The organism is Streptomyces sp. NPDC058620 (genome assembly GCF_042717135.1).
Taxonomy (GTDB): Bacteria; Actinomycetota; Actinomycetes; order Streptomycetales; family Streptomycetaceae; genus Streptomyces.
Genome location: NZ_JBHXQO010000038.1, coordinates 1 through 57,671 on the forward strand (window position 1 = coordinate 1; position 57,671 = coordinate 57,671).

General features: G+C 70.8%; 46 protein-coding genes and 1 pseudogene (1 of these 47 running past the window's edge). 33 read left to right on the forward strand and 14 right to left on the reverse strand.

Translation table 11 applies throughout. The features are described 5' to 3' along the window. Window positions 1-42: 42 nt before the first annotated feature. Complete coding sequence (locus ACFWSK_RS27400; RefSeq protein WP_383791470.1) at window positions 43-816, reverse strand: chaplin; 774 nt, start codon at window positions 814-816, stop codon at window positions 43-45. Window positions 817-1,309: 493 nt separating this feature from the next. Here ACFWSK_RS27400 and ACFWSK_RS27405 point away from each other — a divergent pair, with 493 nt between their 5' ends. The 6 genes from ACFWSK_RS27405 to ACFWSK_RS27430 all read left to right on the forward strand — a co-directional run bounded on the left by ACFWSK_RS27405 (window position 1,310) and on the right by ACFWSK_RS27430 (window position 4,278). Then, on the forward strand, window positions 1,310-1,711 hold the full coding sequence (locus ACFWSK_RS27405) for a rodlin (RefSeq protein WP_383791473.1): 402 nt from the start codon (window positions 1,310-1,312) through the stop codon (window positions 1,709-1,711). 227 nt (window positions 1,712-1,938) lie between these two features. Then, window positions 1,939-2,172 (forward strand): chaplin, encoded by a 234-nt coding sequence (locus ACFWSK_RS27410; RefSeq protein ID WP_383791476.1) that lies wholly within the window; start codon window positions 1,939-1,941, stop codon window positions 2,170-2,172. 269 nt (window positions 2,173-2,441) lie between these two features. Next, on the forward strand, window positions 2,442-2,732 hold the full coding sequence (locus ACFWSK_RS27415; RefSeq protein WP_383791479.1) for a hypothetical protein: 291 nt from the start codon (window positions 2,442-2,444) through the stop codon (window positions 2,730-2,732). A gap of 185 nt (window positions 2,733-2,917) precedes the next feature. Beyond that, the gene (locus ACFWSK_RS27420; RefSeq protein ID WP_383791482.1) at window positions 2,918-3,328 is read left to right on the forward strand and encodes a rodlin; all 411 of its coding nucleotides are present in this window, start codon (window positions 2,918-2,920) and stop codon (window positions 3,326-3,328) included. 219 nt (window positions 3,329-3,547) lie between these two features. Further along, entirely contained in the window at window positions 3,548-3,748 is a 201-nt protein-coding gene (locus tag ACFWSK_RS27425) for a hypothetical protein (RefSeq protein ID WP_383791485.1), read from the forward strand. Between the two features lie 119 nt (window positions 3,749-3,867). Beyond that, window positions 3,868-4,278 (forward strand): rodlin, encoded by a 411-nt coding sequence (locus ACFWSK_RS27430; protein WP_383791488.1) that lies wholly within the window; start codon window positions 3,868-3,870, stop codon window positions 4,276-4,278. A gap of 140 nt (window positions 4,279-4,418) precedes the next feature. On the opposite strand, the gene ACFWSK_RS27435 is transcribed toward ACFWSK_RS27430, so the two are convergent. After that, window positions 4,419-4,919 carry a DUF5949 family protein gene (locus tag ACFWSK_RS27435; protein WP_383791491.1) on the reverse strand — a complete coding sequence of 167 codons (501 nt, stop codon included), beginning with the start codon at window positions 4,917-4,919 and terminating at the stop codon, window positions 4,419-4,421. A gap of 357 nt (window positions 4,920-5,276) precedes the next feature. Here ACFWSK_RS27435 and rsgA point away from each other — a divergent pair, with 357 nt between their 5' ends. Both rsgA and ACFWSK_RS27445 read left to right on the forward strand, forming a co-directional pair. Beyond that, window positions 5,277-6,431: a ribosome small subunit-dependent GTPase A gene (gene rsgA / locus ACFWSK_RS27440; RefSeq protein WP_383791494.1), complete on the forward strand. Its 1,155-nt coding sequence runs from the start codon at window positions 5,277-5,279 to the stop codon at window positions 6,429-6,431. 75 nt (window positions 6,432-6,506) lie between these two features. Continuing rightward, the gene (locus tag ACFWSK_RS27445; protein WP_383791599.1) at window positions 6,507-7,877 is read left to right on the forward strand and encodes a DNA-3-methyladenine glycosylase 2 family protein; all 1,371 of its coding nucleotides are present in this window, start codon (window positions 6,507-6,509) and stop codon (window positions 7,875-7,877) included. Between the two features lie 63 nt (window positions 7,878-7,940). Here the strand turns inward: ACFWSK_RS27445 and ACFWSK_RS27450 are convergent, their stop codons facing one another. Beyond that, window positions 7,941-8,423, reverse strand: coding sequence for a DUF456 domain-containing protein (locus ACFWSK_RS27450; protein WP_383791497.1), 483 nt, complete (start codon window positions 8,421-8,423; stop codon window positions 7,941-7,943). Window positions 8,424-8,514: 91 nt separating this feature from the next. Continuing rightward, window positions 8,515-9,504 (reverse strand): helix-turn-helix domain-containing protein, encoded by a 990-nt coding sequence (locus ACFWSK_RS27455; protein ID WP_383791501.1) that lies wholly within the window; start codon window positions 9,502-9,504, stop codon window positions 8,515-8,517. A 204-nt stretch (window positions 9,505-9,708) separates the two neighbouring features. Here ACFWSK_RS27455 and ACFWSK_RS27460 point away from each other — a divergent pair, with 204 nt between their 5' ends. The 10 genes from ACFWSK_RS27460 to ACFWSK_RS27505 all read left to right on the forward strand — a co-directional run bounded on the left by ACFWSK_RS27460 (window position 9,709) and on the right by ACFWSK_RS27505 (window position 26,399). After that, entirely contained in the window at window positions 9,709-13,476 is a 3,768-nt protein-coding gene (locus ACFWSK_RS27460) for a S8 family serine peptidase (RefSeq protein ID WP_383791504.1), read from the forward strand. A 113-nt stretch (window positions 13,477-13,589) separates the two neighbouring features. Continuing rightward, entirely contained in the window at window positions 13,590-15,134 is a 1,545-nt protein-coding gene (locus ACFWSK_RS27465; RefSeq protein ID WP_383791507.1) for a protein phosphatase 2C domain-containing protein, read from the forward strand. A 65-nt stretch (window positions 15,135-15,199) separates the two neighbouring features. Beyond that, window positions 15,200-16,942 (forward strand): pyruvate dehydrogenase, encoded by a 1,743-nt coding sequence (locus ACFWSK_RS27470; RefSeq protein ID WP_383791510.1) that lies wholly within the window; start codon window positions 15,200-15,202, stop codon window positions 16,940-16,942. A gap of 173 nt (window positions 16,943-17,115) precedes the next feature. Beyond that, window positions 17,116-18,282, forward strand: coding sequence for an NAD(P)/FAD-dependent oxidoreductase (locus ACFWSK_RS27475; RefSeq protein ID WP_383791512.1), 1,167 nt, complete (start codon window positions 17,116-17,118; stop codon window positions 18,280-18,282). Window positions 18,283-18,375: 93 nt separating this feature from the next. Continuing rightward, window positions 18,376-18,705, forward strand: coding sequence for a (2Fe-2S)-binding protein (locus ACFWSK_RS27480; protein WP_383791602.1), 330 nt, complete (start codon window positions 18,376-18,378; stop codon window positions 18,703-18,705). Between the two features lie 91 nt (window positions 18,706-18,796). Then, window positions 18,797-20,209 (forward strand): FAD-dependent oxidoreductase, encoded by a 1,413-nt coding sequence (locus ACFWSK_RS27485; protein ID WP_383791605.1) that lies wholly within the window; start codon window positions 18,797-18,799, stop codon window positions 20,207-20,209. A gap of 69 nt (window positions 20,210-20,278) precedes the next feature. Next, window positions 20,279-21,193 (forward strand): dihydrodipicolinate synthase family protein, encoded by a 915-nt coding sequence (locus ACFWSK_RS27490; RefSeq protein ID WP_383791515.1) that lies wholly within the window; start codon window positions 20,279-20,281, stop codon window positions 21,191-21,193. Window positions 21,194-21,257: 64 nt separating this feature from the next. Next, the gene (locus tag ACFWSK_RS27495) at window positions 21,258-22,259 is read left to right on the forward strand and encodes a proline racemase family protein (RefSeq protein WP_383791517.1); all 1,002 of its coding nucleotides are present in this window, start codon (window positions 21,258-21,260) and stop codon (window positions 22,257-22,259) included. A 282-nt stretch (window positions 22,260-22,541) separates the two neighbouring features. Continuing rightward, window positions 22,542-23,264, forward strand: coding sequence for a GntR family transcriptional regulator (locus ACFWSK_RS27500; protein ID WP_383791519.1), 723 nt, complete (start codon window positions 22,542-22,544; stop codon window positions 23,262-23,264). Window positions 23,265-24,029: 765 nt separating this feature from the next. Next, window positions 24,030-26,399 (forward strand): M9 family metallopeptidase, encoded by a 2,370-nt coding sequence (locus ACFWSK_RS27505; protein ID WP_383791522.1) that lies wholly within the window; start codon window positions 24,030-24,032, stop codon window positions 26,397-26,399. 70 nt (window positions 26,400-26,469) lie between these two features. Here the strand turns inward: ACFWSK_RS27505 and ACFWSK_RS27510 are convergent. After that, window positions 26,470-26,858: pseudogene (locus ACFWSK_RS27510) on the reverse strand (barstar family protein). 112 nt (window positions 26,859-26,970) lie between these two features. Continuing rightward, a complete protein-coding gene (locus tag ACFWSK_RS27515; protein ID WP_383791524.1) occupies window positions 26,971-27,276 on the reverse strand; it encodes a ribonuclease domain-containing protein in 306 nt (101 codons plus the stop codon). Between the two features lie 219 nt (window positions 27,277-27,495). Between ACFWSK_RS27515 and ACFWSK_RS27520 the strand changes: the two genes are divergently transcribed. Further along, on the forward strand, window positions 27,496-27,906 hold the full coding sequence (locus ACFWSK_RS27520) for an ATP-binding protein (RefSeq protein WP_383791527.1): 411 nt from the start codon (window positions 27,496-27,498) through the stop codon (window positions 27,904-27,906). Window positions 27,907-28,045: 139 nt separating this feature from the next. Here ACFWSK_RS27520 and ACFWSK_RS27525 read toward each other — a convergent pair whose 3' ends face one another. Both ACFWSK_RS27525 and ACFWSK_RS27530 read right to left on the reverse strand, forming a co-directional pair. Further along, window positions 28,046-29,152, reverse strand: a complete 1,107-nt coding sequence (locus ACFWSK_RS27525; RefSeq protein WP_383791530.1) for a DUF2637 domain-containing protein — start codon at window positions 29,150-29,152, stop codon at window positions 28,046-28,048. 192 nt (window positions 29,153-29,344) lie between these two features. Then, the gene (locus tag ACFWSK_RS27530; protein WP_383791533.1) at window positions 29,345-30,193 is read right to left on the reverse strand and encodes a (2Fe-2S)-binding protein; all 849 of its coding nucleotides are present in this window, start codon (window positions 30,191-30,193) and stop codon (window positions 29,345-29,347) included. 145 nt (window positions 30,194-30,338) lie between these two features. Here ACFWSK_RS27530 and ACFWSK_RS27535 point away from each other — a divergent pair, with 145 nt between their 5' ends. Then, window positions 30,339-31,097: a GntR family transcriptional regulator gene (locus ACFWSK_RS27535; RefSeq protein ID WP_383791536.1), complete on the forward strand. Its 759-nt coding sequence runs from the start codon at window positions 30,339-30,341 to the stop codon at window positions 31,095-31,097. 9 nt (window positions 31,098-31,106) lie between these two features. Here the strand turns inward: ACFWSK_RS27535 and ACFWSK_RS27540 are convergent, their stop codons facing one another. Together ACFWSK_RS27540 and ACFWSK_RS27545 are read right to left on the reverse strand one after the other, a co-directional pair. Beyond that, window positions 31,107-31,919: a hypothetical protein gene (locus tag ACFWSK_RS27540; RefSeq protein WP_383791539.1), complete on the reverse strand. Its 813-nt coding sequence runs from the start codon at window positions 31,917-31,919 to the stop codon at window positions 31,107-31,109. A 163-nt stretch (window positions 31,920-32,082) separates the two neighbouring features. Further along, the gene (locus ACFWSK_RS27545; protein ID WP_383791542.1) at window positions 32,083-33,843 is read right to left on the reverse strand and encodes a PucR family transcriptional regulator; all 1,761 of its coding nucleotides are present in this window, start codon (window positions 33,841-33,843) and stop codon (window positions 32,083-32,085) included. A 255-nt stretch (window positions 33,844-34,098) separates the two neighbouring features. Between ACFWSK_RS27545 and ACFWSK_RS27550 the strand changes: the two genes are divergently transcribed. From ACFWSK_RS27550 to ACFWSK_RS27580, 7 genes are all read left to right on the forward strand, one after another. Next, window positions 34,099-34,989 carry an FAD binding domain-containing protein gene (locus tag ACFWSK_RS27550; RefSeq protein ID WP_383791544.1) on the forward strand — a complete coding sequence of 297 codons (891 nt, stop codon included), beginning with the start codon at window positions 34,099-34,101 and terminating at the stop codon, window positions 34,987-34,989. 2 nt (window positions 34,990-34,991) lie between these two features. Further along, window positions 34,992-35,585, forward strand: coding sequence for a (2Fe-2S)-binding protein (locus tag ACFWSK_RS27555; protein ID WP_383791547.1), 594 nt, complete (start codon window positions 34,992-34,994; stop codon window positions 35,583-35,585). A 5-nt stretch (window positions 35,586-35,590) separates the two neighbouring features. Further along, window positions 35,591-38,008, forward strand: a complete 2,418-nt coding sequence (locus ACFWSK_RS27560; protein ID WP_383791549.1) for a xanthine dehydrogenase family protein molybdopterin-binding subunit — start codon at window positions 35,591-35,593, stop codon at window positions 38,006-38,008. 244 nt (window positions 38,009-38,252) lie between these two features. After that, window positions 38,253-39,710 (forward strand): NCS2 family permease, encoded by a 1,458-nt coding sequence (locus ACFWSK_RS27565; RefSeq protein ID WP_383791552.1) that lies wholly within the window; start codon window positions 38,253-38,255, stop codon window positions 39,708-39,710. Window positions 39,711-39,748: 38 nt separating this feature from the next. Beyond that, window positions 39,749-40,888 (forward strand): XdhC family protein, encoded by a 1,140-nt coding sequence (locus tag ACFWSK_RS27570; protein WP_383791554.1) that lies wholly within the window; start codon window positions 39,749-39,751, stop codon window positions 40,886-40,888. A 104-nt stretch (window positions 40,889-40,992) separates the two neighbouring features. Next, complete coding sequence (locus tag ACFWSK_RS27575) at window positions 40,993-44,748, forward strand: S8 family serine peptidase (protein ID WP_383791556.1); 3,756 nt, start codon at window positions 40,993-40,995, stop codon at window positions 44,746-44,748. Window positions 44,749-44,959: 211 nt separating this feature from the next. Further along, window positions 44,960-45,637 carry a hypothetical protein gene (locus tag ACFWSK_RS27580; RefSeq protein WP_383791559.1) on the forward strand — a complete coding sequence of 226 codons (678 nt, stop codon included), beginning with the start codon at window positions 44,960-44,962 and terminating at the stop codon, window positions 45,635-45,637. Window positions 45,638-45,689: 52 nt separating this feature from the next. Here ACFWSK_RS27580 and ACFWSK_RS27585 read toward each other — a convergent pair whose 3' ends face one another. The 3 genes from ACFWSK_RS27585 to ACFWSK_RS27595 form a co-directional block, all read right to left on the reverse strand. Then, complete coding sequence (locus ACFWSK_RS27585) at window positions 45,690-47,240, reverse strand: peptidoglycan-binding protein (protein ID WP_383791562.1); 1,551 nt, start codon at window positions 47,238-47,240, stop codon at window positions 45,690-45,692. A gap of 214 nt (window positions 47,241-47,454) precedes the next feature. Next, window positions 47,455-48,186 (reverse strand): nitroreductase family protein, encoded by a 732-nt coding sequence (locus ACFWSK_RS27590; protein WP_383791564.1) that lies wholly within the window; start codon window positions 48,184-48,186, stop codon window positions 47,455-47,457. Between the two features lie 47 nt (window positions 48,187-48,233). Beyond that, window positions 48,234-48,680, reverse strand: a complete 447-nt coding sequence (locus tag ACFWSK_RS27595; RefSeq protein ID WP_383791608.1) for a nitroreductase family deazaflavin-dependent oxidoreductase — start codon at window positions 48,678-48,680, stop codon at window positions 48,234-48,236. Between the two features lie 231 nt (window positions 48,681-48,911). Between ACFWSK_RS27595 and ACFWSK_RS27600 the strand changes: the two genes are divergently transcribed. Genes ACFWSK_RS27600 through ACFWSK_RS27610 form a run of 3 tightly spaced genes read left to right on the forward strand, consistent with a single transcriptional unit; the run spans window position 48,912 to window position 51,348 of the window. Continuing rightward, a complete protein-coding gene (locus ACFWSK_RS27600) occupies window positions 48,912-49,145 on the forward strand; it encodes an acyl carrier protein (protein ID WP_383791567.1) in 234 nt (77 codons plus the stop codon). Further along, a complete protein-coding gene (locus ACFWSK_RS27605) occupies window positions 49,142-50,410 on the forward strand; it encodes a beta-ketoacyl-[acyl-carrier-protein] synthase family protein (RefSeq protein ID WP_383791570.1) in 1,269 nt (422 codons plus the stop codon). The genes ACFWSK_RS27600 and ACFWSK_RS27605 overlap by 4 nt, the downstream gene beginning before the upstream one ends. A gap of 17 nt (window positions 50,411-50,427) precedes the next feature. Further along, window positions 50,428-51,348, forward strand: a complete 921-nt coding sequence (locus ACFWSK_RS27610) for an alpha/beta fold hydrolase (RefSeq protein WP_383791572.1) — start codon at window positions 50,428-50,430, stop codon at window positions 51,346-51,348. Window positions 51,349-51,363: 15 nt separating this feature from the next. Here the strand turns inward: ACFWSK_RS27610 and ACFWSK_RS27615 are convergent, their stop codons facing one another. Continuing rightward, entirely contained in the window at window positions 51,364-53,763 is a 2,400-nt protein-coding gene (locus tag ACFWSK_RS27615; RefSeq protein ID WP_383791575.1) for an endonuclease/exonuclease/phosphatase family protein, read from the reverse strand. Between the two features lie 169 nt (window positions 53,764-53,932). Between ACFWSK_RS27615 and ACFWSK_RS27620 the strand changes: the two genes are divergently transcribed. The 3 genes from ACFWSK_RS27620 to ACFWSK_RS27630 all read left to right on the forward strand — a co-directional run. Beyond that, on the forward strand, window positions 53,933-55,441 hold the full coding sequence (locus ACFWSK_RS27620) for an MFS transporter (protein ID WP_383791578.1): 1,509 nt from the start codon (window positions 53,933-53,935) through the stop codon (window positions 55,439-55,441). Beyond that, window positions 55,438-56,481, forward strand: a complete 1,044-nt coding sequence (locus tag ACFWSK_RS27625) for a glutathione S-transferase family protein (RefSeq protein WP_383791580.1) — start codon at window positions 55,438-55,440, stop codon at window positions 56,479-56,481. Before ACFWSK_RS27620 ends, ACFWSK_RS27625 begins: the two co-directional genes overlap by 4 nt. Before the next feature lie 78 nt (window positions 56,482-56,559). Continuing rightward, window positions 56,560-57,671: the 5' portion of a winged helix DNA-binding domain-containing protein gene (locus tag ACFWSK_RS27630; protein ID WP_383791582.1), read on the forward strand. It continues 10 nt past the right edge of the window; 1,112 of the gene's 1,122 nt are visible here — the first part of the coding sequence; the start codon lies at window positions 56,560-56,562; its stop codon lies beyond the right edge, outside the window.

Consider the following 57,671-nt stretch of genomic DNA (forward strand, 5'->3'; position numbering starts at 1 on the left):
ACGCTGTCCGGACGGCCCCTGCCGCCGCTGCGGTGACTGGGCTCAGTTCTGCGAGCCGCGGGTGCGGCGCAGCAGCACCGCGCCGCCGAGCATCAGCACTGCACTGGCACCGGCAGCCAGACCGAGATCGGCCGAGCCGGTCTCGGCGAGCTGCGGGCCGTGGTCGGCGGGGGGCTGCGCGGCCGGCGGGCCGGCGGGGGGCTCGTTGGCCGGCGGCTCCACGGGCGGCGGCTGGTGGGCCGGGGGCTCCTCCACCGGCGGCTTGCCGGTGGGCGGCTCCTCGGTCGGCGGCTCCTCGGTCGGCGGCTCCGTCGGGGGCTGGTGGTCCGGACCGCTGACATTGGCGCAGTTGTTGCCGGCCGCGGGGTTCAGCGCGCCGACGACATCGATGGTGTTGCCGCAGGCGTTGACCGGGACGTGTACGGGGGCCTGGACCAGGTTGCCCGACAGGACACCGGGGGAGTTGGTGGCCGCCCCGTCGGCGGAAGCACCGCCCTGCGAAGCACCGCCGCCGTTCCCGTAGTCGCCGCCGCCGTTGTCCCCGTAGTCGCCGCCGTAGTCGCCGCCGTGGTCGCCGCCGTGGTCGCCCTTGCCCGAGTCGACGTTCGCGCACGTGTTGCCGAACGCGGGGTTCAGCAGGGCGATCACGTTGACCGTGTTGCCACAGAGGTTGACGGGGACGTGCACCGGTACCTGCACGGCGTTGCCCGAACCGACGCCCGGCGAACCGACAGCGGCGCCATCGGCCGAGGCGTCGGCATGTGCATAACCGCCGGCCGCGGACAGAATGCCCGAAGCCGCCGCCATGACGATCATGCTTTTATTCAAAACCTGCCGCATTACTTGTCCTTTCCTAGGACATTCCACAGGACATTCCGTGTGGGCGATCCAACTGCACGCTGGACGAAACCCATAACGAACGGGGGATGCGCGGGAAACTCGAAGATGCGTGGAAATTATGTAACCACCCCGACGGATGACGTACGCGCGTTCGGTCCAGGCGGGTGATTCGTGGGGTGCGGGAGGGGACGTGCCCCTGAACACGGGAAATTATGCGGACTGAACACCGGCCCCGGGCCGGTGAGCGCGCGGATGTACCGCCCCGCGTTCGGCCGCGGCCGTTCCGGTGTCCTGGTCGCGATTTCTTCACGAACAGTAGGCGTACGAACGCACGGCTGAAGAAACGATGGGCACCCGGGCCGGTGCGACGGAGCCTGCGGCATTCGGGTGAACGCGCGGAACCAAACGTGCCGCCGTGAGTTGGGCAGGGCGCTCCGGCACGGGGCAATCGGTACGAGAAGGGTTAATCGTGATCAAGAAGGTTCTGGCTACGGGTGCCGTCGCCGCCTCCGTCCTCGGTCTCTCGGCTACGCAGGCCATGGCGATCGGCGACGACGGAGGAACGACCTCGGTCAACGGCAACGGCGCCTCGCAGGCGTTCGGCAATGCCGAGACGCACGGTGACTGGAGCCCCCAGTTCGGTCTGGTCCAGGGCTCGCTCAACAAGCCGTGTGTCGGTCTGCCGCTGAAGGGCAACGTCGGCTCGCTCATCGGGCTTGTGCCGATCTCGGTCCAGGACATCAACGTCCTGTCCTCGCCGCAGAACCAGCAGTGCACCGAGAACTCCACCCAGGCCAAGGGTGACGAGCCGCTGTCGCACATCCTGGACAACATTCCGGTCCTGTCCGGGAACGGCGCCCACAACAGCTGACCCGGCCGCACCGCAGGCCCGGACCGCCGGCATTCCTCCTCCGAGCGGCCCGGGCCTGCTGCTGTGCCAATCGAGGGATTTTCCGAGAATCTGCTCAGAAGTGAGTTTCGATCTCGGCCGCAGGTCGTTACGGATTACAGCTTCGGAGTTACGGGCGATCAGGACAGCGCTCGTGCGGCACGAAAGACGTGACCGCTCCGGACTCCGCTGCAAGAAAGGGACGAAAAGTGAAGTACACCAAGGTTGCCGCCGTTGCCGCCGGAACTCTCATGGCGATGGGCGCCGCCGCGCCGGCCATGGCCGACTCCGGCGCCGAGGCCGTCGCCGCACACTCCCCGGGCGTTCTGTCCGGCAATGTCGTGCAGGTTCCGATCCACATTCCGATCAACGTCTGCGGCAACACCGTGAACGTCATCGGTCTGCTGAACCCGGCCTTCGGCAACACCTGCATCAACCACTGAACGGTGGCGGGTTGAGCTGATCGCTCGCCATCGGTGGGCCCTGGATCGCACACGCGATCCGGGGCCCGCTCCGTTTTACCTGATTCCGCCAGGAAAACCTGATTCCGCCAGGAAAACCGGAACAGGCCGAGAAAACCGACAGAATGCAGTTTCCGGTTCGCTGCTTGATCGTTACTCCTTTTGAAAGCGGCAGAAGTCACAGCTAAAGAAGGCTCGTGCGGCGCGGGAACGCGACCGAAACAGATGCCGCTGCAGAAGGGAACCTGAAAGTGAAGTACGCGAAGACCGCTGCGTTCATTGCCGGTTCCGTGGTTGCTCTCGGAACGGCTGCTCCCGCCTTCGCCGTCACTGAAGCCACGGCCCCCAACTTCAGCCTCGACAGCGGCCTGAACCAGGTCACGGCCGCCGCCCCGCAGGCCGTCGACCCGCTGGTCGACACGGTCGGCGGTGCCGCCGATTCGGTGCAGGAGGACGGCGCCGTCGGCAAGCTGGCGGGCGAGGCCACCGGTGCGGCCCAGGGTGCCGCCCCGCTGCTCGGCGGCGTGCCCCTCGGCGGCTGATCCGTCGGCGCGACGGCAATTCCTTTACAGATCTGCATTCCTCCGGTGCGCGGGTACGCCGACTCCGGTGGCAGCCCGGACGAACAAGCACCGTTCGAGTGAATGAGCATAACTAAACCCGCCTGAACGAGTTGATCAGGACGCTCCGGACAGGCGGGCAAGAGAATACCTCGGAAGGGTTATTAATGATCAAGAAGATTCTGGCTTCGGCAGCTGTCGCTGCTTCGGTCGTCGGTGTCTCCGCCGCGGCGGCCCCCTCCGCCATGGCCATCGGCAACGACGGCGGCACCACGTCGATCAACGGCAACGGCGCCTCGCAGGCGTTCGGCAACTCCGCCACGCACGGCGACTGGAGCCCGCAGTTCGCGCTCATCCAGGGTTCGCTGAACAAGCCCTGCATCGGCCTGCCGGCCAAGGCCAACGTCGGTTCGCTCATCGGCGCCGTGCCGATCGCGGTCCAGGACATCAACGTCCTCTCCTCGCCGCAGAACCAGCAGTGCACCGAGAACTCCACCCAGGCCAAGGGTGACGAGGCTCTGTCGCACATCCTGGACGACATCCCGGTGCTGTCCGGCAACGGTGTCGGCAACAACTGAAGTCGCGTAGCTCCGGGCTCCCGCCGCTGACCCTCGAGCTCATCGGGGCCGGCCCGGAATGTGTCTGTCCGAAGTGCGTTACACGTGGGGCCAGTTCATCCGTACGGCTGCCGATCTCGGCGGCCGGGGTGGACTGGCCCCACGTCGTGCGTCCGGGGGTTGGGCCGGATGGCCCAGGGGCAGGCTGCCCCGATTCGCCGGACGGGGTAAAGGCCCTTCATGGATCAGTACGACAGTCAACGCCCGCCGGGCGGCCAGAGGCCCGCGGAGGACAGCACACCGATCTACGACCGCCTGTTCGCCGAATGGTGCGCGGCCGGTCGCAGCATCGCCCCGGGCGCCCCGCCCCACCCCGTGCCGCGCCCCATGGGCGGCTTCGTCCCGGCCGCCCGCAGTTCCGGAGAAGCCGGCCGTGAGTGAACACGAAGCGTCCACCTTGCGCCGGAACAAATCCATTTGAGTGGTCCTGCGGAACTGAAACCTCCGAATGGGGTTGATCAGTACGTTCCACAACGGGACGCTCCGAAAGGTGAAGCTTGATGAAGAAGATGATGGCCGGCGCGGCAGTGGCCGTGTCCCTGGTCGGTCTGTCCGCCGCTGCGGCCCCCTCGGCCATGGCGATCGGCAACGACGGGGGCACCACGTCGGTCAACGGCAACGGCGCCTCGCAGGCGTTCGGCAACGCCGTGACCAAGGGTGACTGGAGCCCGAACACCCAGCTGGTGCAGGGCACGCTGAACAAGGCGTGCATCGCTCTGCCGGCCAAGGCCAACGTCGGTTCGCTCGTCGGCCTGCTCGTGCCGGTCGCGGTCCAGGACATCAACGTCCTGTCCTCGCCGCAGAACCAGCAGTGCACCGAGAACTCCACCCAGGCCAAGGGTGACGAGGCTCTGTCGCACATCCTGGACGACATCCCGGTGCTCTCGGGCAACGGCGCCGGCAACAACTGACGCTCCCCGTCGCGCGGGCGGCCGGGACACGTTCCGGGCCGCCCGCGCTTCCTTGTGCGCCACCGCGTACGACGATGCCCACCACTCCACGGGGGGTGGTGGGCATCGTCGTACGCGTACGGGAACGGGAAAGGGGCCGGTCAGCCCAGGCTGCTCACCGGCAGGAGGCACAGCGCGGACGTCCTGACGACCTCCTCGTCCGCCGCGAACGAACGCAGCATCTCCTCGCTCACCGGCTGTCCCGGAACGGCCTCCGGCCACGGGCGGGTGGCGAACATCCCGTAGACCTCGCCCTGGGCGTCCGCGGCTGCCAGCCACTCCGGGGGCACCTGGTACTGCGCCTTGAAGTGCGGCATTGTCAGGACGGCCTGGCCGGCCTGGACGAGGAGCTTCACCGGGAGGCCGGGCGTCTCGGACGCCCTGGTGAGACCGCCGCCGACGGTGAGGCCGCTGCGCTCCAGCGCGGTGCGCATGGCCGCCTCTCCGGCCTCCGGGCCGTCCTGCCCGTCGCCGAGCGAGTAGGTGAGCAGGAAGGCGACGTCATGGTCGCCCTCGGGGTGCCGGCCGCTCCAGCCGATCAGGATCTGGGTGCCCAACTGGGCTTGTGTGAACGTGCCGGTGGCGGTCTGGGGTGTGGTCATGCTCGGCACCATAACGGCCTGAGACCGGTCGTTGTGCACCCGTATCACCCGATCGGGGAAGCCTTCGGGATAACTCCGACGGAACGTCTCCGATCGGTCCTGCGGAGAATTCCGTTGACGCCGGCCAGTGGCTCCGGGCTATGGTTGGACACGTCCGCACAGAGGGCCGGGAACGCTCGGCCATGTGCGTCAGCCGTGAAGAACCAGGAGGTGAGGACATTGATGACTGTCGTCGCGATGGGCGCTGCCCACAGCCAGAAGTGCATCGTTCTCACCCCCGTGGCCACCGGCTGACCTTCTTTCACCTTCTTCCGCGTCGTGTACGCGGTGCCGGGGCCGCCCTTCGAAGGGTTTCCCTTGTCTTTCTCCTCTCTTCCGGTTCCGACCTCGTCGCACGTGCTGTCCCCGTACGGCTGGGACGAGGACTGGGCCGCCGCATTCGCCCCGTACGCCGAGCAGGGTCTGCTTCCCGGCCGTGTGGTGCGGGTGGACCGCGGTCAGTGCGACCTCGTCACCCCGAACGGCCCGATGCGGGCGGACACCGCTTTCGTGGTGCCGCGTGACCCGATGCGGGTCATCTGCACGGGCGACTGGGTGGCCGTCGACCCCGACGGTGACCCGCAGTTCGTGCGGACGCTGCTGCCGCGGCGTACGGCCTTCGTGCGCTCGACATCGACGCAGCGTTCCGAAGGGCAGGTGCTCGCCACCAACATCGACCACATCGTCATCTGCGTCTCGCTCGCGGTCGAACTCGACCTGGGACGCCTGGAGCGGTTCCTCGCGCTCGCCATGTCCAGCTCCAGCGGTGACGCGCTCCTCGGCGACAGCGGCGCGACCGGTGCGGCCGACCCCCAGCCGGTCGTGCTGCTGACCAAGGCCGACCTGGTGCCGGACGTCGCCACGCTCTCCCATCTCGTCCAGGACATCGAGGGGATCGCGCCCGGCGTGCAGGTGCTGCCCGTCAGCTCGGCTACCGGTGAGGGCATCGACGTGTTCCGTGCCGTCGTCTCCGGAGGTACGAGCGTGCTGCTCGGGATCTCCGGCGCGGGCAAGTCGACCCTCGCCAACACCCTGCTCGGCGAGGACGTGATGGACGTCAAGGCCGCCCGTGACGTCGACGGCAAGGGCCGGCACACCACCACGACCCGTAACCTCCTCGTCCTGCCGGAAGGTGGCGTGCTCATCGACACCCCCGGTCTGCGCGGGGTCGGGCTCTGGGACGCGGAGGCCGGTGTCGGCCAGGTCTTCTCCGAGATCGAGGACCTGGCGCAGCAGTGCCGCTTCCACGACTGCGCCCACGAGGCCGAACCGGGCTGTGCGGTCCTCGCCGCGATCGGGGACGGGACGCTGTCCGAGCGGCGCCTCGACAGCTACCGCAAGCTCCTCCGGGAGAACCACCGGATCGCGGCCAAGACCGACGCCCGGCTCCGCTCGGAAACCATGCGCGAATGGAAGCGCAGGGGTGCCGAGGGGCGGGCCGCCATGGACTTCAAGCGGGGGCGGATCCGGTAGCGGGTGGCCGTACCGGATTCGACGTCCGAATACCGCGAGTGCGGCACCGGCAGGTGCCGCACACTGGACGGTGTGATGGACGAACAGACCAGGTACGAGGCGGTGAGCAGCCGCGACGCCAGGTTCGACGGACAGTTCTTCTTCGCCGTCGCGACCACCGGCATCTACTGCCGGCCGAGCTGCCCCGCCGTCACTCCCAAACGTAAGAACGTGCGGTTCTACCCGACCGCCGCCGCGGCGCAGGGCAACGGGTTCCGGGCCTGCAGACGCTGCCGGCCCGACGCCGTGCCCGGCTCCGCGGAGTGGAACGTGCGCGCCGACGTCGTCGGCCGTGCCATGCGCATGATCGGCGACGGTGTGGTGGACCGGGAAGGCGTCCCCGGTCTCGCCGGCCGGCTCGGCTACAGCCCCAGGCAGGTACAGCGCCAGCTCAACGCCGAGCTGGGAGCCGGTCCCGTCGCACTCGCCAGGGCCCAGCGCGCCCACACCGCGCGCGTCCTCCTCCAGACCACGGATCTGCCGGTCACCGACATCGCCTTCGCTTCCGGCTTCGCCAGCGTGCGCCAGTTCAACGACACGATCCGGCAGATCTACGCCCGTACCCCCAGCGCCCTGCGCGCCGAGTCGGGGACGGGTCTGGGCGGCGGCGTCCGGGACGGGAGCCGGGCCGGGGTTCCGCTCCGGCTCGCCCACCGGGGACCGTACGCGGCCCGCGAGGTCTTCGACCTGCTCGCCGCCGACACGGTCGCGCGGATCGAGGAGATCAGCGGCGTGCCGGGGCACCGCACGTACCGGCGCACCCTGACGCTGCCCTACGGGGCCGGCATCGTCGCCGTCGACGAGGAGTCCGCCGGGCCGTGGCTGGAGGCCCGCATCCACCTCACCGATCTCCGCGACCTCACGACCGCCGTACAGCGGCTGCGCAGGCTGCTCGACCTGGACGCCGACCCCTGCGCCGTCGCGGAGACACTCGGCGCCGATCCACAGCTCGCGCCGCTGGTCGCCGCCCGCCCCGGGCTGCGCTCGCCCGGCGCCGCCGACCCGGACGAGTTCGCCGTACGGACGCTGGTGGGCCGTGCGGAGGCCGAAGAACTGGTCGAGCGGTACGGAAAGGTCCTCGACGTGCCCTGCGGCGGCCTCACCCATCTCTTTCCGGAGCCCGGCGCGCTGGCCGGCAGCGCGGGGGGCCCGGCACTGCGCGGCCTGGCCACCGCACTGGCGGACGGCGAGGTGCGGCTCGACGCCGGCACGGACCGGGACGCTGCCGAAGAGGCGCTGCTACGACTCCCCGGAATCGGCCGCAGGGCGGCGGCCCTGATCAGGATGCGGGCGCTGGGCGATCCCGATGTGGACCCGGACGGGACACCGGGAAACGCGGCGTGGCGGCCCTGGCGCTCGTACGCCGTACGCCATCGGGAACTCGCCGGTCAGGCCCTGCCCGCCTGACGCAGGGCGGGTAAACCCCACCGGGGTGCGGCGGCTGCCGGGACAGGGTGGGGGCGACCGGGGTCAGCCCCAGATGACGGCGACCAGCCACGCGCCCGCCACCAGCAGGCAGGCGAACAGCTCCACCAGTACCGAGTAGCCGGTCGCACGCATGACGGAGCGCACCGACGCCCAGCCCGCGCCCCGGCTGCCCAGCCTGAGCCGCTCCGCACCGTAGATCGCTCCGACGTACCCCACGACCGCACCCACCACCGGCACGACGAAGAACCCGGCGATGGCCGCGACGCCGCCGAGCGTCAGGGTCTTGCGCGGCGCCCCCGACGCGGCAGGCCGGCGCGGTGGCAGCAGCGGTTTGAGTGCCTGGTTCAACAGGAGCAGGGCCGTTGCTCCGATCAGTACGACCCAGGCGTCCTGGCTCACGTCCGTCAGGGCCCACCACAGCACGGCGGCCCAGACCATCGCCGGCCCCGGCACGCCAGGCACGAGCACGCCGACCAGCCCGAGCAGCATGACCACGCCGACGGCGACGAGCTGCCACACACCCATCCCTCCAGCCTGCCGGAACCCGCCGCGTCCCGCCTGTCAGCGCAGGTCCGAGGGGGTCCCGGCAGGTCCTGGGGGGTGCGCGGCCGTGCGGTCAGGCCCGTGGCGTACGGGCCACCCAGCCCCGTTCGTACGCGTGCCAGCCCAGCTGCAGCCGCGTCGACACCCCGGTCAGTTCCATCAGGCCCTTGACCCGCCGCTGGACGGTCCGCAGCCCCAGATCAAGCTGCTTCGCCACGCTCGCGTCCGTCAGCCCGGCCAGCAGCAGCGACAGGATCTCCAGATCGGTCGGATCGGGCCCGGTCGTCTCCTCCTGCACCCAGCCGCTCTCACCGAGCCGCAGCGGCATCGCGTCCCGCCACACCGCCTCGAACAGACCCATGAGCGATTCCAGCAGCCCGCTGGCGTGGACGACCAGCGCGGCCGGCTCCGCCCCGCGTCCCGTCAGCGGCACCATGGCGAGACTGCCGTCGGCCACGACCAGCTTCGTCGGCACCCGGTCGACCACCCGGCACTGCTCGTTGCGGCTCAGGGCGGCCGAAAGCTCCAGGATTCCCGACGGCAGCGCCAGCACTTCGCGCTCGACCACGACGCGGTAGGACACCCCACGGTTCGCCGCCCGTTCCTCGGACTCGTTCTCCATGCCGCTCACCGCGATCGGCTTCCCGGTGACCAGGGCGCAGACCTCCGACACCGCGCCGAGCTGCAGCTGATGAAAACGATGGGTCACCGCGCTCGCGCCGGTCACCACCTCCACCAGATCGTGCACGGCGGGCTCGCTCGCCTCCGCCCGGTACTCCTCGGCGAGCAGGGCGGCCGCCAGCTCCGCCTGCTCCAGTTCGTGCCGCTGCTGGATGAGCAGGGCGCCCAGAGCCACCCCGGGCGGGGCGGCGACCCAGCGCCCCGGCCGTGCCGACGACTGGGCCGCGAGGCCCTGGTGCTCCAGCCGGCGCAGCGCCCGTTCGGTATCCGTCTGCGGGAGCGCCAGTCGGTGCGCGAGGTCGGAGACCTCCGCCGCCCCCGCGGCGACAAGCGCGCGGTACGTCGCTTCCTGTCTCTCGTCGAGACCTATCGCAGACAGCATCCTCGACCCTCCCCGGGCGTTGTGGTCGCACAACGTGCGTTCCTGACGGCCTGCGTGGCGGAAAAAGGCCACGGCGTAAACCCGCCGCAGACATCATCCCCCGTACCGGTGGCCACTCTGTCAATGTGGCGCCACCGCAGCACCAAACACCTCTGGGACGTGGCGCCTTGTGCTGCTTCGATCCGGAATGACCTGGGGAGAGCGATGCGCCCGATATCGCGTACGGCGCTGGGAGTGGCCACCGCCGCCGTCCTGGCCGTCACCGCGACCGCACCGTCCGTGGCGTCGCCACAGGACGATGCGGCTACCAACAGACCCCTGACCGGCAGCGCGGCCGCGGTCACCGAGGACGCCAAGCCGGTCACCGTCACGCTCGTCACGGGCGACCAGGTCCTGGTGAGCACCGACCGCGAGGGAACCGCGTCCGCCACGGCCCTGCCCCGTGAGGACGGCACCCTCCCCCTCGTCCAGACCCGCCGGTCGGGCACGGATCTGTACGTCTACCCGGAGTCCGCCGTCGGAGCCCTCGCCGCCGGAACGGTCGACGAGGAACTCTTCAACGTCACCGGTCTCGTCCGCCAGGGCTACGACGACGCCCACTCCCCGACGGTCCCGCTGATCGCCACGTACACCGGGCAGGCCGCGCGCAGCACTCCGGTCACCCCGCGCGGCGCCAAGCGCGGAGTGGATCTCGCGGCCATCGACGGCGTCGCGCTCAAGGCCGACAAGAAGCAGACCGCCGCCTTCTGGGCCGATGTCACCGGCACGCGCTCGCGCTCGGCCGCCGGACTCAAGAAGCTCTGGCTCGACCGGCAGGTCGAGGCCAGCCTCGACAGGTCGACGAAGCAGGTCGGCGCCGACCTCGCCCGGGCCGCCGGCTACGACGGCAAGGGCACCAAGGTCGCCGTCCTGGACACCGGCGCGGACGCCGAGCACCCCGACCTCAAGGGCCGGATCGCCGGTTCCGAGAACTTCACGGACTCCGACACCACGGACGACCGCCAGGGCCACGGCACCCACACCGCCTCCACCGTCGGCGGCAGCGGCGCGGCGAGCGACGGCAAGAACAAGGGCGTCGCCCCCGGGGCGGACCTCCTCGTCGGCAAGGTCCTCAACGACTACGGGTCCGGCGCCGAGTCCTGGATCATCGCAGGCATGCAGTGGGCCGTGGACAACAAGGCCGATGTCGTCTCGATGAGCCTCGGCAGCCCCACACCCACCGACTGCACCGACCCGATGAGCCTCGCCGCCGAAGAACTCGCCCAGAGCAAGGACACCCTGTTCGTGGTCGCGGCCGGCAACGCCGGCCCCGCACTGAACACCGTCTCCTCGCCGGGCTGCGCCCCCGGCGTGCTGACCGTCGGCGCCGTCGACCGCGACGACTCCACCGCGCAGTTCTCCAGCCGCGGCCCCGCGATCGTCTCGCACACCCTCAAGCCCGAGATCGCCGCTCCCGGCGTCGCCATCTCGGCCGCCGCGGCAGGCGGCCGCGGCCCGTACGCCTACCAGTCCATGTCCGGAACGTCGATGGCCACCCCGCACGTCGCGGGCGCCGCGGCCATCGTGAAGCAGCGTCACCCCGACTGGACCGCGCAGCAGGTCAAGGCAGCACTCGTCTCTTCGGCCAAGAGCGACATCTCCGGCGACGTACGCGAGACCGGCGCCGGCCGGCTCGACGTCAAGGCCGCCATCGACACCCGCGTCACGGGCGCCCCCGCCGTCCAGGGCGGCACCTTCAACTGGCCGCAGGACGCGAGCCACCGCACCACCGTCGACGTCCCGTACACCAACGAAGGCACCACGCCGGTGAAGCTCTCCCTGAGCGTCGCGGGCGTCACCGGCAACGACGGCACCGCCGTCCGCTCGGCCGTCGCCCGGCTCGGCCAACGCACCGTCACCGTCCCGGCCGGCGCCACCGTCACGGTCCCCCTGACGGTCGACCCGACCGCGCACCTCGCCCGCAGCCAGTACGGCGACGTCACCGGACGCGTCCTGGCCACGGCCTCGGGTGGCGTCAAGGTCTCCACCCCGTTCTCGCTGTACGTCGGCGCCGAGACCGTCACGCTGCGCGTGAAGCTCGTCGACCGCACCGGCGAGCCCGCGGCCGGCTCCTCCTCGCTCGACGTCATCGGGACCGACACCGCCACCGGTGAGCGCCGCTTCAACGACGGCGCCGCCGACCAGGTGTACCAACTGCGCCCCGGCGCGTACTTCGTCTCCGGCTTCGTCACCTCGCCCGACCCCAAGGACGCCACCGGCAGGATGGTCGAGTCCGTCGGCTACCTCGCCAGGCCGCAGCTGAACCTCACCAAGGACACCACCCTGGTGCTGGACGCCCGCAAGGCCCACCGGGTCCAGGTGCGGACGGAGGGGCGCGAGTCCGAGAACCGCTCCACGACGCTCACCTTCGGCCGCAGCTGGGACGACGTCTGGCTGCACTCGGGATCCATCAGCGGCAGCCGCGCCATCAAGAACTACGTGGTCGACATTCAGGGCAGGGCGAGCGACGGCGACTTCGAGTTCGCCAGTTACTGGCGTGCGTACGCTCCGCTGATCGAGAAGCTCTCGGTCGTCGGCGGCGCCGAACTGCATCCGCGGGTGGCGAGCACCGGCTCCGTCAACCTCGACGGTGCGGGAGAGGCCGAGCTCGTCGACGCGGGAACCGGCACCCCCGCCGAGCTGACGGCCGCCGATGTCACGGGCAAGATCGCCCTGGTGAAGGTCGCCGACGACGGGTACATGAGCGTCCAGGCGCGGAACGCCAAGGCCGCCGGCGCGAAGGCGATCATTGTGCACCGCCCGTCCGCCGGCCCCTGGCTGCCGTCCGTCGGCTTCGGCCAGGCGCCACTGCCCTCCCTCGGAGTCGAGGCGGACGAGGCCGCCGGCCTGACCGCCGCCCTCGCCGACGGCCCCGTGACGCTGCGCTGGAAGGGCACTGCCGTCAGCCCGTTCGTCTACAACCTGGGCTTCCCCGAGACCGGCCCGGTCACCTCGGACCGTACGTACGCCGTCCGTGACAGCAAGCTCGGCAAGTCCACCGCCACGTACGAGGCGATGGGCGTTGCTGCCGACTACGTCGACTCGATGGTCGTGGGCCGGCCGTACGGCGCACGCTTCTCCATCGGGATGTTCGACACCGTCGCTGCCCCCGGCAAGCGCACCGAGTACTACTCGGCGGGCGACACCGGCTGGGAGCGGTACCTCTCCTCCAGCTTCCCCTGGGGCGAGACCATGTTCGACCGTCCCCGTACGTACAAGGCCGGCCAGCAGCGCGGCGAGAACTGGTACCGGGGCATCCTCGGCCCGTCGACTCCGCTCAGCACACAGGGCGATCAGCAGCTCGCCGCCGAGCGTCAGGACAACCTGATCGGAGTCGCCCCCGGTTTCTGGGCGGACAGCGAACACGGCGGTATGCAGGGTTCCTTCGGAGACCTGGGCAGCATGACGCTCACCAGCGGTGGTGAGGTGCTCGGCCAGTCCGGCTGGCCTTCCGGGGTGTTCACGGTCCCGGCCGGGGACGCGGCGTACGAGCTCACCATGATGACGTTCAAGACCGGTCAGCCGGCCGCTGTCTGGAAGCGTTCGACCCGTACCGAGACCACGTGGAAGTTCCGTTCGGCGCGGGACGAGAACGTGTACTCGCAGGGCATTCCGCTGCTCTTCCCACACTACGACCTGGAGACGGACGGGCTGAAGACCCTGGCGGCACAGGATGGTCAGAAGATCGGCCTGAGCGTCACCGGCCACGCGGGCTACACCCCCGGCGAGCTGACGGCGGCCAAGGTCTCCTACTCGTACGACGAAGGTACGACGTGGTCGGAGGCCACCACCGCCCGCAAGGACGGCCGGTGGAGCGCGAGCGTCGACCACACGGGCGCCACGGGTGAGAACGTCACTCTCAAGACTGAACTGACGGACGCCAAGGGCAACTCCGTCATTCAGACCGTGGTCGCCGCGTACGCCGTGCGCTGACCACGTCCGACCGGTACGCCGGGCGTCCCTCCCGTGGGGGGTGGGGCCGCCCGGTGGACCTCTTTTTGCGGATGACCCGTTTTCGTGCGCCTCTCGCGGTGGACAATAAGGGCATGAGTCAGCAGGGGGATCGGCCCGCCGCCCATGAGGACGACTGGTGGCGCAGGCTGTACGACGAGACCGCGCCGGACACCGGTCCGAGCAGCGCGGCCGACAGTCTCGACGACCGCTTCGACTCCGCGTCGGATGCGGTGGGTCCAGCGGTGGACCGCAGGGACTCCGACCTGGAGCCGGTGCCGGTGCCGGTGCCGGAGTTGCGGCCCGAGCCGGAGCTGGAGTCCGAGCTGAAACGGGAGCCCGAGCTGAAACGGGAGCCCGAGCCGGAATCGGACCCCGAGCCGGAGCGGCCCGCCAAGGCGCCGCCCGTCATGGCGGTCCGGGCTCCCTGGGAGCCGCCGTCCGGATTCCCGCCGCCGCGCAGCTTCGCGGCACCTCCGCCCGTGCCGTCCCCTCCGCCTCCTCCGCCTCCGGCGCCTCCGGCGCCTCCGGCGGTCGCCGTGAGCACCGACGCGGCCGACCGGGAACCCGCCGCCCATACCGCCACCGCCACTGCCACCGCCACCGACACCGTGCCCGATCCCGTCGCGGTCCCCGCGTCCCGCCCTCCGCTCGAATACCTAGGTGACCGGCCGCCCACCTACGACGCCGAGCCCACCGCCCTGCCCGCCTCCGGCTCCCTGGATCTGCACGGGCTCGTCCCCGACACCGTGCTCGACGGCGCGCGGTACGGGACGTACACGCTGCGTGCCGCCTCCGTACGGGGCGACTCCGCCCGCTTCCGGGGCGAACCACGCCGCGACGCCCTGCTCACCGCCCGCTTCGGCACCGCGGAGAGCGCCCTCGTCCTCGTCGCGATCGCCGGCGGCGCGCGGGCCGCCGAAGGAGCGCACCTCGCGGCCGCCGACGCCGTCCAGTGGATCGGCGGCGCCGTCGGCCGCAGCCAGGCCCGGCTCTCCGACGACATAAGGGCGGGCCGGCGCGGCGACCTCAAATCCGGGCTGCACCGCCTCACCGACCGCACCTACGGCAAGCTGCGCGCCCGCGCGGCCGAGCGCGGCCTCGAACCGGAGGCATACACCGTGGGCCTGCGCTGCCTCCTCCTGTCGGCCGATCCGCAGTGCAGGACCCGGGTCTTCTTCGGCGTCGGCTCCGGTGGGCTCTTCCGGCTCCGCGACGGTGTGTGGCAGGACCTCGAACCCCGTGTTCCGGACGCCGGGGCCCTCACCGGCGAGGCCGTCGTCGGCTTCGGTTCCGCTCCGCCCGGCGGAGCGGCGAGCGAGGAGGGGCCCGAGGGGGACCGGCTGACCATGGACCTCCAGATCACCACGCCCCCGTCCCCGTACATCGAGGCCCCCGTCCCGCCGCCGTCGGAACCCTTCCGCTTCCGTGCCTCGGTCGCCCGCCCGGGTGACACGCTGTTGTTGTGCGGCAACGGCCTCGCCGACCCGATGCGCGGCGAACCCGCCCTCGCCGAGGAGCTCGCCGAGCGTTGGTCATCCGCCGGTCCGCCGGGACTGGCGGGCTACCTCGCGGACACGCAGCTCCGCATCAAGGGGTACGCCGACGACCGTACGAGCGCAGCCGTCTGGGAGGCGTAATCGCACGGGCCATGGGTTGATGGACTCCGGAAGAGCACGGAGCACAGCGGAGAGGGTGCGCACCCATGGCCAAGCAGAACGTGTCGGAGCAGTTCGTCGACATCCTCGTGCGGGCGGGAGTGAAGCGGCTGTACGGCGTCGTCGGCGACAGCCTCAACCCCGTCGTCGACGCCATCCGGCGTAATGCGGCCATCGACTGGGTCCAGGTCAGGCACGAGGAGAGCGCCGCGTTCGCCGCTGGTGCGGAAGCCCAGATCACCGGCAGTCTGGCGGCCTGCGCCGGCTCGTGCGGGCCCGGGAATCTCCACCTCATCAACGGCCTCTACGACGCACACCGCTCCATGGCCCCGGTGCTCGCTCTCGCCTCACACATCCCGTCCAGCGAGATCGGGCTCGGCTACTTCCAGGAGACGCATCCGGAACTGCTCTTCCAGGAGTGCAGCCACTACAACGAGATGATCTCCAACCCGCAGCAGATGCCCAGGCTGCTCCAGACGGCCATCCAGCACGCGATCGGCCGGGGCGGCGTCAGCGTCGTGTCGATGCCGGGCGACGTCGCCTCCCGGCCGGCCCCGGAGAAGTCGATCGAACACGCGCTCGTCACCTCCCGGCCTACGGTCAGGCCGGGGGACGGGGAGATCGAGAAGCTCTGCCGAATGGTCGACGAGGCGAAACGGGTGACCCTGTTCTGCGGAAGCGGGACCGCGGGCGCGCACGCCGAGGTCATGGAGTTCGCGGAGCGGGTGAAGTCCCCGGTCGGGCACGCGCTGCGGGGCAAGGAATGGATCCAGTACGACAACCCGTACGACGTCGGTATGAGCGGGCTGCTCGGATACGGGGCCGCGTACGAGGCGACCAACGAATGCGATCTCCTCATCCTGCTCGGCACCGACTTCCCGTACAACGCGTTCCTCCCGGACGATGTGAAGATCGTCCAGGTCGATGTGCGTCCCGAGCGCCTTGGCCGGCGTTCCAAGCTCGATCTGGCGGTCTGGGGCGATGTCCGCGAGACCCTCCGCTGTCTGACTCCGCGGGTGAAGGCCAAGACCGACCGCAAGTTCCTTGACCGGATGCTGAAGAAGCACGCCGACGCGCTGGAGGGTGTCGTCAAGGCGTACACCCGCAAGGTCGAGAAGCACGTTCCGATCCACCCCGAGTACGTCGCCTCGGTGCTCGACGAACTCGCCGACGACGATGCCGTGTTCACCGTCGACACCGGGATGTGCAACGTGTGGGCCGCGCGCTATCTGACGCCGAACGGCAAGCGCAGGGTGATCGGTTCGTTCAGCCACGGCTCGATGGCCAACGCGCTGCCGCAGGCGATCGGCGCGCAGTTCGTGGACCGAAACCGGCAGGTCGTCTCCATGTCCGGTGACGGTGGATTCACCATGCTCATGGGCGACTTCCTCACCCTGGTCCAGTACAACCTTCCCGTGAAGGTCGTCCTCTTCAACAACTCGTCCCTCGGCATGGTCGAGCTGGAGATGCTGGTGGCAGGACTGCCCTCGTTCGGGACGACGAACAAGAACCCGGACTTCGCCGCCGTCGCGAGGGCCGCCGGGGCCTACGGGGTCCGTGTGGAGAAGCCCAAGCAACTGGAGGGCGCGCTCAAGGACGCCTTCAAGCACAAGGGTCCCGCCCTCGTCGACGTGGTCACCGACCCGAACGCGCTGTCCATCCCGCCGAAGATCAGCGCCGATATGGTGTCCGGCTTCGCGCTGTCCGCCAGCAAGATCGTGCTGGACGGGGGAGTGGGCAGGATGCTCCAGATGGCCCGCTCCAACCTCCGTAACGTGCCCCGTATCTAGCCAGGGATCGCGAAGTGGCGGCATGGATGTCGCGGGTGGTGGAGGGCGCGCTCGGGCCACGCCCGCTTCGGTGACGTCATGGATAGGTGAGGCCATTAACAGGTGACGGACGGTCAAGAACCGCTGTTGTGCGCACTCTTGGCGGTCACAGAGCAATGTGACATATTACTGCCGTGCTCACGAGACAGCCACTGGACGTCGTCATCGTCGGAGCCGGCGTCGTCGGCGCCGCATGTGCCTACTACGCGACCCGGGCCGGGCTCCGCGTCGCCGTGATAGACCGCGGGCCGGTCGCGGGCGGCACCACCGGAGCCGGCGAGGGGAACCTCCTCGTCTCCGACAAGGCGCCCGGCCCGGAGCTGGAACTCGCACTGATCTCCAGCGCCCTCTGGCAGGAACTGGCCGACGAACTGCCGGCGGACATCGAGTTCGAGCGCAAGGGCGGCCTGGTCGTGGCTGCGGGCGAGGAATCCCTCGCGACGCTCTCCGCCACAGCGCATGGACAGGGTGCCGCGGGAGTCATGGCGTACCCGGTGACATCGCACGGCCTGCAAGACCTCGAACCACACCTGGCCCCTGGACTGGCGGGCGGCTTCCACTACCCTCAGGACGCCCAGGTGCAGCCCGCCGTCGCCGCAGCGCACCTGCTCCGCGCGGCCCGCGATGCCGGCGCGCGACTGTACGCGGGCGAGGAGGTCACCGCGGTACTCACCAACCCTGCGGGGAACGTGCGCGGCGTACGTACGGGCCGGAGGGACCTGCACGCCCCCGCCGTGGTCAACGCCGCCGGTACCTGGAGCGGCGAACTGGCGGCCCTGGCCGGGGTGGAACTGCCTGTCATGCCGCGAAGGGGATTCGTTCTTGTCACGGAACCACTGCCCCGTCTGATCCGGCACAAGGTGTACGCCGCGGAGTACGTGGCCGACGTCTCGAGCGGTTCGGCCGCACTCCAGACCTCACCCGTGGTGGAAGGGACGCCGTCCGGCCCTGTACTGATCGGCGCGAGCCGCGAACGGGTGGGCTACGACCACTCCTTGTCCGTTCCCGTCATCAGCAGGCTGGCTGCGCAGGCTGCCGCGCTGTTCCCGGTCCTGGCCGATGTCCGGCTGCTGCGCGCCTACCACGGGTTCCGCCCGTACCTGCCCGACCACCTTCCCGCGATCGGGCCCGATCCCCGGGCCCCGGGCCTGTTCCACGCCTGTGGACACGAGGGCGCGGGGATCGGGCTGGCCCCTGCGACGGGAAAGCTGATCGCCGACACGCTCCGGGGCGAGCCCCCCGTACTTGATCTCGCGCCGTTCCGGCCCGACCGCTTCGGCCGCTCCAGGGAGGCGGCTTGAACCCCACCCAGGGGAATCCGTACCGAAATCGATGGATCTGGAGCCCCTGTGACACACACGCCAGGCCGTCCGTCCGGCCGCGTATTCGGCCGGATATCCCGCCGCGGGCCCGCACGCGACGCCGCCGAACTGGTCGGGGCGGTGCCAGAGCCGGAGTTCGAGATCCTCTTAGACGGGCGCCCGATCCGCGCCCTCCCCGGGCAGAGCATCGCCGCAGCGCTCTGGGCCGCCGGCCAACTGGCCTGGCGTACAACCCGGGTGAACGGGAATCCACGGGGCGCATTCTGCGGCATCGGATCCTGCTTCGACTGCCTGGCCACCGTCAACGGCCGCCCCAACCAACGGGCATGTCTCCTGCCCGCCCGCCCCGGCGACACGGTCACGACACAGAAGGGCGACGGACATGACGAACCCTTCCGGTGAACCAGGTGCCGAGCGAGCGGGAGAACGCCAACTCCGCTCCGGCGAAGTGGCGCTCGCGGACCTGGCCGTCGTGGGAGCCGGACCCGCCGGCATGACAGCGGCGGTCACCGCGGCCGATCACGGGCTCGCGGTGACCGTGCTGGATGCCGCGGCGGCGACCGGTGGCCAGTGCTACCGCTCCCCGGCGCCCGCACTCGGCGCCACCCGGCCGCAGGCCCTGCACCACGACTGGGCGGCGTACGAGAAGCTCGCCGGGCGGTTCGAACGGCATCGTCGCGCCGGGCGGATACGCCATTTCACATGGCACCAGGTATGGGCTGTCGAAGCCACGGGGGACGCCTGGATGCTGCACGCGGTCACCGGGCCCGAGGGGACGGGCCGGGCGGCCACCGGGGCGCGCAATCTGCTGGTGGCGACGGGATCCCATGAGCGCCAGCTGCCCTTCCCTGGATGGACCATGCCGGGTGTCGTGGGAGCGGCGGGGGCGCAGGCCATGCTCAAGTCCGGCCTGGTTGTGCCAGGTCGACGCATTGTCGTCGCAGGCAGCGGGCCGCTGCTCCAGGCGGTCGCGGCCTCCCTGGTGAAGGCGGGCGCCGACGTTCCGCTTCTGGTCGAGGCGGCCGGGTACGGGGCGTACGCGAAGGCGCCTCACGCGCTGGCCGTCAACCCCGGCAAGCTGGCGGAGGGCGCACGCTACGGGGCTGCTCTCCTGCGCCACCGTGTACGCGTCCTGACCCACAGCGCGGTGACGGCCGTTCATGGAAACGACAGGGTGCGGGGTGTCACCGTCAGTCGCCTGGACGGTGACTGGCGACCGGTCCCGGGTTCCGGGCGGCAGTACGACTGCGACGCCCTCGCCGTGGGACACGGCCTCGTACCCCAGCTGGAACTCGCGACGGCCCTGGGCTGTGCGACCCGCGACGGCACCGACGGCACGCATGCCCTTCTCCTGGACGAACAGCTGCGGACCACCGTGCCCGGTGTGTGGGCCGCCGGGGAGGTCGGTGGCATCGGCGGGGCTCAATTAGCTTTTGTAGAAGGGGAGTTGGCCGCACTCTCGGTGATCCGCCACGCACGGGGGGCCGATGCTCCGACGGGACGGGGCCGTTATGGCAGGACCCGAGCGCTGCTCCGGACCCGGCACAGGATGCGGGCCTTCGCCGATGCGATGGGCGCCGTGCACCGGCCGGGATCCGGCTGGCGGGGATGGCTGGCCGACGACACCGAGGTCTGCCGGTGCGAGGAGGTCACTGCCGGAGGGATCCGCCGGGCGGTGGACGAACTCGGCGCAGGAGACACCCGTACCGTCAAGCTCCTCACCAGGTCCGGAATGGGCTGGTGCCAGGGGCGCACCTGTGGCTTCGCGGTACGCGAACTCGCCTGCCCCGAAGGTGTTTCCGCCGCCGGCGCGACCGCTGACCGCCGCCCCTTCGCCTGCCCGGTGCCGCTGTCCACGCTCGCTGAGGCGGCCGACGGTGGGGCAGGCGGGGACCGCCGCTCGTAAGCCCGTGCCCTCTCACTGTCACACCCTCAATCGCACAGTGACATGTCACATCTCTCCCAAGGAGTCTTCATGCAGACAGACAGCCTCCATGCCCCCCGCACCCGCCCCTGGCACGGCGTCATGGTCGCCACCCCCCTCACGCTGCGCGCCGACCATTCCGTCGACTTCGATGCCTACGGTGAGCACGTCCGCAGTCTCGTCGACGCCGGCTGCGACGGCGTGGTGCCCAACGGCTCGTTGGGGGAGTACCAGACCCTCACCGACGAGGAGCGGGACCAGGTCGTCCGCGTTGCTGTCGATGCGGCGGGCGATGGCGCCAGGGTCATGCCCGGCGTATCCGCCTACGGCAGCGACGAGTCCCGGCGCTGGGCCGAGCGGGCCGCGGAGGCCGGCGCGGAATCGGTCCTCCTGTTGCCCCCCAACGGCTACAAGTCCGAGGAAGCTGCCGTCCGGGCGCACTACGCCGCCGTCGCGGAGGTAGGGATACCTGTCGTCGCGTACAACAATCCGTACGACACCAAAGTGGACCTGACCCCCGGTCTGCTGGCGCGGCTCCATCAGGAGAACAGCATCGTCGCGGTCAAGGAGTTCAGCGGCGACGTCCGCAGGGCCTACGAGATCGCCGAACAGGCCCCAGGGCTGGATGTGCTCGTCGGCGCCGATGACGTGCTGCTGGAACTGGCGCTCGCAGGCGCCGTCGGCTGGATTGCCGGGTGCCCCAACATGCTGCCCGCCAGCTGCGTTGAGCTGTACCAAGCCGCCGTGACAGGTGACATCGCAACGGCACTGCCCCTCTACCGTCAGCTCCACCCGCTGTTGCGCTGGGACTCCAAGCCGGAGTTCGTGCAGGCGATCAAGGCGTCCATGGATGTCGTCGGGCGCCATGGCGGACCCACACGGCCGCCGCGCTTCCCGCTGCCGCCGGAGTCCGCTGCCGCGGTGCGCGCAGCGACGGAGAAGGCACTCGCCGAGGGCATGAACTGACCAACGGACCCGCAATGCAGGCGATGCAGAGCATCCAGCCCTAACGGATCACCAAGGGGGACCCTTGCGGACACGACACATCTTCCACGCGGTCGACTCACACACCGAAGGCATGCCCACCCGCGTCATCACCGGTGGCATCGGAACCATCCCCGGCGCCACCATGGCGGAGCGGCGCCGCCACTTCCAGAACAACCGGGACGCCGTCCGCACCCTGCTGATGTACGAGCCGCGCGGGCACGCCGCCATGAGCGGTGCGATCCTTCAGCCACCCACCCGCCCCGACGCCGACTTCGGCGTCCTCTATATAGAGGTCTCCGGCTTCCTGCCGATGTGCGGCCACGGCACCATCGGCGTGGCCACCGTCCTCGTGGAGACCGGCATGGTCGAAGTCACCGAGCCTGTCACCACGGTCCGGCTCGACACCCCGGCCGGGCTCGTCACGGCGGACGTGCGCGTACAGGACGGCGCGGCCACCTCAGTCACCCTCACCAACGTGCCGGCCTTCTGCGCCGGACTCGACCGGAAGGTGGACGTTCCCGGGTACGGGACGCTGCGCTACGACCTCGCCTACGGCGGAAACTTCTACGCGATGGTGCCGCTGGCCGATGTCGGTCTCCCCTTCGACCGTGGCCGCAAGGACGACATCCTGGCGGCCGGACTCGCACTGATGGACGCGGTGAACGCCACCGATCGCCCCGTGCACCCGGAGGACCCCGACATCAACGGACTGAAGCACGTGCAGCTGATCGCACCCGGATCGGACGCCGCGCACTCCCGACACGCCATGGCCATCCACCCCGGGTGGTTCGACCGGTCGCCCTGCGGTACCGGCACGTCAGCGCGCATGGCACAACTCCATGCCCGGGGCGAACTCCCCCTGAACACAGACTTCGTCAACGAATCGTTCATAGGCACCTCGTTCACCGGGCGGCTCGTCGAGGAAACCGCGGTCGCGGGCCTTCCCGCAGTCGTCCCGACCGTGACCGGTCGTGCCTGGATCACCGGGACCGCACAGTTCTTCCTGGACCCGACCGATCCCTTCCCCGAAGGATTCCTGCTGTGACCCTGCCCGGTACCGGACCCCGGGCGCACTTTCGCCGCCGAGGGCATCGCGTCCGATCTGGCGGAGTTGGTGACCCGTCCCGACCTTGCCAGGGATCTGGCCTCCGCCGGAAGGCCCCGGCCCCTTCAAGAGCGTCGGAATGGGCTGGGAGGACCTTGTGGTGGCGGCGGCGGTTCACCGGAACGCGCATGCCGGAGCGTGATATCCACAGCTCGGAAGCGGCAGGTCCGAACGCCAACGTGCCATTGTATTCTGCGACTCCGCACTGTGCTGGAGGAACACATGGCCCGCCTGACGTCGCTCAACGTGATCTCGGCGCAGGAGCATCTGCGTGACCGTGTGGCGCATGCACTGAGAGCGGCCCTCATCGCCGGGGACCTTCGTCCGGGCACGATCCATTCCGCTCCCGCGCTCGCCGCCCAGTTCGGGGTCTCGGCCACTCCGGTACGCGAAGCCATGCTCGACCTGGCCCGGGAGGGCCTGGTCGAAGCGGTACGCAACAAGGGCTTCCGGATCACCGAGCTGACTGAGCAGGATCTCGACGACTTCACCGAACTCCGCGCCATGATCGAGGGCCCGACGGTCGGCCGCATCGCCCGGATGGGCAAGGCGTGGCAGCTGGAGGAACTGCGGCCGCTCGCGCTGGAGATCGTCGAAGCCGCCCGGGCGAACGACATTCTGGGCTACCTGGAGGCCGACCGGCGCTTCCACCTCGAACTGCTCGGCCTGGCGGGAAACCGCCGACTGGTGGAAGAGGTCGGCAACCTGCGCAAGCGGTCACGGCTTTTTGGGCTCAACAGGCTCGCGGAAACCGGGCAGTTGACGGCCTCGGCGGAGGAGCATGTCCAGCTCCTCGACCTGATGGTCGCGGGGGACGGGCCGCGCGCCGAGGCGTTCATGCTCGCTCATATGTCACATGTCCGAAAGCTGTGGGCAGCCCCCGGAGCGGAGGAGTCCGAGGCCGCGCCGGACAAGAAGGTATGGCTCGACCTCGACGATGCCTGAGGCACGTCGCCGCCGGTCCGCGGTCGTGGCAGTGCCGGCATGAGGCGCGCCCCGAGTAGGACCTGACCAAGAGGTTCGGCCTCGATACTGAGGCCGATTCCGCGCAGTGCGCGGGGCAGCGGCGCCTCGTTGTCGGGCTGGAGGCGCAGGCCCGGTCCCACAGTCAGTACCTGTCCTTCCTGCGGCACCCGTCCAGGTACGCGCCCAGGTAGGCGTGGGCCCGTGCCTGCCTGGGCGCAGTCGTGCGCATCCATGCAGACATGTGGCCGCTGCTGCGGGGTGTGTGCAGGAGGTGGGAGGTGGGAGTCGGCCTCCCGCGAGTCGGCGTTTCGTCGCCTGAGGCACGCGGCTCGCTCCGGTCGTGGAGCCCTTCGGTGATGATCCGCAGGGTGGTCCGATCGAAGGCGCGGAATCGCGCACCCAGGCGCGGAGCGGTGAATCCTGCGTCCTGGCACAGACCGGGGCGTGCGCGCCGGGCGGGTGTATCGCGTAGCCCTGGACGCGGGTTTCCGGCGGCGGCGGTGTGGTTGCCCGTCCCGTGCTCAGGAAGGCCACCGGGGAAATAGCTCCACCACGCCTGCCGCGGCGGTGAGTTGTCGCGCAGATGAAGTGTGCACGACATCTTCCATGACCATGTGACATGTGCAATTGTACAGCCCGCAGGAGATGAGGTCGTGCTCATGTCACACCTTGAGTGCTCTCTCGCTCCACCCCCCTACGGCCGCGCAACCGCCGTGCGGCCAACACACCGCTGGGAGGCGGCACGTGAAGAACCGATTGGTTCGACAGAGATTCACCGGGCTATCCACCGTGGCCCTGGCAGCCTGCCTCGGCGTTGGGCTGCTCTCCGCGCCGAGCCGGGCCGCAGAGCCGCGTTCCTCCGTGGCCACGGCGGCCGAGACCAGGACCGAGGTCCGCGCGGAGGAGCCGGGCGGCCCCACCGCCGAGGCCCTCACCGCACCTGTCGACGAGGCCGACCACGCCGACCGCGTCGCCCTGAAGCCCGCGGACCGCGCCCCCCTGTCCGCCTCGAAGGACGCACTCGAGCGGGACTACGACCAGCCCGGAAGCGCGGACCCGAGCCACCCGGCCCCCTCCATGAAGGCCGCGGCGCGGGCCAAGGCGAAGTCGGCCGGTATCGCTGCCGTTGCCGCGTGCAATGTCACCGACTTCACCAGTCGCACAGGAAGCGCTCTCGTCCAGCAGGTCAGGTCGTCGACCACCGACTGTGTCAACACCCTGTTCGGCGTGAAGGGGAACGACGGCTATCTCGCCTTCCGTGAGGCGCAGATGGTCACCATCGCCAACGCCCTGCGCGACGGCTCGGCGGCCTACCCCGGCGACAGCAGCACCGGCATGCCACAGCTGGTGCTCTTCCTCAGGGCGGGTTACTACGTTCAGTACTACGATCCGTCGACGGTGGGCAGTTACGGCCCCGCGCTTCGCACCGCCATACGTGGCGGGCTCGACGCCTTCTTCGCCTCCTCGCACTCCTCCGACGTCACCGACGCCAACGGGGAGACACTGGCCGAGGCCGTCACGCTGATCGACAGCTCCGAGCAGAACGCCCGGTATCTGTACGTGGTCAAGCGGCTGCTGGCGGACTACAACTCCTCGTACAACAGCTCCTGGTACATGCTGAACGCGGTCAACAACGTGTACACGGTGACATTCCGCGGCCATCAACTGCCCGAGTTCGTCCAGGCGGTGGAAGCCGACCCCAGCCTGCTGAGCGCCCTCCACGGTTTCGCCTCGGCCCATCTGGACCTGCTGGGCACCAAGCAGTCGTACCTGACCTCCAACGCGGGCCGTGAACTCGGCCGTTTCCTCCAGGAGGCGTCACTGCGCGACAGGACCGCGCCACTGGCCGCGGGACTGCTCAGGAAGAGTTCCCTCACCGGCCGCACGGCACCGCTCTGGGTCGGCGTCGCCGAGATGACCGACTACTACGACAGGGCCAACTGCGCCTACTACGACACCTGCAACCTGGCCGAACGCCTCAAGAGCGCCGTCCTGCCCGTCGATTACACCTGCAGCGACAGCATCCGCATCAGGGCCCAGGAAGTCTCCACGGCAGACCTCGCCGCCAGCTGCACGAGTCTGCGCAACCAGGACGCCTACTTCCACGACATCACCAGGGACGGCGGTCCGGTCGGCGACGACCTCAACACCACCATCGAGGTGGTCGTCTTCGACTCGAGCACCGACTACCAGACCTACGCCGGAGCGATCTTCGGCATCGACACCAACAACGGCGGGATGTACCTGGAGGGAGACCCCGCCGCGGCGGGCAACCAGCCCCGCTTCATCGCCTACGAGGCCGAGTGGGTCCGGCCCGTGTTCCAGATCTGGAACCTCAACCACGAGTACACGCACTACCTCGACGGCCGCTTCAACATGTACGGGGACTTCGGGGCCGGCCTCACCACACCGACCATCTGGTGGGTCGAGGGCTTCGCGGAGTACGTCTCGTACTCATACCGCAATGTCACCTATGACGCCGCAATCGCACAGGCCGCGAAGCACACCTACACCCTGCGGACCCTCTTCGACACCACCTACGAGAACGCCGACCAGACACGGATCTACAACTGGGGCTACCTGGCGGTCCGGTACATGCTCCAGTCGCACCGCGCGGACGTCGACAGGCTGCTCGGGTTCTACCGCGGCGGGGACTGGAACGCCGCCCGCACCCTGCTCACCTCCACCATAGGCAGCCGCTACGACGCAGACTGGAACTCCTGGCTGACCGCCTGCGGGGCCGGGGACTGCGGCAGCATCGGAACCCCGCCCGTCGATCAGGGACCGGAGTGCACGGCCGGCGACACCCGGCAGCTGGGCAAGAACTGCAAGCGGAGCGGACTGACGGCGACCGCGGGCAACTACGCCTATCTGTACATCTACATTCCGGTGGGCACCACGCAGCTGAAGATCACCAGTGCGGGTGGCACGGGCGACGCCGACCTCTACTACAACTCCAACAGCTGGGCGATGGTGTCCGGGTACACCTCACGGGCGACCGGCGCCGGGAACGAACACACCCTGACCGTGTCGAATCCGAGGGCGGGAGCCCACTACATCAGCCTGCACGCCGCCCAGGGCTTCGGCGGGGTGAGCGTCTCCACCCGGTACTGATCCCCGTACCGGCCGTGGTTCGGCCTGACCGGGCACAGCGGCTCTGCTCGCCGCACCCGGTCAGGCCAGATCAGGTCAGCCGTAGCGAACCCGGCCCCGTCCGTTCCCTGATGATCTCCACCAGCCGGTCGAAGAGCGTCGGTCCGCGGCCCGCCAGCGCCTCGGTGAGCTCGGCCTCGAGACGGACCCGCGAGGTGGGGTGGGCGCGTTCCGCTGTGCGGCGCAGATAGCGCGCGTCTCCGGGTGGCCCAGGGCACGGGCGGACTGTGCGTGGTCGCGCCACTCGATGACGAATTCGGCGTCGTCCGGGGTGCCCATTCCGCCGCTGAGACAGTCCGCGAACGCGTCGAGGTTTCGGCCGAAGTAGCCGCCGGGGCCGTTGACGGCTTCGCCGATCACCTCCCAGAACCGCTCCAGGCCGGTGACCTCGGAGCCTTCGATCACATAGGTGACAGTCATGTGTGGAGCGTACAAGTGGGTGGCGGGTACCCGTCCGACTCCGTGCCGGGCCGGGGACCCGCGCCGCAGGTGGGGCTGCGGCGCGGACCGGGGGTAGTGGTGCGGGCGACGGTCAGCAGCCGTGGTCGACCAGGTCGAACGACTCGTAGTGGTCGGCGGTGTAGTAGTCCTCCCGGACCTCTTCACCGGTGACTATGCGGCGGGCGCCGCGGGTCGGGGAGCCCAGGGTGATGACGGTGTACTCGTGGTAGTAGCCGGTGCCCTGACTCGGCAGGATGCCTTCACGGTTCTGGAAGACCGTGCCGTCCTGGTCGTACGGGAAGGGTCCGCCCGCGTCGATCAGATCGAGGGTGTCGTGCGCTTGCGTGTGTTCCGTGGGGGGAATCGCATGCCCACCATGATGACGCGCGTAGATCACCTTCCGTCAACGTCAACTCCTCTGAATTTCCTGGAAGTTAACGAGAAGTAGGAAAACGTAACGTGCTTGCCGCCCGGCCGGCCTTGCAGATGAGCACTGTTCACTTATTGACGAGTCGACACGCGTGACTGTCCGCGTGCGGGGGCATGCATCCCCGTGAAGCTGTTCGAGGGGTTATGGGGCGAAGGAGGTCGATTCACTGTGCGGGCGGGGGAAACGATGAAGCGTCGAGGGGGCCGGTCGGTCCAGCTGTGTCGCAGACTGGGGAACGCCGACCTGTCAGGTGTGGGCGACGTGCGCCGGGCACTGCGGGAGTTCCTGCGGAGCCGGTCCGAGCCCGAGGCGGCCGAGGTGGCGGAGCTGCTCCTGAGCGAGGTCGTGACGAACGCGCTCATCCATACGCGCCACGGCGCGGTCGTCACCGTGACCGCGGGGCCGGAGAAAGTCCGCGTGGAGGTGCGGGACTTCATGTCGGGAGCGCCCAAGCCGTACGTACCGAACGCCGACGACGGTACGCACGGCAGGGGCCTCGTCCTGGTACGGAGCCTGGCGGACGCCTGGGGAGTCACGGCGCAGGCGCTGGGCAAGGTGGTCTGGTTCGAACTGAACGGTGCGAACTCGCCGGCGTGACCGAGCCGGCGTGACCGCACCGAGTGACCGCACCAAGTGAACGCAAGGGGTGCACTGCACGGCGTGCACCGGACAGCGTGGACCGGACGCTGTGCACCGCGCAGTGGGAGGCCCTGACACGGCCTCCCACCAGAGGCGCTCAGCCGAACTGCTGCTCCAGGTCCTTGAGTTTCTGCTCCAGCGAGTCGAGCCGGGGCAGGGTCTGCGTGTCGTCCTCGGCGGTGAGGTCGACGGTCCTGGGGTCACCGCTCGCCGTCTGCGCCGGAGCGCTCGGCGGATGAGCGGAGCCCTTGGCTCCCTTGGAGCTGGGGCTGTTCACGGCTTGCAGGGATGGCCGGGGCCGCAGGGGCAGCTGTCCCGGCTCCGTTATGGCGGGCTCCGCGACACCCTGTGCGGCACCCTGGGGCGGCGCGATGGCGGGCACCTCCTGCCCGCCCCGGCCGCCTCCTCGTCCCCAGGCCCGGTTCTGCCGGTTCAGAGCCTTGATATGGGCCCGGTCCAGCTTCTCCTGGCCCCTTCTGCGGAGCCGGTCCTGCTCCTTCTCCCGCCGGTCCTCGCGGACCTCGTCGACCGCCTCGTCCAGCGTGCGTACGCCTTCGAGGAGCATCAGCGACCAGGCGCCGAAGGTCTCCCGGGGCGCCCGCAGCCACCGTACGATCCGGATCTGGGGCAACGGACGTGGTACCAGGCCCTGTTCGCGCAGTGCCGCCCTGCGGGTCTGCTTCAGCGCGCGGTCGAAGAGCACCGCGGCCGAGAGCGACATCCCCGCGAAGAAGTGCGGGGCGCCCGCGTGGTCCATTCCGCGTGGAGCGTGTACCCAGTTGAACCAGGCGGCGGCGCCGGCGAACGTCCACACCAGCAGCCGGGAGCCGAGCGCCGCGTCGCCGTGGCTGGCTTCCCGCACCGCCAGCACCGAACAGAACATGGCGGCCCCGTCGAGGCCGAACGGGACCAGGTACTCCCAGCCGCCGGAGAGGCTGAGGTTTTGCCGGCCGAAGCCGACGAGTCCGTGGAAGGAGAGCGCGGCGGCGACCGCGGCACAGCAGAACAGCAGGACGTACGAGGCGGTGGCGTAGAGCGCCTCCTTGCGCCGGCGGCGGTCCTCGCTGCGTTCCCAGCTGTCGTCGGCCGTCACCTTGCCGGCGGCGCGCCTGCCGCGTGCGACCACCGTCACCGCCGCCATGACCCCCACGAGCAGTACGGCGCCCGGAAGCAGCCAGTCAAGCGATATGTCGGTCAGTCTCATGCGCGGTCCCTTGCGTCGCGTAGGGCGTTTCGGGCGCCATCGTGACGGAAACGCCGCCCGGCTCAGGCGGTTTCGGGGCAAGAGAACGCCATTGAGGTGGCGAGGCGTACGGATGAGCGGAATGTTCTCGAACGACCGTACGGTGAAACGCGGTTACGTTCGAAGGTGAGTCACCGGGACGGGGGGTGTGGCTCAGGAGACGGGCGTCAGCTTCCGCACCCGGTCGGCATCGCAGGTGCGGGGGCAGGTGACGCAGGTGTCCTCGGGGCGCAGTGTGTAGAAGAGGCAGCAGCTCGCCCGGTCGCGGGTCGGCAGCGATTCGCCCTCGGGGCCGGTCAGTTCACGGAAGCCGGCAGTGCCCACGTACGGCTTGGTGGTGCCGGGCAGCAGCAGCTCCAGCTCCGCCATCGCCCGGCGCTCCTCGCCCAGCAGGTGGGCGATGTACCAGAGTCCCTCGACGACCTCGTCCGTCGCCATGCCCCACAGGGCCCGCTTGCCGCGCCGCATGCGCGGTCCGAAGCCGTCCAGCACGGGGCCGAGGTGTTCCGCGACGGCGTCCAGCACCTCGGCGCGCAGCGCAGCCTCGTCGGGGACGACCCGGGCGCCGGGCAGCGAGGCCGCGGGATCGTCCGGCAGGCAGGCGAACTCCCGTACCCGGACGGTCAGGTGTCCCAGCGCGCGCTTGAAGGAGACGTCCTCGACGGGGACGCGCGGCACCCGGCGGTGCAGGAACCACGGCACGGTCACCAGCAGACAGGCCGGCCACGCGTAGCGGTGCAGTCCGAAGCTGGCCACCACGTCCGGGCGGGCCTGCTGCCCATAGTCCCGCAGCACCTGTGCGTTGTCCCAGGCCAGGAAGGTGTCCAGGGCCGCACCGCCCCCGGCGAGCTCCGCCGCGCCCACCCAGCCGGTGCCGGAAGGCGTTGCGGCGTCCTCCGTGAGCACCTCGGCGCGCAGGCCGGGGAAGACCTCGGCCAGGCGCGCGTACGCAGCGGTCACGGAGGACGCCGCGGTGCCGGTGAGCAGCGTAGAGACGGTCATGCAGGGACCACCGAATCGCGATCGTTAGCAGGTTAGCCTTACCTTACCCGACCTGGTCGATGTTTGAACTGGAGCCTCCTCCGCCTATCGTGCACACGGGGCATGGCGCACGCGAGCCTGGCCCGCGGCAGGCCGAGGAGGTCCAGTGGAGCAGGGCAGTGCGCGTGAGGACACATGGCTGTCGTACGCAGCCCCGGCGCCCTCGGTGGTCCCGCGGTCGGTGCGGGTGCCCGAACAGGCGCGGGGCGAGCACACCCACAGCGAGCCGTCGGCCCCCCGCACGGTCCAGCGTCACTCGGTGCGCGGCCAGATCCTGGACGCCCTGCGGGCCGCCCTCGTCGACGGGGAGCTGGCCCCGGGCCAGGTGTACTCGGCCCCGGCGCTCGGCGCCCGGTTCGGCGTCTCCGCCACGCCGGTGCGTGAGGCGATGCAGCAGTTGGCCATCGAGGGGGCCGTCGAGGTCGTACCGAACCGGGGTTTCCGGGTCAGTGAGCGCGGTCCGCGCGAACTGGCGGAGCTGGCCGAGGTGCGGGCCCTGATCGAGGTCCCCGTCATGCTGCGACTGGCCCGTACGGTCCCGGCGGGCCGCTGGACGGCCCTGCGCCCGCTGGCCGAGGCCACGGTCGCGGCCGCCGCCGTCGGCGACCGCGCGAGCTACGCGGAGAGCGACCGGGCCTTCCACCGGGCCGTCCTGACGCTCTCCGGCAACGAACAGCTGGTGCAGGTGGCCGACGACCTGCACCGCCGGTCCCAGTGGCCGCTGGTCAGCAACCCCGCGACCCGCCGTGCCGACCTTCTCGCGGACGCCGTGGAGCACACGGCGCTGCTCGACGCCCTGATCTCCCAGAACCTGGGCGTCGTGCAGTCGCTGGTGAGGGAACACTTCACGGGCGCGGAGGGCTGACCGGCACGGTCACCTGACCCGCCAGGCCCCCGCCGCGTCGTCGAGCGGACGGCCCTGATTCGGCACCGCCGGTTCCAGTTGCGGGGCAAGCCACGTGGGTACGCCGCCCAGCAGCCGGAAGAGCCGGCCCGCCTCGGCGCGCAGCCGGGCGGCATCGGGCTCGGGTACGGCGTCGGCGAGGGACATCAGCGCGGGAGCCGTGCCGACGAGGTAGCCGAGCTCCTCCCTGATCCGGAGCGACTCCGTGAAGCCGTGCCGCGCCTCGGCCGGCTCGCCATCGCGCAGGGCGAGCGAGGCGAGATGGCGCCAGGTGAAGGAGAGCAGCAGCTCGTCCCCCTGGGCCGTGGCACCCGCGTGAGCCCTGCGGTAGGCGGCACGGGCGGACTCCGGCGAATCGGCGATGTTCTGCGCGATCAGGCCCCGGCGGAAGTCCAGCAGCGGCCGGCCGGACGCCGCGGGGGACAGCAGAGCGGCCGCCCTGCTCAGGGCCACGCTGGCCTCGTCGGCCCGGTCCCGTACCCCGAGAAGCGTCGACGCGTAGGCCAGATGTCCGCGCTCGCAGGCCGCGGCCCCGCGCTCGGCGTCGTCGTGGGCCAGCGCCTCGGCGTTGCGCAGCGCGTCCTCGGCGTCCGTCCAGCCCTTGGCGGTGTAGAGGCACCGCTCGGTCAGCAGCGCGGTCCGCTGGAGCGCGGCTGCCGGGTCGGTGGCCGCATGTGGTTCGAGCAGAGCGGCCGCATCCGTCCAGCAGGCGCGCGAGCGCAGTCGCCATACCGCTGTCTGGAGCGGCGGATCGTCATCTGCTGTCGTTCCGGAACCAGACATGGCGGTGTGCGCCACATTGCCCTCCCCGAGCACGCCATCGAGCTGTTGAGTCTGGGCGCATCTCAGCACGGAATGGCACGCCGGGCCAAGAGGTCCGGACAATGTCAGGTGAAAGATTTCACAATCGACCGGAACTCCCCGCCGCCGCGCGAGCCCCCGGGCGTCAGCTCATACGCAGGGCGAGGAAGAAGTCGAGCTTGTCCTCGAGGCGCGAAAGGTCACGTCCCGTCAACTGCTCGATTCGCCCGACGCGGTAGCGCAGCGTGTTGACGTGCAGGTGCAGCCGGGCCGCACAACGGGTCCAGGACCCGTCGCAGTCCAGAAACGCTTCCAGGGTCGGAATCAGCTCAGCGCGGTGGCGCATGTCGTAGTCGCGCAGCGGGTCCAGCAGCCGGGCGGTGAACGCCCGGCGCACGTCGTCCGGGACGAAAGGCAGCAGCAGGACGTGGGAGGCCAGCTCGTGGTGTCCCGCCGCGCAGACCCGGCCAGGACGGGCCGCGGCGACCCGGCGGGCGTGCCGGGCCTCCTCCAGGGCACCGCGGAGCCCTTCGGCGGAATGCACGGCCGCGCTGACACCCAGTGTCAGACGCCCGTCGTCGGCGAGGCCCGCGGAGAGCGGTTCACGGACCGCGGCGAGCAGTACGTCGGCGTGCAGTGCCGGGTCCTGCTCATTGCCGGCGGCCGCACCGGTCCCGGAATCGTCGGTGTCCCCGGCGGTCCCCCCGGTGCCGGTGCCGGGTGCCGGAACCGAGGGCAGCGGTACGAGGGCGATGGCCTCGTCACCCGCGTGCGCGACCGCGATCCGGTCGGCCGAGTCGGGGCCGGTCACCGCCGGATCGACCAGGATCTCCTCCAGCAGCGCCTGGGCCACCGGGCCGCCCGCGATGTCCCCCGCCGCGCCGGTCCCGGCGCCGGGTGCGCCCTCGGCGGCCCATTCGACCCGGGCCACGACGACCTGCCAGTGCGGTGCCGAGCCGAGACCGGGCAGCAGCACCGGGGCGGCCACCCGCAGCCGGGCCGCGATCTCGGTGGGAGCGGCGCCCGCCTGCACCAGTTCCAGGACTTCCTGGGCGAGCCTGCGGCGTACCGTACGGGCCGCGTCGCGCCGGTCACGTTCGACCGCGATCAGCTGGGTGACGCCCTGGAGCAGGTCGAGCCTGGCGGCCGGCCAGTCGCTCGCGTCGGCCTCGACCGCGAGCAGCCAGTCGGAGAGCACCGACTCGCGGACGTCGCGGGAGGCCGGGGCCGCGCCCCGGCCGGTGTTCCGGATCGGGAACAGTGAATACGTCGTACCGTCCACCGTCGTCCGGTGGGGGCCCCGGCGGCCGGTGCGGGTCGCGGCCAGGTGCCGTCCGGCCAGCGCGGAGCCGACCGGACCGGACAGCGGCTCGCCGGCCCCCGCGATCTGACGGCCGGTGGGCGAGAGCACCCAGGCGCGGAGGTCCAGGTCGGAGGTGAGCAGGTCGAGCACGACCTCGGGGCCGCCGCCCGCCGGTCCTGACGTCATCAGCCTGCGGTGGCGGTCCACGACCGCGGCGAGGTCGCCCGCCCGCTCGCCGGAGACCTGGCGCACCACGTGCTCGGTGATCGTTGCAAATGCCACGGTCTCGTTCACGGCGAAGAGTGGGAGGCGGTGGTGCCGGCATGCCTCGATCAGATCGGCGGGGATGTCGCCTAGTTCCGCCTCGCCCGCCGCTAGTCCGGCGACCCCGGCGCCCGCCAGGATCCGGACGAACGGCTCGGAGTCCGTCGCGTCACGGCGCCATGCCAGCCCCGTGAGCACCAGCTCGCCACCGGAGAGATAGCGGCTGGGGTCGCGGAGGTCGGTCGTCATGACGCCGCGGACCGTGCGGTCCAGCTCGTCGTCGCCGCCGAGCAGCCGCAGGCCCAGCGCGTCGGTGTCCAGCAGTGCGCGCAGCCGCATCTCGTTGCCGCCGATCTTTTTCGTTGGTGCGGGGGATACCTGTGAATTGCGGTGAGGTTACTGATCCCCGCCATTCGTTCGAATCTACAAGACCATGAAGGAGACCAGCCAACTCCTTCATGGTTTCGGTGACTGCACTGGCCGGATCCTGGCTTGTGTACTGAGTCACATACCGCGTTAACAGCAGATGAACGACCAGTCGAGGGCCGGCCGTCCCCAGCCCCAGCGAACGACCGATTGAGAAGAGAGCCACTCATGGACTTCCTTCGCCCCGCCAGCTGGGAGGAGGCGCTCGCCGCCAAGGCCGAGCACCCGACGGCTGTGCCCATCGCGGGCGGCACCGATGTGATGGTCGAGATCAACTTCGACCACCGGCGGCCCGAGTACCTCCTGGATCTGAACCGCATCGGTGAGCTGGCCGAGTGGCAGGTGGGCCAGGAACACGTACGGCTCGGCGCCTCCGTCCCGTACAGCGCGATCATGGAGCACCTGCGGGCCGAGCTGCCCGGCCTGGCGCTCGCCTCGCACACCGTCGCCTCCCCGCAGATCCGCAACCGCGGAGGTGTCGGCGGCAACCTGGGCACCGCGTCGCCGGCCGGTGACGCCCACCCGGCGCTCCTCGCCGCAGGAGCCGAGGTGGAGGCCGAGTCCGTACGTGGAACGCGGATGATCCCCATCGACGACTTCTACACAGGCGTCAAGCGCAACGCCCTCGCCCCGGACGAGCTGATCCGGGCCGTGCACATCAAGAAGGCCGACGGACCCCAGCAGTACTCCAAGGTCGGTACGCGCAACGCGATGGTCATCGCCGTCTGCGCCTTCGGCCTCGCCCTGCACCCCGGGACCCGTACGGTCCGCACCGGTATCGGTTCGGCCGCCCCGACACCCGTCCGGGCGAAGGCGGCCGAGGATTTCCTGAACGCCGCGCTCGACGAGGGCGGATTCTGGGAGAGCGGCAAGATCATCACGCCCTCGGTGGCCAAGCAGTTCGCGGAGCTCGCCTCCGGAGCCTGCAACCCCATCGACGACGTGCGTGGCACCGCTAAGTACCGCAGGCACGCGGTCGGCATCATGGCCCGCCGCACGCTGGGCTGGACCTGGGAGCAGTACCGCGGCGCGGGCCGCACCCTCGAAGGAGCTGCGTAACCATGCGAGTGAATTTCACGGTCAACGGCCGTCAGCAGGAAGCCGACGACGTCTGGGAGGGCGAATCCCTCCTCTACGTACTGCGTGAGCGTATGGGCCTCCCCGGCTCCAAGAACGCCTGCGAGCAGGGCGAGTGCGGTTCCTGCACGGTGCGCCTCGACGGGGTGCCGGTGTGTTCCTGTCTCGTCGCGGCAGGCCAGGCGGAGGGCCGCGAGGTCGTCACCGTGGAGGGCCTCGCCGACTACGCCAGGCACCGCGAGGACGCCCACCCGGGCGGCGGCTGCGCCTCCGGAGCCTGCGGCACCACCCTCGACGCCGCCCAGCGCCGGCAGGCCAAGCCCGCCGACGGGCAGAGCGGTGAGGCCACCGAGCTCTCGCCGATCCAGCAGGCGTTCATCGACGCGGGCGCCGTGCAGTGCGGTTTCTGCACCCCCGGACTCCTGGTCGCCGCCGACGAACTGCTGGAGTCCCACCCCTCGCCCTCCGACCAGGACATCCGCGAGGCGCTTTCCGGCAACCTCTGCCGGTGCACCGGCTACGAGAAGATCCTCGACGCGGTCCGCCTCGCGGCGGCCCGTCAGGAAGAGACGGTCTGAGAATCATGGCGCTTACACCACGAGTCGCCTCCGCCCCGGCCGGCACTCCCACCAGCATCTCCCAGGGCTCGACGACCAGGGGCGGCATCGGTGAGTCCACGCTGCGCCCCGACGGCACCCTGAAGGTCACCGGCGAGTTCGCGTACTCCTCGGACATGTGGCACGAGGACATGCTGTGGGGCCACACGCTCCGCTCCACCGTCGCCCATGCCGAGATCCGGTCGATCGACATCGGCGAGGCCGTCGCGATGCCCGGCGTCTACGCCGTGCTGACCTATGACGACCTGCCCGCCGCATGCAAGAACTACGGCCTGGAGATCCAGGACACCCCGGTCCTCGCCCACGGCAAGGTCCGCCACCACGGGGAGCCGGTGGCGCTCGTCGCCGCCGACCACCCGGAGACCGCGCGCCGCGCCGCGGCGAAGATCAGGATCGACTACGCCGAGCTGCCGGTCATCACGGACGAGGCGTCCGCGACCGCACCCGGTGCGGTCCTGGTCCACGAGGACCGCGACGACCACCACATCGGTCACGTCCCGCACCCGAACATCGTCCACCGCCAGCCGATCGTCCGCGGTGACGCCGAGGCCGCCGCGAAGCGCGCCGACGTGATCGTCAGGGGCGAGTACACCTTCGGCATGCAGGACCAGGCGTTCCTCGGCCCGGAGTCCGGGCTCGCCGTGCCGTCCGAGGACGGCGGCGTCGAGCTGTACGTGGCCACCCAGTGGCTGCACTCCGACCTCCGGCAGATCGCCCCGGTCCTCGGCCTGCCCGAGGACAAGGTCCGTATGACGCTCTCCGGCGTCGGCGGTGCCTTCGGCGGACGCGAGGACCTGTCGATGCAGATCCACGCCTGTCTGCTCGCCCTGCGCACCGGCAAGCCGGTCAAGATGGTCTACAACCGCTTCGAGTCCTTCTTCGGACACGTCCACCGGCACCCGGCGAAGCTGTACTACGAGCACGGCGCCACCAAGGACGGCAAGCTCACCCACATGAAGTGCCGGATCGTCCTGGACGGCGGCGCCTACGCGTCGGCCTCGCCCGCGGTCGTCGGCAACGCCTCCTCGCTCTCGGTCGGCCCGTACGCCGTCGAGGACGTCGACATCGAGGCGCTCGCGCTCTACTCCAACAACCCGCCCTGCGGTGCCATGCGCGGCTTCGGAGCCGTCCAGGCGTGCTTCGCCTACGAGGCGCAGATGGACAAGCTCGCGGCGAAGCTGGACATGGACCCGGTCGAGTTCCGCCAGCTCAACGCCATGGAGCAGGGCACCCTCCTGCCGACCGGCCAGCCCTGCGACTCGCCGGCCCCGGTCGCCGAGCTGCTGCGGCTGGTCAAGTCCCGCCCGATGCCGCCCGAGCGGCAGTGGCTGGCCGCCGACGCCGAGGGCAGCACCGTCGATGTGCGCGCCCTGCCCGGCGGGCTGTCGAACACCACCCACGGCGAAGGCGTCGTACGCGGTGTCGGCTACGCGGTCGGCCTCAAGAACGTCGGCTTCTCCGAGGGCTTCGACGACTACTCCACCGCCCGGGTACGGATGGAGGTCATCAACGGCGAGCCGGTCGCGACCGTGCACACCGCGATGGCCGAGGTCGGCCAGGGCGGCGTCACCGTGCACGCCCAGATCGCCCGTACCGAGCTCGGCGTCAGCCAGGTCACCATCCAGCCGGCCGACACCCGGGTGGGCTCGGCGGGATCGACCTCCGCCTCCCGCCAGACGTACGTCACGGGCGGCGCCGTGAAGAACTCCTGCGAAGCCGTCCGGGAGAAGGTGCTGGAGCTCGGCCGCCGCAAGTTCGGTTCGTACCACCCGGCCTGGGCCACCGCCGAACTCCTCTTGGAGGGCGGCAAGGTCGTGACCGACGCCGGCGAGGTGCTGGCCGGCGTGGCCGACGTCCTGGAGGACGAGGCGATCGACATCGAACTGGAGTGGCGCCACCGGCCCACCGAGGCGTTCGACCTGCGGACCGGCCAGGGCAACGGCCACGTCCAGTACTCCTTCGCCGCCCACCGCGCGGTCGTCGAGGTCGACACCGAACTCGGCCTGGTCAAGGTCATCGAACTGGCCTGCGCCCAGGACGTCGGGAAGGCGCTCAACCCGCTCTCCGTCGTCGGGCAGATCCAGGGGGGCACCATCCAGGGCCTGGGGGTCGCCGTCATGGAGGAGATCATCGTCGACCCGAAGACCGCGAAGGTGCGCAACCCGTCCTTCACGGACTACCTGATCCCCACCATCCTCGACACGCCGACCATCCCGGTCGACGTGCTCGAACTCGCCGACGACCACGCCCCGTACGGGCTCCGCGGTATCGGCGAGGCCCCCACCCTGTCGTCCACCCCGGCCGTCCTCGCGGCGATCCGGAACGCGACGGGCCTGGAGCTCAACAGGACGCCGGTACGACCCGAGCACCTCACCGGCACCTGACGGGGCTCCCCATGAACTCTCCGGGCGGTGCGGGGTGCCGTGAACGTCACACTTCCCCGCGTACCGCACCGCCCGGAGACACCGAGTTCCGCACCGCTCGCGGTCCTTGCCCCAGTAGGTCCGTACCTGCACGAACAGTTCGCCTCGGGCCGTCCCCCGGGTGTGCTGCCGACGCAGCTATCCCAAATCCCGCAATCGGTTCTCTTCACGCGGGTGCCCCTGTGAACCTTGGGAGTCAGGCACCATGACCCAGCAGTCAGTGGAGCCCAAGACCGGTGCGGAGGACGCGGGCCACGGCTCGCGCGTCCCCGCCGGACGGTCTTGGCTCGACCGGTACTTTCACATATCCGACCGAGGATCGACAGTCGCGCGCGAGATGCGCGGCGGCGTCACCACCTTCATGGCGATGGCGTACATCCTCCTGCTCAACCCGCTGATCCTCGGCGGCAAGGATGTGGACGGCAACCTCCTCAGCCAGCCCGGCCTGATCACCGCCACGGCCCTCGCGGCCGCCGCGACGACCCTGCTGATGGGCTTCGTGGGCAAGGTCCCGCTGGCCCTCGCCGCCGGACTCAGCGTCTCCGGCGTCCTCGCCGGGCAGGTCGCCCCGGCCATGACGTGGCCGCAGGCCATGGGCATGTGCGTGATCTACGGTGTGGTGATCTGCCTCCTGGTGGTCACCGGCCTCCGCGAGCTGATCATGAACGCGATCCCACTCGCACTGAAGCACGGCATCACCATGGGCATCGGCCTGTTCATCGCCCTGATCGGCCTCTACAAGGCCGGCTTCGTCCACAAGGGCGCGGCGACACCGGTATCGCTCGGCCCCGCCGGTGAGCTCGCCGGCTGGCCCGTCCTCATCTTCTGCGTGACCCTGCTGCTCATCTTCATGCTCCAGGCCCGCAACATCCCCGGTGCCATCCTGATCGGCATCGTCGCGGGCACGGTCCTCGCCGTCGTCATCAACGCGATCGGCGACATCCCCGCCAAGTCCTGGAGCAGCGGCCCGCCGGAGCTCAACGGCAGCGCGGTCTCCCCACCGGACTTCTCGCTCTTGGGGGACGTGGAGTTCGGCGGCTGGGGCGACGTGGGCGTGATGACGGTCGGCATGATCGTCTTCACTCTCGTGCTGGCCGGTTTCTTCGACGCCATGGCCACCATCATCGGTGTCGGTACGGAAGCGAAGCTGGCCGACGACAGGGGCCGGATGCCCGGCCTCTCCAAGGCGCTGTTCATCGACGGCGCGGGCGGTGCGATCGGCGGAGTCGCCGGAGGCTCCGGTCAGACCGTCTTCGTCGAGTCGGCGACCGGCGTCGGCGAGGGCGCCAGGACCGGACTCGCCTCCGTCGTCACCGGACTCTTCTTCGCGGTCTGTCTCTTCTTCACCCCGCTGACCGCGATCGTGCCGACCGAGGTGGCGTCCGCCGCCCTCGTCGTCATCGGCGCCATGATGATGCAGAACGCCCGGCACGTGGACTGGGGTGACCGTTCCGTCGCCATCCCGGTCTTCCTCACCGTCGTCCTGATGCCCTTCACGTACACCATCACCACCGGTGTCGCGGCAGGCGTCATCTCGTACACCGCCATCAAGCTCGCCCAGGGCAGGGCCCGCGAGGTCGGGGCCTTCATGTGGGGCCTGACGGCGATCTTCATCGTCTACTTCGCGCTCAATCCCATCGAGAGCTGGCTGGGCGTCCACTGACGCCCGCCCCCTTCGCACTCTGCTTAAGGAGACACGCCATGCTGGACATCGCCGAAGAGCTTCACCGGTGGGTCGGGCAGGGACGCGAGTTCGCCGTCGCCACCGTGGTGGCGGTCGGCGGCAGCGCGCCCCGGCAGCCGGGCGCCGCCCTCGCCGTCGACCGCGACGGCACGGCGATCGGATCGGTCTCCGGCGGATGCGTGGAGGGTGCGGTGTACGAGCTGTGCCGGCAGGCCCTCGACGACGGCCGGACCGTCCGGGAACAGTTCGGCTACAGCGACGAGGACGCCTTCGCGGTCGGTCTGACCTGCGGCGGCGTCATCGACATCCTGGTCACACCGGTGCGCGCGGACGATCCCGCGCGCCCGGTGTTCGCGGCGGCGCTCGCGGCCGCCGCGGAGGGGACGGCGGCCGCGGTGGCGCGGGTCACCGAGGGGCCGGCCGAACTGCTCGGCCGCCCGCTCCTCGTCCGCCCCGACGGCGCGTACGAGGGCGGGCTCGGCGGGCATCCCGAACTCGACCGCACCGCGGTGGCCGAGGCCCGCGCGATGCTCGACGCGGGCCGCACCGGCTCTCTGGTCATCGGGGCCGAGGGCTCGCGGTGCGGGGCGCCCGTCACCCTGCTCGTCGAGTCGAGCGTCCCGCCGCCCCGCATGATCGTGTTCGGGGCCATCGACTTCGCCTCCGCGCTGGTCCGGGCCGGCACGTTCCTCGGCTACCGGGTGACCGTCTGCGACGCCCGGCCGGTCTTCGCCACCCGGGCCCGCTTCCCCGAGGCCGACGAGATCGTCGTGGAATGGCCGCACCGCTATCTCGCGGCGACCGAAGTCGACGCGCGCACCGTGCTCTGCGTCCTCACGCACGACGCCAAGTTCGACGTGCCCCTGCTCGAAGCCGCGCTGAAGCTTCCCGTCGCCTACGTGGGCGCGATGGGCTCGCGCCGCACGCACCTCGACCGCAACGAACGGCTGCGCGACGCGGGCGTCACCGAAGCCGAACTGGCCCGCCTGCACTCGCCCATCGGCCTCGACCTCGGAGCCCGTACGCCGGAGGAGACCGCCCTGTCGATCGCCGCGGAGATCGTCGCCGAGCGGCGCGGCGGAAGCGGCCGCCCGCTCACCGGCGCCCACACCCCGATCCACCACGAGGGCGGTCCGTCGCTCGCCTCGGTTGCCTGAATCACCCTCTTGCTCCTGGTCGTTCCCGGGCGGGTTACCGCCACGGCGGTTTCACGCCAGCATGAACCCGGCTGTGGCCGCGCTTTTACCGGTAGATCAGCTGCATGACACTTTCTCCCTCCTCCGTTTCCGGCCGGGCGAGATCCGCTCGCGCGGGACGCAGAGCCCTGCTCATAGCGACGTCGGTCGCCCTTGTGAGCGGTGTGCTGCTTCCCGCGGTGGGTTCCGCTTCCGAAGTTCCCCGGCCGCACGCGGCCGAAGGCCGCCAGCAGGCGCAGCCCGAGAGCCACGACCTCACCCTGATCACCGGCGACGTCGTGCACTACGTGGACGGTGCCGGGAACCAGGACACCGTGACGGTGGACCGGCCCGACGGCGCCACCGGCGGCGTGCACGTGCAGCAGGCGGGCGACGACATCTACGTCCTGCCCGACGAGGCGACCGCGCTGCTCGCGGCGGGGAAGCTGGACCGCCGGCTCTTCAACGTCTCCGCCCTGGTGGAGATGGGATACGACGACAAGAGCTCCGGCGCCATCCCGCTGATCGCCACCTACCCGCGGAGCAAGGCGCGTGCGCTGCCCGCACCCCCGCGCGGGAGCGAGACCGTCCGCCCGCTGGGCTCCGTCAACGGGGCCGCGCTGAAGGCCGACAAGGGCGAGGCGCGGGCCTTCTGGAACGACATCGCCCGCACGGAGACGGCGCGTTCGCTGGACAACGGCCTCGCGAAGCTGTGGCTCGACGGCCGTGCCGAGGCCCTGCTCGCGGACTCGGTGCCGCAGGTCAACGCCCCGCAGGCGTGGGACGCGGGCTTCGACGGGGACGGCACCAAGGTCGCCGTGCTCGACACGGGCATCGACACGGACCACCCCGACGTCAAGGACCGCATCCTCGGCACCAAGAGCTTCGTGCCCGGCGAGGAGGTCGACGACAAGAACGGCCACGGTACGCACGTCGCCTCCACCATCGCGGGCTCCGGCGCCGCGTCGGACGGTGCGAACAAGGGCGTGGCGCCCGGCGCCGGACTGCTCGTCGGCAAGGTCCTCAGCGACGGCGGCTCGGGCGCGGACTCCGGGATCATCGCCGCCATGGAGTGGGCGAAGGCCGAAGGGGCCGACGTCGTCTCCATGAGCCTCGGCTCGCCGGTGCCGGACGACGGCACCGACCCGATGTCGCAGGCCGTCGACGCGCTGTCCGCCGACGGCGGCCCGCTGTTCGTGATCGCCGCCGGAAACGCGTACGGCACGGGCACCATCGGCTCGCCCGGCTCGGCGGCGAAGGCGCTCACCATCGCCGCCGTCGACAAGCAGGACGCCCGCGCACCCTTCTCCTCCATGGGCCCGCTGGTCGGGTCCTACGGACTGAAGCCCGATCTCTCGGCCCCCGGCGTCGACATCAACGCCGCCGCCTCGCAGTCGATCCCCGGCATCGAGGGCATGTACCAGTCGATGTCCGGTACGTCGATGGCGACCCCGCACGTCGCGGGCGCCGCGGCCATCCTGAAGCAGCGCCACCCCGACTGGAGCGGCCAGCGCATCAAGGACGCGCTGATGAGCTCGTCGAAGGAACTGCCCGACCACACCCCGTACGAGCAGGGCACGGGACGCCTGGACGTGAAGGCGGCGATCGACACGACGGTCGAGGCCACCGGTTCCGTCGAGGTCGCCTCCTACGCCTGGCCGCACGCGACGACCGACCCGGTCGCCGAGCGGACGATCACCTACCGCAACACCGGGACCGAGGACGTCACGCTGGACCTGACGACCGGCACGGACTCGGCGGCGTACACCCTCTCGACCACCGAGCTCACGGTCCCGGCGGGCTCCACCGCCGAAGCGGTCCTCTCGCTGGACCCGTCGAAGGTCCCGAACGACACCCGGTTCTCCGGTCAGGTCACCGCCAGGAACGCGGCGGGCGCCACGGTCGCGCACACCGGCTTCGCGCTCCAGAAGGAGCAGGAGCTCTACGACCTCACCCTCCAGCTGCGCGACCGCGCCGGTGAGCCGATGGACGGGTACGTCGTCATCGCGGAACTCGGCGACCCGAATTTCGGTGCCGTCGCGGTCTCCGGTGACACCACGCTGCGGCTTCCCCCGGGCAACTACACCGCCTGGAGCTCCGTGAACATCGACGGCGACCGGGCGGACTCCAAGGCCGTGGCCTTCCTCGCGGCTCCCGAGACGATCCTCGACAAGCCCACCACCGTCACCCTCGACGCCTCCAAGGCCCGCAAGATCAGCGTGCGGACGCCGAAGGAGACGGAGACGCGCCAGCTGCGGTATGACATGGCACGCACCGCCCCGGACGGCACAGTGCAGCGCGACGCGTTCCAGATCCCGCTGACGTACGACCAGCTGTGGGCGAGCCCGACCGAGAAGGTCACCGAGGGCAGCTTCAGCTTCCTGACGCGGTGGCGCCGTGGCGAGGAAATGATCGACGTGTCCGCCGGCGGCCGTGACGTCCCGGTAACCGTCCAGGGCGGCTCGCCCGTCGCCGAGAACAGCGAGCGCGAGCTCACCGGCGTCTTCGCCGGCGACGGCGCCGCGGCCGACTACCAGGGCCTGAAGGTCAAGGGCAAGGCCGTCGTGATCAACCGCAGCGACGCGATCGCCCCCGCCGAACGGCTGGCCAACGCGGTCGCCGCGGGCGCCAGGGTGCTCTTCGTCGTCAACGACGGGCGCGGGGTCCCGATGGAGAGCTACACCCCCTGGGGCGAGGAGGCCGCCATCCCGGTCGCCTCGGTGCAGCGGATCGCCGGACAGACCCTGATCGACGCCGCCGAGCGCGGCAAGGACATCGACGTCGACCAGCGCAAGTTCGCGAGTTACGTCTACGACCTGGTCGACCGTCACGACGGCGCGATCCCGGACCGCTCGCTGGCCTTCGCACCGGAGACCGGTGAACTGGCGAAGGTGGAGAACACCTTCTACGGCCACAAGGCCGTGCTCGGCGCGGGCTACCGCTACGACATCCCGGACTACGGTCCCGGTCTCGGCTTCGAGGAGTACGAGAAGTTCCCGGGCGTCCGCACCGAGTGGGTCAACCCGCTGCCTGGCGACTCGTTCTGGTACGAGAACCACTCGGTCCTGAACGCCGGGGCCACTGCTGTCGCCGCGGAGATGCGCAGCACCGACCTGGACTACCGGGCGGGCCGCGGCTACCAGGCCGAGTGGTTCGCTCCGGTCACGCGTCCGCGGCTCGGCACCGGCTTCTGGGGTCCGTTCCGCACGACGTACAACGACATGCAGTTCAACATCACACCGTGGACGGACTCCGGCGCGGGCCACTCCGGTTCGATGCCCGAGGACGAGTACGACACCACGTCGTACGCCTTCTACCAGGGCGACACGCTGATCAAGAAGGGCCCGGGCCGGGCCGGTTACGTCGGGAACCTGGCGACCGGGAAGCTTCCGTACCGGCTCGTCATCGACTCCGCCCGCGACGGCGAGATGTGGAAGACGTCGACGCGGACCCACAGCGAGTGGGACTTCGTCTCCGGCACCCTGGACCCGAACGGGCCGTACCAGGCGGACATCCCGATGCTCCAGCTGGACTACGACGTCGACACCGACCTGGCCGGTGACGTCAAGGCCGGCGGGTGGACCGAGCTGGGGCTCGCCTCCGGGACGCAGGAGTGGCTGGACGGTGCGGTGAAGGCCGACAGGGCCACGCTGTCGGTCAGCTACGACGACGGCGGGAAATGGGCGCCCGTGCAGCTGCGCAAGAGCGCGACGGGAGCCTGGACCGCTGTGTTCAAGACCCCGGCGAAGGCGGGCGGCTTCGTGTCGCTCAAGGCGCACGCCGAGGGGCCCGGCGGCCTCGCCGTCGACCAGGAGATCATCCGGGCCTTCGGCCTGAAGTGACCTGCTGAGGGAGCCTTCCGAGGTGGCTCCGTACCCCTGCCCGGGGTGCGGGGCCACCTCTCTGCGCCCGCCCGTCCGCCGAGGTGCACGCGTCCGCGCGGGCGGTGACGCGGTGTCCGCCCGTCCCGGCCGGGGCGGGGCCGCCGGCGGTCCGGGAGTCCTGGCGAGAGGCGCTGCCCGCCCGGCCGGGGCCGTGCGGTTGGATGGTGCCATGAGCGTTCACGACGTCGCCCGTCACCTGCCCGGGATACCCGCCCTCCGCGACCTCTGCCGTGCCATGGCGATGCTGGACGCGATCCTGTGCCCCGAATGGGCGGACCGGTGGCACAGCTACGACGCCCAGTGGTCCGCGTCGGGCGGACAGCCGCTGGAGATGGCATCCATGCGCAACGGTTCGGGCGACGAGTACTCGATCGTGTTCTCGCCCGCCGGTGCGTACGCCCGCGGCTTCGACCACGAGTCGCCGATGAGCCCGTACGTCGACGACGCCCTGTGGCCCGGAGTGCTCGACGACGTCCCGCCCGTCTTCCTGCCCTTCGTGGCGGAGCCGTCCTTCGGCGACGAGTCCGGAGTGCCCCTGGTGACGGCGTGCCTGTGGCGGGAGACCGCGGACAGCGCGTGGCGTACGGGAGACATCGACTTCCCCGAGGAGGGCGAGGGCGCGGACGGCGCCGACTACGTGTTCCAGCTCCTCGTCGCGGGAACCCCCGACGCCTACCTGGAATGGGCCGAGGACTACTACGAGGTCACCCTCGACCCGGCCGCCGTACGCCATGTGTACGACCTCCGGCCGCTGACCGCCGAGGTGGTCGCGGCACTCAACCCGGAGATCGCCCTCACGGACCTGGCCGAGGACATCAAGGAGACCGGCTACCCGGACGGTCCGTGACGGCGCCGCTGCGGACAGGGGCGCCGTCGCAGGACTCGATCCGAGCGGCAGCTCAGCGCCCTGCCTGCAGCGCCGCCCAGGTGGCCGTGCCCACGCCGCCGTCGACGGCGAGTCCCCGGCTGCTCTGGTAACTGCGCACCGCCGTGTCCGTCGCGGGGCCGAAGCTCCCGTCGATGGACACCGTCGAGCCCAGCGCCGCCGTCAGCGCGCGCTGGAGCCGCTTCACCGCTTCCCCCGAACTGCCCTGCGAGAGCGGCGGAGTGGTCCCGGCCGACAGCAGCGCGGTCCACGTCCTGCGGCCGACGATGCCGTCGGCGGTCAGCCCCCGGGCCTGCTGGAACGCCTGCGCGGCGCTCTTCGTGGCGGGACCGAACACCCCGTCCGCCGTGCCCGCTTCGTATCCCTGGGTGTTGAGCAGCCGCTGGATCGCCGCGACCTGTGTCCCCGTCGAGCCGGACTGCTGGGTGGTGTACGAGGTGAAGCTCAGCCCGTCAGTGCCGGTCCCGCCGCCGGCGCCACCGCCGACCAGCTGCATGTAGTAGGCCCAGTTCCAGTGCACGCCCGGATCGGTGTGGTCGTTCCCGGGCGCCTCGCTGTGGGCGATGACATGCGCGCGGTCCTTGGGAATGCCGTACCGGTCGCAGAGATGCCTGGTCAGCGCGGCCGAGGAGCGGTACATCGTGTCGGTGAACCACGAGGGGTCGTCGACCCACCCCTCGTGCTCGATGCCGAGTGACGAGGAGTTGGTGTTCCGCGCGTGCCACGCCGTGTCGCTGTCGCGCACCATCTGGGTGAGCCGGCCGTCCGATGACCGGATGACGTAGTGCGCGCTGACCTGGGACGCGGGGTTCTGGAACCAGCTGATGGTGCCCGCGTACGAGCCCTGCGTGACATGGACGACCACTTTGTCGATCGCGGCCGAACGGCCCTTGGCGTAGTTCGCGGTGCTGGCCGGCACCCACAGGGCCGGCGGGTAGTCGGGGCTCATCGCGGTGGGTCCCGCCGCGGCCAGGGCGCCCTTCTCGGGGGACACCGGCCGGGAGGTGACGGTGACCCGCTCGCCGCCGGGAACCGTCGTGCGCAGTCCCTCGGCCAGGAACGTGTAGACCGTGTCCGCGTAGAGGACGGCGGTGGAGTCCCGTGCGCCGCTGTAGCGTGCGACCGCCGGGTACCAGGCGTCGATGTCAGCACGCCGTGCGCGGTCGAGCCCCAGCGCGTCGGCGTGACTGCGCAGCAGGGCGGCGCCGCCCAGGATGTTGGCCGCGGTGTCCCTGCGCAGCTTCGCGGCGGACTCGCCGGTCAGCGCTGCGGCCTGTTCCAGCGAGCGGTTGACGGGGTTGCTCACGAGGTGCATCACGCCGTAGCCGCCCGCCTGGCTCGGGCGCCCGGCATGGCCGTCGAGGTGGGTCTCGCCGTAGCCGACGGCGGTGAGCAGGTCGCGCGGCACGCCGTACTCCACGGCGGCCTGTGCGAAGGCCCGGTTCATGGGGTCATCGGCCGGTGCCGCGGTGGCCGGGGAGCCCGTCGCGAGAAGGGCGGTCACGGTGAGAGCCGCCAGGGCGGCTGCCCGGCTTCTCGGGATGGCGGCGGTGGGTCTGGGCATGTCTGCTCCTGCTCGGTGGGGGGAGCGGAATGGCCCTCGCACCCGAGGGGGTGCGAGGGCCGTTCAGGGCGCCCAGGCTATCGACGCGGTCGGAGCAGGACAATGACGCGTCGGCGGCGGCGTGTCGCTCAAATGCCTTGAAATATACGGCAATTGACTATGTATCAGCGCCTTGCCCGGCGGCGGACAGGCCCGCCCGGCGTAACCGTCCGGACTACCAGCGGTCCCGGTGGATGACATCCGCCACCGGCCGGCGCCGCACGGGACCGAAGTTGCCCTGCGGCCACCCCACGGGCACGGCCGCGAAGGTCTGCATGTCCTCGGGGATTCCGAGCGCCTGCTTCCACTCCTGCTCCAGCATCAGGTGCCAGATGGTGATGTTCGCCGCGAGACCCAGGGCCCGCGCGGCGAGCAGCAGGTTCTGCACGCCGGGGTAGACGCACGAGCCCTCCGCGAGCGCCTGGAACCGCGTCTGCGTGTTCATCATGTGCTCGGTGCCCGCCGGGCCGAGCGCCTGCGCGGAAGCGAGCAGACCCTCCTCGTCGATGCGCGGCTCCGGGAAGCGGTAGCACGGGATGATCAGCGCGGGGGTGTCCGCGAAGTGGTCGCGCTGGTACTCGATGGCGGCCACCATCCGCCCGTACGCCGCCTCGTCCATCCCCTTGGGCGCGTACTTGCCCGTCGTCGCCAGATAGGAGTCCACGCACCGCTTCCACAGCGGGGCGAGGCGCGCCATCATGGCGCGGTCGGTGACGACGACGTACTCGTAACACTGCATGTTGCCGCCGCTGGGACCCCAGACGGCGGCCTGTATCAGCTGCTCCAGCGTCTCGTCCGGCACCGCGTCCGGCTTCAGACGGCGCATGGCGCGCATCGTGGACATCGTCGCGAAGAGGGCAGGTCCGTCAAGGGCGGACGCGTCGGCCCGAACCGTTTCCATGGTCATGATCGCGGAGTGTACGGGGCGGGCCCCGCCGCGGGGAGCCCCGTGGATCAGCGACGCCTGAGCCGCACCACGGGGATGTTCCGGGTGGTGCCCCGCTGGTACTCCGCGTACCGGGGGAACAGCTCCACCAGGCGAGGCCAGACCCGCTCCTTCTCCTCGGCGGTGAGCGTCTCGGCGACCGCGGGGAACCGTTCCGTCTCCACCCGCAGCTCCACGTCGGGACCGGCCTGAAGGTTCAGATACCAGAGCGGAGGCTTGTCCGAGCCGCCGTTCGACGCCACGATCAGGTAGTCGTCGCCGTCGCGTCCGTACATCAGCACCGTGCGCCGCGGTGCCCCGCTGCGCCGGCCGACGTAGTCCATCAGCAGACACGGGACCCCGAGCTGCGTGGTGCCCTTCGTGCCGCCCGAGGACTCGTACAGTTCCGCCTGCTGGGCGACCCATTTCATCGGACTGACCCGAACGCCCGTGTCGTCGTCCCGTTCCGCCGCCATCGTCGTACGTCCCTTCTCGCAGGTCCCCGTCCGGGCCATCGTGCCACCCGCCCCGACAGGACACGGGATTCGTACACCTGGTCGTCCCCCCACCTCACGGGGGAACGAGAGCCGGGCGGCGGCCCGTGAAGGCGTATAAAGGGTCCCTCCGGAGCAGCCGGCGCCCCCGATGGCATTGTCCCCACCCCCACGCGGCCGGCGTCACCGCGTACGACAGCGGAGGAGCGCCCCATGAGCACCTCGGACGAGATCACCACCTTGCTGGTGACGAAGTTCGGAACCGACCCCCTCGCCATCCGCCCCGAAGTGCCGCTCCGTCAACTGCGCCTCGACTCACTGGCGCTGGAGGAGCTGCGGCTCCTGATCGAGGACCGCATGGACATCGACCTGGAGGACGTCGCGCTCACCTCGCGGGACACCGTGGGCCAGCTCGTCGCGGCCGTCCACGGCAAGGCCACCGCGTGACGGGCCGCAGGGCCACCTCACCGTGGAGCAGGCCGCCCCTGGAGCCGTTCGCCGCCGCTGTCACCGGCATCGGCCTGGTCACCGCCGCGGGCGTCGGCGCGGACGCCGCCTGGCACGGGGTCTGCGACCCCGCAGCCGTGCCGTCCGTCCATCACCAGCCCGAACTCGACGGCCTGCCCTGCGACTTCATGTACACCGTCCCCGGCCTCGATACGCGGGCCGTGCTGGGCGTCGCCGCCCAGCGGCTGATGGACCGCTTCGCGCAACTCGCGGTGATCGCCGCCCGCGAGGCCGTCGCCGACGCCGGACTCGACCCCTCGGTCTGGGACAGCGGCCGGGTCGCCGTCGTCATCGGGTCCGCACACGGCGGGCTGCCCTTCTACGACGAACAGCACACCGCCCTCACCGAACGCGGCGCGCGGCGGGTCTCCCCGAAGCTCGCCCCGCTCACCGTCGTCAACGGCGCCGCGAGCAGCGTCGCCATGGACCTCGGCGTGCACGGACCGAGCCAGGCCGTCTCCACGGCCTGCTCGTCCGGCACCGTCGCCATCGGCACCGCCCACCAGATGCTCCGTTCCGGGGCCTGCGACATCGTCGTCGCCGGCGGCGCCGAATCGGTCTGCTCCCGGCTGCTGATCGCCAGCGCCTGCCAGATGAAGGCCGTCTCCACCCGCCGCGACGACCCGGGTGCGGCCTGCCGCCCCTTCGACATCCACCGCGACGGCTTCGTCGTCGGCGAGGGCGCCGGACTCCTCGTCATGGAGCACCCCGAGCACGCCCGGGCCCGCGGCGCCACCGTCCGTGCGCACGTCGCCGGTTACGGCTCGTCCAGCGACGCGCACTCCGCCGTCGCCCCCGACCCCGACGGCATCGGCATCGAACGGGCGCTGCGCACCGCGCTGGCGGACGCGGGACTGGGCGCGGGGGACATCGGCCACGTCAACGCCCACGGCACCTCGACCGTCGCCAACGACCTCATCGAGGCGACCATGCTCCACCGGGTACTCGGCGAACGCCCCCTCGTCACCTCCACCAAGGCCAGGACCGGACACACGCTCGGTGCGGCGGGCGGCATCGAGACGGCGCTGACCGTCCTCGCCCTCCAGCGTCAACTGGTGCCGCCCACCGCCAACCTCGACGCGCCCGACCCCGGGATTCCCGTCGACGTGGTCAGCAAGGAGGCCAGGGCGGGCGCCTTCGACTGCGCGGTCAAGACCTCGCTCGGCTTCGGCGGCCACAACGCGGCGCTCGTGCTCACCAAGTGACCGGAGGAACACCCACCATGTCCGAGGAGATCATCCGGTCCCTGTCGGTGAACGGGCTCCGCTACGGCTACCGCGTCCTGCCGCGCACCACCCCGGACGCCGGACCCGGCACCGAACCCGTCCTCGTGCTGGGCGGGGCGCTCCAGGGCATGTTCGGCTGGCCGCAGATGGACGACCACCTGGGCCCCTTCGCCGACGTCGTCACCGCCGACCTGCCCGGCATGGCCACGGCGGACCCCCTGCCGCCCGGCCCCGCGGCGGACACCCTGGTCGACGCGGTGACGGGGATCATCGACAGCCTGGACGCGCCGAGGGTGAACCTCTTCGGTTTCTCGTACGGCGCCGCGATCGCCTTCGGGTGCGCGCGGCGCGACCCGGGCCGCGTCGCCAGGCTGGTACTCGGCGGCGTCCCCGCGCATATCGGGGAGGCCCAGCGCGGCTACTGGCGCCGCGCTACGGAGCGGCTGGCCGAGGGGGACACGGAAGGGTTCGCGAGGCTCGCGGCCGACGGCCTGATGTGCCTCGATCCGGAGCGCCCGGTGCATCGCAGGGAGCTCGCCAGGCGGTATGTCCGGCGCTCCTTCCTGCACGCGCTCACCCACTCGCCGCACGCCCCGGAAACCCTGCGCAGGGCGCTGGGTGACCGTCCGGACTTCTCCGGCGGGCTGTCCGGCGTGCCCGCGCTGGTCTTCGCGGGGGAGTACGACACGGTGACCTCGCCCGAACGGCAGCGGGCGTTCGCCGCGACGATCGAGGGCAGCCGTTTCCTCACGATCGACCGGTCCGATCACTGGGTGGTCCTGGAACGGCCCGACGACGTCGCCGAGCTCGTCACCCGGTTCTTCACCGACCAGCCCCTGGAACAGGACCGCCCGGCGGCCGTTCCGCACCAGGACCGGGCCGCGCGCGACGTGGCGGTGTCGCGCGCGGCCGGGTGACATCCCGTCCCGCGGTCAGCGCTTGTTGACTTGCATCCGGACGATCTGCGGGTCGTGGTCGCTCGCCTGGTCGGCGAACTCGGCGTTGATGTGCACCACGTCGTAGTCGAGGCGGGTCACGGCAGGGCTGGTCAGGATGTGGTCCAGCGTCTGCGAGTTGCCGTCGAACACGTAGCTGTACTGCTCGCTCGCGGGCAGCGTCGTGATGAGCGGCTTGAGCACGCGCCCGTGCGTCAACGCGTCCATCGTCGGTGAGAACGCGAAGTCGTTGAGGTCCCCGAGGGTCACCACACGCGCCGACTTGTCCGCGGCCAGCAGCGACTTGACGAAGGTGTTGACCTCCGCGGCCTGCTGGACGCGCTTGGTCTCGGAACTGCGCACGGGCTCCTGGTTGCGGCCGTGCAGAGGCTGGTCGCCGCCCTTGGAGGTGAAGTGGTTGGCGATGACGAATACCGGCTTGCCGTGGAAGCGGAACTCGCCGACCAGCGGCTTGCGGCTGTCCTCCCACGCACTGCTCGCCGGGGTGATCCGCCCGGGCGACACCGAGAGCCTGGCGCCCTTGGCCGTGTCCACGACCGTCACGGGAGTGGTCGCGTCACCGCCCGCACGGTCCACGAAGCTGACCCGCTCGGGGTTGAAGAGGAAGACGTTACGGATGTTTCCACCCGGCTCGCCACCGTCCTGACCGTCCTCGGGGGCGACGTAGCGCCAGGCGTACTGCGGCCCGCCCGCCGCGACGATCGCGTCGGTGAACCGCTTCAGCGTCGCCTCGGAGCCGACCGTGCCGTCCTTGACCGCGCCGTTGTCGTCCTGGATCTCCTCCAGCGACAGCACGTCGGGCGAGGAGAGGTTGACGGCGACACCCGCGGCGAGCGTGTCGAACTTCGTCTGGTCGTCGAGCGCGTCCAGGTTCTCCACGTTGTACGTGGCCACGGCCAGCTCGTTGCCGCGCTGCGGGCGGGTGACCTCGCGCCGCAGGCCGTTGTCGGTGAGCGTGCCGAGTTCGGTGGCCTGGAGGTTGTAGCCGCCGAAGGACGCGTAGTCCATGACACCGGTGGTGGCGCCGGACAGCACATCACCCACGTCCGCCACCGGCACGGGCTGCGCCGCGTCGAGCGACAGCACCTTGATGCGGCCGGTGTTCTGGTCCGCGTACGAGGCGTAGAGCGTTCCGCCGCGCGCGGTCGGCTGCTCCTGGGGCTTGACCGTCACCCAGATCTCGTCGTACGAGGTGGTCGCCCCGGTGACACGGGTGTCGGCGATGCGCACCCGGGTGCCTTCGAGCGACTCGTACAGATCGAGGGCGTACGCCGCCGGGTCGAGGGGCAGCGCTTCGATCGAGCCGCCGTTCGCCGTGGGGGCGTAGGCGCCCGGCACGGAGGCCGCGTCGAGGACGACCGGCGCGGGCAGCGCGTTGCCCGAGGACAGCACGGTGGTCTTCGGGGCGGTGAGCTGGGTGAGCGACTGGGCGGTCGCGGCCGGGTAGTACTCGGCCACCTTTCCGCTGACCAGCACCGAGTCGCCCACGGCCACGGTGGGTGCGGAGCCGCCCGTGTAGACGAACAGTCCTTCGCCGGTACGGGCGTCGGCGTCCGGAGCGGTGTCCTGGATCCAGAAGCCGCGCGAACCGGAGGTCCGTACGGCGGTGACGACGCCGGGGACGGCGGTCACCGACTGCCCGGCGAGCGGCGACAGCCGGGTCGCGCCCTGGATGTCGTGCACGCGGACGGTGCCGGGCTCGGTCGGGTTGCCGGGATCGCCGGGGCCCGTGCCACCGGACGTCTCGCCCGCGGCGTTGACCGGGGTGGGCGCGCCGGCCGCGAGGTCCGCGGCGTTGTCGTCGGTGTCGGCGAGGGCCGTGCCGCGCGCCACGGAGGCGGTGGCGGAGGCGCCGGTCACCGGGCTGCCCTCGCGCACGACGGCGGAGCCGTAGCCCACGAGGTCTACGATCCTGGTGTCGACGGCGCAGTCGGCAGCCGTCTTGCAGGTCAGGGGAGTGGTGCCGGAGACGAGGGCGACGGAACCGCCGGACGCGGACATCGCGACCGTACCCGTGGCGTCCGCCGTCGGCAGCGCCACGGTGCCGCCCGTGCCGGCGGCCTGGGCGACGAGGTAGCGGCCACCGGGGGCGATGGACCCGGTGAGCGGGGAGACCTGCCACAGGGAACCGGCGGACGGGGTGGCCGGAAGGTACTGGACGCTGAAGCCCGAAAGGCCGTACGCCGTGGACCCGGCGTTGGCCAGTTCGATGAAGTCCCGGGTGAGCGTCGCACCCGAGTTGCCCCCGCCGCCGTAGACCTCGGAGATCACGGCGGTCGGGGACGGGGCCGCGAAGGCGGCAGGCAGAGCGGTCACCGAGAGGGTGACGGCGACGGCGCCCGCGAGCAGAGCGGAACCGTGTCTGGATATGTGCACGTGTGGAGCCCCCAACTGTGTAGTGAGAGCAAAAGCTATGCGCGTAGAACGGGCGTGACAAGGTATCAGAGGTTAATTCCACGCATCGCAGAAGTGTTCGACCCCGTGCGGGGGGGAAACCCGGTGGTCCAAGCCGCCGGACAGCGGCGCAGGACCTAGGGTGCGATACATGGCAGAGAGCGCGGCGCACCAGGGAAAGGGCTCCGGCCCCGGTGCGGAAACCGCCGGTTCCGGCGCCCCCGACCCCCGCCGCTGGCAGGCGCTAGGTGTCTGTCTGGTGGCCGGATTCATGACCCTGCTGGACGTGTCCATCGTCAATGTGGCGCTGCCGTCCATCAAGGAGGGGCTGAACACTCCCGAGTCCGACCTCCAGTGGGTGCTGTCCGGCTACGCGCTCGCGTTCGGCCTCTTCCTCATCCCCGCGGGACGCCTCGGCGACGCCCGGGGGCGGCGGACGGTGTTCATGGCGGGACTCGCCCTGTTCACCCTCGCGTCCGCCGCCTGCGGCGCCGCCCAGTCCAGCTCCTGGCTGGTGATCGCCCGATTGGTCCAGGGCGCCGCGGGCGCGCTGATCTCCCCGCAGATCTCCGCGCTCATCCAGCAGATGTTCTCCGGCCGCGAGCGGGGCAGGGCCTTCGGCATGTTCGGCACCGTGGTCGCCATCTCGACTGCCGTCGGCCCGCTCCTCGGCGGCCTGCTGATCGAGGTGGCAGGTGCGGCGGAGGGCTGGCGCTGGGTCTTCTACGTCAATCTGCCGCTCGGTATCGTCTGCCTCCTGCTGGCCCGGCGGCTGCTCCCGGACACCCCGACGGCGACCCGGGTCCGGCCGCGTGACCTCGATCCGGTCGGCGTACTCCTGCTCGGCGGGGGCGTACTGGCCCTGCTGCTGCCCTTCGTCCAGGCCCAGCAGTGGCCCGGCAACGGCAAATGGCTGCTCCTCGTCCTGGCCGCGGGGCTGCTCGCCGCGTTCGTCGGCTGGGAGTCCAGGTGCGGCGAGGGCTCCACACGACCGGTCCTGGACCTCTCGCTCTTCCGGCTGCGTTCCTACTGGCTGGGCTGCCTGCTGAGCCTGCTGTACTTCGCGGGATTCACCTCGATCTTCTTCATCACCACGCTCTACCTGCAGGTGGGCCAGCACTACACCGCCCTCCAGGCGGGGCTGGCCATCACCCCGTTCGCGCTGGGCTCGGGTGTCGCCGCGACCATCGGCGGCCGACTGGTGGGCCGGTACGGACGACCCCTCGTCGTCGTCGGTCTCGCCACGGTGGCGGTGGGCCTCGCGGCCACCGCCCTCGCCGTGCACCTGGTGCCCGGGACGGCCGCGGGATGGGCGATGGCCGGACCGCTGCTGCTGGCCGGCCTCGGCAGCGGCCTGGTCATCTCACCCAATCAGACCCTCACCCTCTCCGAAGTGCCGGTGGCCACGGGGGGCAGCGCCGGGGGCACGCTCCAGACCGGCCAGCGCGTCGGGTCGGCGATCGGGATCGCCGCGGTGGGTTCGGTGTTCTTCGCCCAGGTGGGCCCCGATGGCTGGGCCACCGCGTACGACCACGGGCTCATCGTCTCGGTCGCCTTCGTCCTGGCGGCTCTGATCGTCGCCATGGCCGATGTGGGAACCACCCGACGGGGCAGGAGACGTACGCAGGAGTCCGTCGACGCGGAGAGGACCAAGGCATGAGCAACGACGGGAGCGGGTCCGCGGGCAAGGGCGCCGACGGGAACACCTCGTACGGTCACAAGCCCTTCGTACGGTCCCGCGGCCACTTCGCGGACCGCATCACGGCCGACGGCCGGGACGGCTGGCCGGTGGAGTCGGGCCGCTACCGGCTGGTCGTCAGCCGTGCCTGCCCCTGGGCGAGCCGTGCCCTGGTGTCACGGCGTCTCCTGGGCCTGGAGCACGCGCTGTCGCTCGCCGTCGCCGACCCGGTCCAGGACGACCGCAGCTGGCGCTTCACCCTGGACGAGGACGGCCGGGACCCGGTCCTCGGCATCCGCCTTCTGAGCGAGGCGTACGACGCACGGGAGCGTGACTACCCCGGCGGGGTCAGCGTTCCCGCGATCGTGGACGTACCGAGCGGCCGGCTCGTCACCAACGACTACCAGCGGATCACCCTGGACCTCGCCACCGAGTGGTCCGCACTGCACAGGGAAGGCGCCCCCGACCTCTACCCCGAAACGCTCCGCGAGGAGATCGACGAGGTGATGGAGGGCATCTACCGGGATGTCAACAACGGCGTCTACCGGGCCGGGTTCGCCAGCGGTCAGAACGAGTACGAGACCGCGTACGCCGATGTGTTCCGCCGTCTCGACCTCGTGTCGGAGCGCCTCACGGACCGGCGCTACCTGGTCGGGGACAGCATCACGGAAGCGGACATCCGGCTGTTCACCACGCTGGTGCGCTTCGACGCCGTCTACCACGGCCACTTCAAGTGCAACCGCTCGAAGCTCTCCGAGGACCCCGTCCTGTGGGCCTATGCCCGTGACCTCTACCAGACCCCCGGATTCGGCGACACGGTCGACTTCGACCACATCAAGAAGCACTACTACCGGGTGCACACCGGCATCAATCCCACCGGGATCGTGCCGCTCGGCCCCGGCCTGTCCGGCTGGCGGGCCCCGCACCACCGGGAGGAGCTCGGCGGCCGTCCGTTCGGTGACGGCACGGCACCGGGGCCGGTACCGCCGGGTGAGGAGGTTCCGGCGCGGGGGCGTCCCTGACCCGGACACGTCCCGATGGTGTTACGGGACGCAGGTTGCGGACAGAAGGTGTCCGCGACGCCGCGTAGCGTGCCGTACATGGCCGCGAAGACGAACTCTCCCGTGCTCTCCAGCCGCGCACTCAACCGCGCCACCCTGGAACGCCAGTTGCTCCTGAACCGCAGCACCATGCCGGTCACGGAGGCGGTCGGGCATCTCATCGGGCTCCAGGCGCAGAACACCAAGCCGCCCTACTACCAGCTCCACGCCCGCCTCGGCGGCTTCCGGCCCGCCCGTCTCTCGGCGCTCATGGAGTCCCGGGAGGTGGTGCGTATCGTCACCCTCCGCTCCACCATCCACACCCACACCGCGGACGACGCACTCACCCTGCGCCCCCTCGTCCAGGCCGCGCGGGAAGGGGAGTTGAAGATCTTCCGGGCCGGGCTCGCCGGCGTGGACCTCGACCGGCTCGCGGAGATCAGCAAGGAGCTCGTCGAGGAGAGCCCCCGCACGATGAAGGAACTGCGCGAGACCCTGCTCGGCCACTGGCCGGACGCCGATCCGCAGGCCCTGGCGGTCGCCGCCCGCTGCCGCCTGCCCCTGGTCCAGGTCACCCCGCGCGGGCTGTGGGGGCGCAGCGGGCAGGTCGCGCTGACGACCGCCGAGCACTGGCTCGGCCGCCCGTCGGAGCCGGTCCCCGCACCCGACGAGACCGTCCTGCGCTACCTGGCGGCCTTCGGCCCCGCCTCGGTGAAGGACATGCAGGTGTGGGCCGGACTGACCCGGCTGCGCGAGGCGTTCGAGCGGCTGCGGCCCCGGCTCCTCACCTTCCGCGACGAGAACGGCGCGGAACTCTTCGACCTCCCCGACGCGCCGCGCCCCGACCCGGACACCCCGGCCCCGCCGCGCTTCCTGCCCGAGTTCGACAACGTGCTGCTCGGCCACGCCGACCGCTCCCGCGTCATCCCGCCCGTGTACAAGGGGCGCAACGGCAAGGGCAACCAGACCTACGGGAGCCTCCTCGTCGACGGATTCCTCGCCGCGGTCTGGCGGCTGGACACCTCAGGGGACACCGCCGCGGTCACAGTGCAGCCGCTCGGCCGGCTCAGCCGCGCGGAGCGCGAGGAGATCACCGGGGAGGCCCTCGGGATGCTGTCGGTGATGACGGACGCGACCGCGTACGACGTCCGGTTCGCCACGTTCGTCGACTT

Coding starts and splice junctions, on each gene's coding strand:
- ACFWSK_RS27400 (WP_383791470.1), bottom strand. CDS start 816: ATGATCGTCATGGCGGCGGCTTCGGGCATTCTGTCCGCGGCCGGCGGT.
- ACFWSK_RS27420 (WP_383791482.1), top strand. CDS start 2,918: ATGATCAAGAAGATTCTGGCTTCGGCAGCTGTCGCTGCTTCGGTCGTC.
- ACFWSK_RS27425 (WP_383791485.1), top strand. CDS start 3,548: ATGGATCAGTACGACAGTCAACGCCCGCCGGGCGGCCAGAGGCCCGCG.
- ACFWSK_RS27430 (WP_383791488.1), top strand. CDS start 3,868: ATGAAGAAGATGATGGCCGGCGCGGCAGTGGCCGTGTCCCTGGTCGGT.
- ACFWSK_RS27435 (WP_383791491.1), bottom strand. CDS start 4,919: ATGACCACACCCCAGACCGCCACCGGCACGTTCACACAAGCCCAGTTG.
- ACFWSK_RS27445 (WP_383791599.1), top strand. CDS start 6,507: ATGGACGAACAGACCAGGTACGAGGCGGTGAGCAGCCGCGACGCCAGG.
- ACFWSK_RS27450 (WP_383791497.1), bottom strand. CDS start 8,423: ATGGGTGTGTGGCAGCTCGTCGCCGTCGGCGTGGTCATGCTGCTCGGG.
- ACFWSK_RS27455 (WP_383791501.1), bottom strand. CDS start 9,504: ATGCTGTCTGCGATAGGTCTCGACGAGAGACAGGAAGCGACGTACCGC.
- ACFWSK_RS27460 (WP_383791504.1), top strand. CDS start 9,709: ATGCGCCCGATATCGCGTACGGCGCTGGGAGTGGCCACCGCCGCCGTC.
- ACFWSK_RS27465 (WP_383791507.1), top strand. CDS start 13,590: ATGAGTCAGCAGGGGGATCGGCCCGCCGCCCATGAGGACGACTGGTGG.
- ACFWSK_RS27470 (WP_383791510.1), top strand. CDS start 15,200: ATGGCCAAGCAGAACGTGTCGGAGCAGTTCGTCGACATCCTCGTGCGG.
- ACFWSK_RS27485 (WP_383791605.1), top strand. CDS start 18,797: ATGACAGCGGCGGTCACCGCGGCCGATCACGGGCTCGCGGTGACCGTG.
- ACFWSK_RS27490 (WP_383791515.1), top strand. CDS start 20,279: ATGCAGACAGACAGCCTCCATGCCCCCCGCACCCGCCCCTGGCACGGC.
- ACFWSK_RS27500 (WP_383791519.1), top strand. CDS start 22,542: ATGGCCCGCCTGACGTCGCTCAACGTGATCTCGGCGCAGGAGCATCTG.
- ACFWSK_RS27520 (WP_383791527.1), top strand. CDS start 27,496: ATGAAGCGTCGAGGGGGCCGGTCGGTCCAGCTGTGTCGCAGACTGGGG.
- ACFWSK_RS27525 (WP_383791530.1), bottom strand. CDS start 29,152: ATGAGACTGACCGACATATCGCTTGACTGGCTGCTTCCGGGCGCCGTA.
- ACFWSK_RS27530 (WP_383791533.1), bottom strand. CDS start 30,193: ATGACCGTCTCTACGCTGCTCACCGGCACCGCGGCGTCCTCCGTGACC.
- ACFWSK_RS27540 (WP_383791539.1), bottom strand. CDS start 31,919: ATGTCTGGTTCCGGAACGACAGCAGATGACGATCCGCCGCTCCAGACA.
- ACFWSK_RS27545 (WP_383791542.1), bottom strand. CDS start 33,843: ATGCGGCTGCGCGCACTGCTGGACACCGACGCGCTGGGCCTGCGGCTG.
- ACFWSK_RS27550 (WP_383791544.1), top strand. CDS start 34,099: ATGGACTTCCTTCGCCCCGCCAGCTGGGAGGAGGCGCTCGCCGCCAAG.
- ACFWSK_RS27555 (WP_383791547.1), top strand. CDS start 34,992: ATGCGAGTGAATTTCACGGTCAACGGCCGTCAGCAGGAAGCCGACGAC.
- ACFWSK_RS27560 (WP_383791549.1), top strand. CDS start 35,591: ATGGCGCTTACACCACGAGTCGCCTCCGCCCCGGCCGGCACTCCCACC.
- ACFWSK_RS27565 (WP_383791552.1), top strand. CDS start 38,253: ATGACCCAGCAGTCAGTGGAGCCCAAGACCGGTGCGGAGGACGCGGGC.
- ACFWSK_RS27570 (WP_383791554.1), top strand. CDS start 39,749: ATGCTGGACATCGCCGAAGAGCTTCACCGGTGGGTCGGGCAGGGACGC.
- ACFWSK_RS27575 (WP_383791556.1), top strand. CDS start 40,993: ATGACACTTTCTCCCTCCTCCGTTTCCGGCCGGGCGAGATCCGCTCGC.
- ACFWSK_RS27580 (WP_383791559.1), top strand. CDS start 44,960: ATGAGCGTTCACGACGTCGCCCGTCACCTGCCCGGGATACCCGCCCTC.
- ACFWSK_RS27585 (WP_383791562.1), bottom strand. CDS start 47,240: ATGCCCAGACCCACCGCCGCCATCCCGAGAAGCCGGGCAGCCGCCCTG.
- ACFWSK_RS27590 (WP_383791564.1), bottom strand. CDS start 48,186: ATGACCATGGAAACGGTTCGGGCCGACGCGTCCGCCCTTGACGGACCT.
- ACFWSK_RS27595 (WP_383791608.1), bottom strand. CDS start 48,680: ATGGCGGCGGAACGGGACGACGACACGGGCGTTCGGGTCAGTCCGATG.
- ACFWSK_RS27600 (WP_383791567.1), top strand. CDS start 48,912: ATGAGCACCTCGGACGAGATCACCACCTTGCTGGTGACGAAGTTCGGA.
- ACFWSK_RS27610 (WP_383791572.1), top strand. CDS start 50,428: ATGTCCGAGGAGATCATCCGGTCCCTGTCGGTGAACGGGCTCCGCTAC.
- ACFWSK_RS27620 (WP_383791578.1), top strand. CDS start 53,933: ATGGCAGAGAGCGCGGCGCACCAGGGAAAGGGCTCCGGCCCCGGTGCG.
- ACFWSK_RS27625 (WP_383791580.1), top strand. CDS start 55,438: ATGAGCAACGACGGGAGCGGGTCCGCGGGCAAGGGCGCCGACGGGAAC.